This is a genomic window from Phorcysia thermohydrogeniphila (assembly GCF_004339575.1).
Lineage (GTDB): Bacteria > Aquificota > Aquificia > Desulfurobacteriales > Desulfurobacteriaceae > Phorcysia > Phorcysia thermohydrogeniphila.
In genome coordinates, this window is record NZ_SMFV01000002.1 from 1 (window position 1) to 53,124 (window position 53,124).

69 protein-coding genes and 3 tRNA genes (1 of these 72 only partly in view) are annotated in these 53,124 nt (G+C 44.8%); 50 read left to right on the forward strand and 22 right to left on the reverse strand.

Annotation, left to right across the window (positions count from 1 at the left end; translation table 11 throughout):
• The 32 genes from CLV27_RS02620 to rplQ form a co-directional block, all read left to right on the forward strand.
• The coding region (locus tag CLV27_RS02620) for an EF-Tu C-terminal domain-related protein (protein WP_486644306.1) at positions 1–171 on the forward strand (171 nt) is incomplete at its 5' end.
• Positions 172–186: 15 nt separating this feature from the next.
• Positions 187–498: a 30S ribosomal protein S10 gene (gene rpsJ / locus CLV27_RS02625; RefSeq protein ID WP_132525551.1), complete on the forward strand. Its 312-nt coding sequence runs from the start codon at positions 187–189 to the stop codon at positions 496–498.
• Positions 499–514: 16 nt separating this feature from the next.
• The gene (rplC, locus tag CLV27_RS02630; RefSeq protein WP_132525553.1) at positions 515–1,138 is read left to right on the forward strand and encodes a 50S ribosomal protein L3; all 624 of its coding nucleotides are present in this window, start codon (positions 515–517) and stop codon (positions 1,136–1,138) included.
• Positions 1,139–1,148: 10 nt separating this feature from the next.
• Positions 1,149–1,775, forward strand: coding sequence for a 50S ribosomal protein L4 (gene rplD, locus CLV27_RS02635; protein WP_132525555.1), 627 nt, complete (start codon positions 1,149–1,151; stop codon positions 1,773–1,775).
• Positions 1,772–2,095, forward strand: a complete 324-nt coding sequence (gene rplW, locus CLV27_RS02640) for a 50S ribosomal protein L23 (RefSeq protein WP_132525557.1) — start codon at positions 1,772–1,774, stop codon at positions 2,093–2,095. The genes rplD and rplW overlap by 4 nt, the downstream gene beginning before the upstream one ends.
• Positions 2,096–2,111: 16 nt before the next feature.
• Positions 2,112–2,939: a 50S ribosomal protein L2 gene (gene rplB / locus CLV27_RS02645; protein ID WP_132525559.1), complete on the forward strand. Its 828-nt coding sequence runs from the start codon at positions 2,112–2,114 to the stop codon at positions 2,937–2,939.
• A gap of 9 nt (positions 2,940–2,948) precedes the next feature.
• Positions 2,949–3,233: a 30S ribosomal protein S19 gene (rpsS, locus tag CLV27_RS02650; protein WP_132525561.1), complete on the forward strand. Its 285-nt coding sequence runs from the start codon at positions 2,949–2,951 to the stop codon at positions 3,231–3,233.
• 13 nt (positions 3,234–3,246) lie between these two features.
• A complete protein-coding gene (gene rplV / locus CLV27_RS02655; protein ID WP_132525564.1) occupies positions 3,247–3,642 on the forward strand; it encodes a 50S ribosomal protein L22 in 396 nt (131 codons plus the stop codon).
• Between the two features lie 14 nt (positions 3,643–3,656).
• Complete coding sequence (rpsC, locus tag CLV27_RS02660) at positions 3,657–4,355, forward strand: 30S ribosomal protein S3 (RefSeq protein WP_132525566.1); 699 nt, start codon at positions 3,657–3,659, stop codon at positions 4,353–4,355.
• 2 nt (positions 4,356–4,357) lie between these two features.
• Entirely contained in the window at positions 4,358–4,786 is a 429-nt protein-coding gene (gene rplP / locus CLV27_RS02665) for a 50S ribosomal protein L16 (protein ID WP_132525568.1), read from the forward strand.
• Between the two features lie 2 nt (positions 4,787–4,788).
• Positions 4,789–4,989: a 50S ribosomal protein L29 gene (rpmC, locus tag CLV27_RS02670; protein WP_132525570.1), complete on the forward strand. Its 201-nt coding sequence runs from the start codon at positions 4,789–4,791 to the stop codon at positions 4,987–4,989.
• Between the two features lie 11 nt (positions 4,990–5,000).
• Positions 5,001–5,321, forward strand: coding sequence for a 30S ribosomal protein S17 (gene rpsQ, locus CLV27_RS02675; RefSeq protein WP_132525572.1), 321 nt, complete (start codon positions 5,001–5,003; stop codon positions 5,319–5,321).
• Positions 5,322–5,349: 28 nt separating this feature from the next.
• Entirely contained in the window at positions 5,350–5,718 is a 369-nt protein-coding gene (gene rplN, locus CLV27_RS02680) for a 50S ribosomal protein L14 (protein WP_132525574.1), read from the forward strand.
• 12 nt (positions 5,719–5,730) lie between these two features.
• A complete protein-coding gene (gene rplX / locus CLV27_RS02685; RefSeq protein ID WP_132525576.1) occupies positions 5,731–6,084 on the forward strand; it encodes a 50S ribosomal protein L24 in 354 nt (117 codons plus the stop codon).
• A 21-nt stretch (positions 6,085–6,105) separates the two neighbouring features.
• Positions 6,106–6,663, forward strand: a complete 558-nt coding sequence (gene rplE / locus CLV27_RS02690; protein ID WP_132525578.1) for a 50S ribosomal protein L5 — start codon at positions 6,106–6,108, stop codon at positions 6,661–6,663.
• Between the two features lie 16 nt (positions 6,664–6,679).
• Entirely contained in the window at positions 6,680–6,865 is a 186-nt protein-coding gene (locus tag CLV27_RS02695; RefSeq protein ID WP_132525580.1) for a type Z 30S ribosomal protein S14, read from the forward strand.
• A 27-nt stretch (positions 6,866–6,892) separates the two neighbouring features.
• Positions 6,893–7,315, forward strand: coding sequence for a 30S ribosomal protein S8 (gene rpsH, locus CLV27_RS02700; protein ID WP_132525582.1), 423 nt, complete (start codon positions 6,893–6,895; stop codon positions 7,313–7,315).
• Between the two features lie 21 nt (positions 7,316–7,336).
• The gene (gene rplF / locus CLV27_RS02705; protein WP_132525584.1) at positions 7,337–7,879 is read left to right on the forward strand and encodes a 50S ribosomal protein L6; all 543 of its coding nucleotides are present in this window, start codon (positions 7,337–7,339) and stop codon (positions 7,877–7,879) included.
• A 17-nt stretch (positions 7,880–7,896) separates the two neighbouring features.
• Positions 7,897–8,262: a 50S ribosomal protein L18 gene (rplR, locus tag CLV27_RS02710; protein ID WP_132525586.1), complete on the forward strand. Its 366-nt coding sequence runs from the start codon at positions 7,897–7,899 to the stop codon at positions 8,260–8,262.
• A gap of 11 nt (positions 8,263–8,273) precedes the next feature.
• A complete protein-coding gene (gene rpsE / locus CLV27_RS02715; protein ID WP_132525588.1) occupies positions 8,274–8,831 on the forward strand; it encodes a 30S ribosomal protein S5 in 558 nt (185 codons plus the stop codon).
• Between the two features lie 2 nt (positions 8,832–8,833).
• Positions 8,834–9,019 (forward strand): 50S ribosomal protein L30, encoded by a 186-nt coding sequence (rpmD, locus tag CLV27_RS02720; RefSeq protein WP_132525590.1) that lies wholly within the window; start codon positions 8,834–8,836, stop codon positions 9,017–9,019.
• A 1-nt stretch (position 9,020) separates the two neighbouring features.
• Positions 9,021–9,479, forward strand: coding sequence for a 50S ribosomal protein L15 (gene rplO, locus CLV27_RS02725; protein ID WP_132525592.1), 459 nt, complete (start codon positions 9,021–9,023; stop codon positions 9,477–9,479).
• Positions 9,476–10,810 (forward strand): preprotein translocase subunit SecY, encoded by a 1,335-nt coding sequence (gene secY / locus CLV27_RS02730; protein ID WP_132525594.1) that lies wholly within the window; start codon positions 9,476–9,478, stop codon positions 10,808–10,810. The genes rplO and secY overlap by 4 nt, the downstream gene beginning before the upstream one ends.
• A complete protein-coding gene (locus CLV27_RS02735) occupies positions 10,807–11,370 on the forward strand; it encodes an adenylate kinase (RefSeq protein ID WP_132525596.1) in 564 nt (187 codons plus the stop codon). Before secY ends, CLV27_RS02735 begins: the two co-directional genes overlap by 4 nt.
• Positions 11,363–12,145 (forward strand): type I methionyl aminopeptidase, encoded by a 783-nt coding sequence (map, locus tag CLV27_RS02740; RefSeq protein ID WP_132525598.1) that lies wholly within the window; start codon positions 11,363–11,365, stop codon positions 12,143–12,145. Before CLV27_RS02735 ends, map begins: the two co-directional genes overlap by 8 nt.
• A 44-nt stretch (positions 12,146–12,189) precedes the next feature.
• On the forward strand, positions 12,190–12,408 hold the full coding sequence (infA, locus tag CLV27_RS02745; RefSeq protein ID WP_013637833.1) for a translation initiation factor IF-1: 219 nt from the start codon (positions 12,190–12,192) through the stop codon (positions 12,406–12,408).
• 61 nt (positions 12,409–12,469) lie between these two features.
• Entirely contained in the window at positions 12,470–12,586 is a 117-nt protein-coding gene (rpmJ, locus tag CLV27_RS02750) for a 50S ribosomal protein L36 (protein ID WP_013537040.1), read from the forward strand.
• Positions 12,587–12,597: 11 nt separating this feature from the next.
• On the forward strand, positions 12,598–12,978 hold the full coding sequence (rpsM, locus tag CLV27_RS02755; RefSeq protein ID WP_132525600.1) for a 30S ribosomal protein S13: 381 nt from the start codon (positions 12,598–12,600) through the stop codon (positions 12,976–12,978).
• A 16-nt stretch (positions 12,979–12,994) separates the two neighbouring features.
• Positions 12,995–13,384, forward strand: a complete 390-nt coding sequence (rpsK, locus tag CLV27_RS02760; RefSeq protein ID WP_132525602.1) for a 30S ribosomal protein S11 — start codon at positions 12,995–12,997, stop codon at positions 13,382–13,384.
• Positions 13,385–13,396: 12 nt separating this feature from the next.
• Positions 13,397–14,023: a 30S ribosomal protein S4 gene (rpsD, locus tag CLV27_RS02765; protein WP_132525605.1), complete on the forward strand. Its 627-nt coding sequence runs from the start codon at positions 13,397–13,399 to the stop codon at positions 14,021–14,023.
• A 26-nt stretch (positions 14,024–14,049) separates the two neighbouring features.
• Entirely contained in the window at positions 14,050–15,006 is a 957-nt protein-coding gene (locus CLV27_RS02770; protein WP_132525606.1) for a DNA-directed RNA polymerase subunit alpha, read from the forward strand.
• Complete coding sequence (rplQ, locus tag CLV27_RS02775; RefSeq protein WP_132525607.1) at positions 15,003–15,401, forward strand: 50S ribosomal protein L17; 399 nt, start codon at positions 15,003–15,005, stop codon at positions 15,399–15,401. The genes CLV27_RS02770 and rplQ overlap by 4 nt, the downstream gene beginning before the upstream one ends.
• 35 nt (positions 15,402–15,436) lie before the next feature.
• Here the strand turns inward: rplQ and CLV27_RS02780 are convergent, their stop codons facing one another.
• The 3 genes from CLV27_RS02780 to CLV27_RS02790 are packed head-to-tail and all read right to left on the reverse strand — an operon-like array spanning position 15,437 to position 17,151.
• The gene (locus tag CLV27_RS02780) at positions 15,437–15,694 is read right to left on the reverse strand and encodes a cell division topological specificity factor MinE (RefSeq protein WP_132525608.1); all 258 of its coding nucleotides are present in this window, start codon (positions 15,692–15,694) and stop codon (positions 15,437–15,439) included.
• 3 nt (positions 15,695–15,697) lie between these two features.
• A complete protein-coding gene (gene minD / locus CLV27_RS02785) occupies positions 15,698–16,495 on the reverse strand; it encodes a septum site-determining protein MinD (protein ID WP_132525609.1) in 798 nt (265 codons plus the stop codon).
• The gene (locus CLV27_RS02790; protein WP_132525610.1) at positions 16,495–17,151 is read right to left on the reverse strand and encodes a septum site-determining protein MinC; all 657 of its coding nucleotides are present in this window, start codon (positions 17,149–17,151) and stop codon (positions 16,495–16,497) included. Before CLV27_RS02790 ends, minD begins: the two co-directional genes overlap by 1 nt.
• 59 nt (positions 17,152–17,210) lie before the next feature.
• Between CLV27_RS02790 and speB the strand changes: the two genes are divergently transcribed.
• From speB to CLV27_RS02805, 3 genes are read left to right on the forward strand one after another with little or no spacing between them, the layout of a single operon-like run.
• Positions 17,211–18,017, forward strand: a complete 807-nt coding sequence (gene speB / locus CLV27_RS02795; RefSeq protein ID WP_132525611.1) for an agmatinase — start codon at positions 17,211–17,213, stop codon at positions 18,015–18,017.
• Positions 18,018–18,019: 2 nt separating this feature from the next.
• Complete coding sequence (gene speE / locus CLV27_RS02800) at positions 18,020–18,886, forward strand: polyamine aminopropyltransferase (protein WP_243644855.1); 867 nt, start codon at positions 18,020–18,022, stop codon at positions 18,884–18,886.
• An 11-nt stretch (positions 18,887–18,897) separates the two neighbouring features.
• Entirely contained in the window at positions 18,898–19,941 is a 1,044-nt protein-coding gene (locus CLV27_RS02805; RefSeq protein WP_345775891.1) for a bis-aminopropyl spermidine synthase family protein, read from the forward strand.
• Between the two features lie 33 nt (positions 19,942–19,974).
• Here CLV27_RS02805 and CLV27_RS02810 read toward each other — a convergent pair whose 3' ends face one another.
• Positions 19,975–20,667, reverse strand: coding sequence for a thermonuclease family protein (locus CLV27_RS02810; protein WP_132526166.1), 693 nt, complete (start codon positions 20,665–20,667; stop codon positions 19,975–19,977).
• 477 nt (positions 20,668–21,144) lie between these two features.
• Here CLV27_RS02810 and CLV27_RS02815 point away from each other — a divergent pair, with 477 nt between their 5' ends.
• Positions 21,145–21,681, forward strand: a complete 537-nt coding sequence (locus CLV27_RS02815; RefSeq protein WP_132525613.1) for a hypothetical protein — start codon at positions 21,145–21,147, stop codon at positions 21,679–21,681.
• Between the two features lie 5 nt (positions 21,682–21,686).
• Here the strand turns inward: CLV27_RS02815 and CLV27_RS02820 are convergent, their stop codons facing one another.
• Complete coding sequence (locus CLV27_RS02820; protein ID WP_132525615.1) at positions 21,687–21,959, reverse strand: hypothetical protein; 273 nt, start codon at positions 21,957–21,959, stop codon at positions 21,687–21,689.
• Between the two features lie 214 nt (positions 21,960–22,173).
• Here CLV27_RS02820 and CLV27_RS02825 point away from each other — a divergent pair, with 214 nt between their 5' ends.
• From CLV27_RS02825 to CLV27_RS02835, 3 genes are all read left to right on the forward strand, one after another.
• Positions 22,174–23,124, forward strand: coding sequence for an IS5 family transposase (locus CLV27_RS02825; protein WP_243644856.1), 951 nt, complete (start codon positions 22,174–22,176; stop codon positions 23,122–23,124).
• 68 nt (positions 23,125–23,192) lie between these two features.
• Positions 23,193–24,302 carry an ImmA/IrrE family metallo-endopeptidase gene (locus tag CLV27_RS02830; protein ID WP_165863668.1) on the forward strand — a complete coding sequence of 370 codons (1,110 nt, stop codon included), beginning with the start codon at positions 23,193–23,195 and terminating at the stop codon, positions 24,300–24,302.
• Entirely contained in the window at positions 24,289–24,885 is a 597-nt protein-coding gene (locus tag CLV27_RS02835; protein ID WP_165863669.1) for a hypothetical protein, read from the forward strand. Before CLV27_RS02830 ends, CLV27_RS02835 begins: the two co-directional genes overlap by 14 nt.
• 205 nt (positions 24,886–25,090) lie before the next feature.
• On the opposite strand, the gene CLV27_RS02840 is transcribed toward CLV27_RS02835, so the two are convergent.
• From CLV27_RS02840 to CLV27_RS02880, 9 genes are all read right to left on the reverse strand, one after another.
• Positions 25,091–25,166 (reverse strand) — tRNA-Thr (locus tag CLV27_RS02840).
• A 22-nt stretch (positions 25,167–25,188) separates the two neighbouring features.
• Positions 25,189–25,440 carry a YgaP family membrane protein gene (locus tag CLV27_RS02845; protein WP_132525621.1) on the reverse strand — a complete coding sequence of 84 codons (252 nt, stop codon included), beginning with the start codon at positions 25,438–25,440 and terminating at the stop codon, positions 25,189–25,191.
• A complete protein-coding gene (locus tag CLV27_RS02850) occupies positions 25,412–26,155 on the reverse strand; it encodes a hypothetical protein (protein WP_132525623.1) in 744 nt (247 codons plus the stop codon). Before CLV27_RS02850 ends, CLV27_RS02845 begins: the two co-directional genes overlap by 29 nt.
• Positions 26,139–26,960 carry a tetratricopeptide repeat protein gene (locus tag CLV27_RS02855; RefSeq protein ID WP_132525625.1) on the reverse strand — a complete coding sequence of 274 codons (822 nt, stop codon included), beginning with the start codon at positions 26,958–26,960 and terminating at the stop codon, positions 26,139–26,141. Before CLV27_RS02855 ends, CLV27_RS02850 begins: the two co-directional genes overlap by 17 nt.
• A complete protein-coding gene (folE, locus tag CLV27_RS02860) occupies positions 26,960–27,520 on the reverse strand; it encodes a GTP cyclohydrolase I FolE (RefSeq protein ID WP_132525627.1) in 561 nt (186 codons plus the stop codon). The genes CLV27_RS02855 and folE overlap by 1 nt, the downstream gene beginning before the upstream one ends.
• A 2-nt stretch (positions 27,521–27,522) precedes the next feature.
• A complete protein-coding gene (gene ftsH / locus CLV27_RS02865; protein ID WP_132525629.1) occupies positions 27,523–29,430 on the reverse strand; it encodes an ATP-dependent zinc metalloprotease FtsH in 1,908 nt (635 codons plus the stop codon).
• Positions 29,431–29,448: 18 nt separating this feature from the next.
• Positions 29,449–29,958, reverse strand: coding sequence for a hypoxanthine phosphoribosyltransferase (hpt, locus tag CLV27_RS02870; protein WP_132525631.1), 510 nt, complete (start codon positions 29,956–29,958; stop codon positions 29,449–29,451).
• The gene (gene tilS, locus CLV27_RS02875) at positions 29,897–31,267 is read right to left on the reverse strand and encodes a tRNA lysidine(34) synthetase TilS (protein WP_132525633.1); all 1,371 of its coding nucleotides are present in this window, start codon (positions 31,265–31,267) and stop codon (positions 29,897–29,899) included. The genes hpt and tilS overlap by 62 nt, the downstream gene beginning before the upstream one ends.
• Positions 31,268–31,290: 23 nt before the next feature.
• Positions 31,291–31,367: transfer RNA gene (locus CLV27_RS02880), tRNA-Met, on the reverse strand.
• A gap of 89 nt (positions 31,368–31,456) precedes the next feature.
• Here CLV27_RS02880 and CLV27_RS02885 point away from each other — a divergent pair.
• Together CLV27_RS02885 and tig are read left to right on the forward strand one after the other, a co-directional pair.
• Positions 31,457–32,665 (forward strand): argininosuccinate synthase, encoded by a 1,209-nt coding sequence (locus CLV27_RS02885; RefSeq protein ID WP_132525635.1) that lies wholly within the window; start codon positions 31,457–31,459, stop codon positions 32,663–32,665.
• Positions 32,666–34,000, forward strand: a complete 1,335-nt coding sequence (gene tig, locus CLV27_RS02890; RefSeq protein ID WP_132525637.1) for a trigger factor — start codon at positions 32,666–32,668, stop codon at positions 33,998–34,000.
• Between the two features lie 23 nt (positions 34,001–34,023).
• On the opposite strand, the gene CLV27_RS02895 is transcribed toward tig, so the two are convergent.
• From CLV27_RS02895 to purL, 3 genes are read right to left on the reverse strand one after another with little or no spacing between them, the layout of a single operon-like run.
• On the reverse strand, positions 34,024–35,355 hold the full coding sequence (locus tag CLV27_RS02895) for a sigma-54-dependent transcriptional regulator (RefSeq protein ID WP_132525650.1): 1,332 nt from the start codon (positions 35,353–35,355) through the stop codon (positions 34,024–34,026).
• Positions 35,352–36,533 carry a sensor histidine kinase gene (locus tag CLV27_RS02900; RefSeq protein ID WP_132525652.1) on the reverse strand — a complete coding sequence of 394 codons (1,182 nt, stop codon included), beginning with the start codon at positions 36,531–36,533 and terminating at the stop codon, positions 35,352–35,354. Before CLV27_RS02900 ends, CLV27_RS02895 begins: the two co-directional genes overlap by 4 nt.
• Complete coding sequence (purL, locus tag CLV27_RS02905) at positions 36,523–38,751, reverse strand: phosphoribosylformylglycinamidine synthase subunit PurL (RefSeq protein WP_132525654.1); 2,229 nt, start codon at positions 38,749–38,751, stop codon at positions 36,523–36,525. The genes CLV27_RS02900 and purL overlap by 11 nt, the downstream gene beginning before the upstream one ends.
• 103 nt (positions 38,752–38,854) lie before the next feature.
• Between purL and CLV27_RS02910 the strand changes: the two genes are divergently transcribed.
• The 5 genes from CLV27_RS02910 to CLV27_RS02930 all read left to right on the forward strand — a co-directional run bounded on the left by CLV27_RS02910 (position 38,855) and on the right by CLV27_RS02930 (position 45,626).
• Positions 38,855–41,521 carry a hypothetical protein gene (locus CLV27_RS02910; RefSeq protein ID WP_132525656.1) on the forward strand — a complete coding sequence of 889 codons (2,667 nt, stop codon included), beginning with the start codon at positions 38,855–38,857 and terminating at the stop codon, positions 41,519–41,521.
• Positions 41,496–43,856 carry an amidohydrolase family protein gene (locus CLV27_RS02915; RefSeq protein WP_132525658.1) on the forward strand — a complete coding sequence of 787 codons (2,361 nt, stop codon included), beginning with the start codon at positions 41,496–41,498 and terminating at the stop codon, positions 43,854–43,856. The genes CLV27_RS02910 and CLV27_RS02915 overlap by 26 nt, the downstream gene beginning before the upstream one ends.
• Before the next feature lie 86 nt (positions 43,857–43,942).
• Positions 43,943–44,146 (forward strand): hypothetical protein, encoded by a 204-nt coding sequence (locus CLV27_RS02920; RefSeq protein ID WP_132525660.1) that lies wholly within the window; start codon positions 43,943–43,945, stop codon positions 44,144–44,146.
• A complete protein-coding gene (locus tag CLV27_RS02925; RefSeq protein ID WP_132525661.1) occupies positions 44,146–44,667 on the forward strand; it encodes a ferredoxin domain-containing protein in 522 nt (173 codons plus the stop codon). Before CLV27_RS02920 ends, CLV27_RS02925 begins: the two co-directional genes overlap by 1 nt.
• Positions 44,667–45,626, forward strand: coding sequence for a magnesium transporter CorA family protein (locus tag CLV27_RS02930; RefSeq protein ID WP_132525663.1), 960 nt, complete (start codon positions 44,667–44,669; stop codon positions 45,624–45,626). The genes CLV27_RS02925 and CLV27_RS02930 overlap by 1 nt, the downstream gene beginning before the upstream one ends.
• Here the strand turns inward: CLV27_RS02930 and flgL are convergent.
• Genes flgL through CLV27_RS02950 form a run of 4 tightly spaced genes read right to left on the reverse strand, consistent with a single transcriptional unit; the run spans position 45,623 to position 49,023 of the window.
• Positions 45,623–46,573 (reverse strand): flagellar hook-associated protein FlgL, encoded by a 951-nt coding sequence (flgL, locus tag CLV27_RS02935; RefSeq protein ID WP_132525665.1) that lies wholly within the window; start codon positions 46,571–46,573, stop codon positions 45,623–45,625. The genes CLV27_RS02930 and flgL overlap by 4 nt on opposite strands.
• A 6-nt stretch (positions 46,574–46,579) precedes the next feature.
• Positions 46,580–47,944, reverse strand: coding sequence for a flagellar hook-associated protein FlgK (gene flgK, locus CLV27_RS02940; RefSeq protein ID WP_132525667.1), 1,365 nt, complete (start codon positions 47,942–47,944; stop codon positions 46,580–46,582).
• Between the two features lie 47 nt (positions 47,945–47,991).
• Positions 47,992–48,333: a hypothetical protein gene (locus tag CLV27_RS02945; protein WP_132525669.1), complete on the reverse strand. Its 342-nt coding sequence runs from the start codon at positions 48,331–48,333 to the stop codon at positions 47,992–47,994.
• A 9-nt stretch (positions 48,334–48,342) separates the two neighbouring features.
• Positions 48,343–49,023, reverse strand: a complete 681-nt coding sequence (locus CLV27_RS02950) for a flagellar brake protein (RefSeq protein WP_132525671.1) — start codon at positions 49,021–49,023, stop codon at positions 48,343–48,345.
• A gap of 68 nt (positions 49,024–49,091) precedes the next feature.
• On the opposite strand from CLV27_RS02950, the gene CLV27_RS02955 reads away from it, so the two are divergent.
• A tRNA-Leu gene (locus CLV27_RS02955) sits at positions 49,092–49,178 on the forward strand.
• A 1-nt stretch (position 49,179) separates the two neighbouring features.
• Here CLV27_RS02955 and CLV27_RS02960 read toward each other — a convergent pair.
• The gene (locus tag CLV27_RS02960; RefSeq protein WP_132525673.1) at positions 49,180–50,199 is read right to left on the reverse strand and encodes a potassium channel family protein; all 1,020 of its coding nucleotides are present in this window, start codon (positions 50,197–50,199) and stop codon (positions 49,180–49,182) included.
• A 58-nt stretch (positions 50,200–50,257) separates the two neighbouring features.
• Here CLV27_RS02960 and CLV27_RS02965 point away from each other — a divergent pair, with 58 nt between their 5' ends.
• The 3 genes in view from CLV27_RS02965 to CLV27_RS02975 are tightly spaced (each overlapping or abutting the next) and all read left to right on the forward strand, a layout consistent with a single transcriptional unit that may run on beyond the window.
• Entirely contained in the window at positions 50,258–50,782 is a 525-nt protein-coding gene (locus tag CLV27_RS02965; RefSeq protein ID WP_132525675.1) for a RusA family crossover junction endodeoxyribonuclease, read from the forward strand.
• Positions 50,754–52,313: an NAD(P)/FAD-dependent oxidoreductase gene (locus CLV27_RS02970; protein ID WP_132525677.1), complete on the forward strand. Its 1,560-nt coding sequence runs from the start codon at positions 50,754–50,756 to the stop codon at positions 52,311–52,313. The genes CLV27_RS02965 and CLV27_RS02970 overlap by 29 nt, the downstream gene beginning before the upstream one ends.
• Positions 52,310–53,124, forward strand: the 5' portion of a protein-coding gene (locus CLV27_RS02975) for a bile acid:sodium symporter family protein (protein WP_132525679.1). Its footprint extends 139 nt past the window's final position; 815 of the gene's 954 nt are visible here — the first part of the coding sequence; it begins with the start codon at positions 52,310–52,312; its stop codon lies beyond the right edge, outside the window. The genes CLV27_RS02970 and CLV27_RS02975 overlap by 4 nt, the downstream gene beginning before the upstream one ends.

A 53,124-nucleotide genomic window follows, 5' to 3' on the forward strand; every position in this document is an offset into this window, starting at 1 on the left:
ACAGGAAAGGTTAAGCTTCCAGAAGGCGTAGAGATGGTAATGCCCGGAGACAACGTTACCTTTGAGGTAGAGCTTCTCAAGCCAGTAGCTATTGAGGAAGGGCTCAGGTTTGCTATTCGTGAAGGTGGAAAGACCGTTGGTGCTGGTGTAGTTACTGAAATTCTTGACTAATCAGAGGGGTAGGTAATGGCTCAGGATCGCATAAGAATAAAACTAACGGCTTACGACCATAGACTTCTTGATAGGTCAGTTCAGGAGATTATTGATACAGTCAAGAGGACCGGTGCTATCGTTGCCGGTCCCATCCCTCTTCCAACAAAGCGCTCAGTGTGGAGCGTTATTAGGTCTCCTCACAAGTACAAGTACTCACAGGAGCAGTTTGAGATTAGAAGACACAGAAGGCTTCTTGACATTAAGAATCCAAAGCCTCAAACCGTGGAAGCTCTTATGGACCTCAAGCTTCCCGCCGGTGTTGATGTAGAGATTAAGCTTGACTAAGTGAAGAGGTGTAAGGATGAAAGGGATTCTCGGTAGAAAAGTAGGAATGACTCAAATCTACACAGAGGACGGCAGGGCAATAGCCGTTACCGTTATAGAAGCAGGTCCTTGTGTGGTTGTTCAGAAGAAAACTCCTGAGAAGGACGGCTACTCTGCCCTGCAGCTCGGTTTTATGGAGAAGAACAAGCCTGAGGACTGGTTCCCTAAACCTCTCCTTGGCCACTTCAAGAAAGCCGGCATAAAGCCGACAAGGTGGCTGAAAGAGGTAAAGTTTGACAACGTTGACCAGTACAACGTTGGTGACAGAATAACCGTTGAAATTTTCAAGCCCGGTGAGAAGGTTGACATCACCGGAAAGTCCAAAGGTAGAGGATTTGCCGGTTACCACAAGAGGCACGGTTTCAAAGGAGGTAGGAGGTCCCACGGTTCAGACTTCCACGAGGGTCCCGGTTCTATCGGTGCATGTGCCGACCCCGGAAGGGTTCACAAGGGTAAGAGGATGGCCGGTCACTACGGAAACGAGACAGTGACCGTTAAGAACCTTGAAATCGTTGATGTGATTCCTGAGAAGAACCTTCTCCTTGTTAAGGGTGCTGTTCCCGGACACAAAGGAGGACTTGTTATAGTCAAAGGAAAGTAAGGGGTGAGAAATGGAGCTTAAGGTAGTGAATGCACAGAATCAGGAAGTTGGAACTGTTACTATAAAGGACGAGATAGCCAATGCTCCTATAAAGAGGCATGCCGTTTGGGAAACTGTTAGGTGGCAGCTTGCAAAGCGTAGGCGCGGAACTCACTCCACGAAGACCCGTGGAGAAGTAAGGGGTGGCGGTAGGAAGCCGTGGCCCCAGAAGCATACAGGTAGGGCCCGTCAGGGTTCTATCAGGGCTCCCCAGTGGGTCGGTGGTGGTGTAGCCCACGGTCCAAAGCCGAGGGATTACTACTACCCACTTCCTAAGAAGGTTAGGAAAGTAGCCCTTAGGAGCGTCGTTGCTGGAAGGCTCCGCGAAGGAAACGTTATAGTTGTTGAGGACTTCTCTTTTGAGAAGCCAAAGACAAAGCAGGCTGTAGAGTTTCTCAAGAACTTAGGCCTTGAAAACGAGAAAGTGCTCATCGTTGTTCCATCTGACCTTGACGTGAACACCTACCTTTCCTTCAGGAACCTTCCTAACGTTAAGCTCCTTCCAATTGAGGGACTCAACGTTTACGACGTCCTCTGTTACAACAAGTGCATCTTCTTTAAGTCAACCCTACCCAAGTTAGAGGAGAGGTTATCATGAGAACTCCCTATGATATAATCCTGCGCCCGATAGTTACAGAAAAGAGCGTAAGACTTGCCAACCTTGAGGTTAAGAGCTCCAAGACAAAGGAGAAGAGGAAGATAACAAAGCTCACCTTTGAAGTTGCGATGGACGCTACCAAGCCGGAGATAAAGGAAGCCGTTGAGAAGATTTTTGGCGTCAAGGTTGAGAAAGTTAACACGATGATCGTCAAGGGTAAGAGGAAGGGTATCAGGTTCTTGAGGGGCAAGAAGAGAGACTGGAAGAAGGCAATCGTTACCTTAAAGCCCGGCTACGAGATTGACCTTGAGAAACTCTAAGTGAAGGAGTAAAGAGATGGGAATTAAAAGGTTTAAGCCATACACCCCGTCAAGACGTTTTATGACGGTTTCAGACTTCTCTGAGATTACAAAGACCGAGCCCGAAAAGTCCCTTACAGTTGGTTTCGTAAGGGGAACTGGTAGGAACAATCAAGGAAGGATTACCTGTCGCCACAAAGGTGGTGGACACAAGAGACGTTACAGGATTATAGACTTTAAGCGTGACAAGATAGGTGTTCCTGCCAAGGTAGTTGCCATTGAGTACGACCCCAACAGGTCTGCAAGGATTGCCCTCCTTGTTTACGCTGACGGTGAAAAGAGGTACATCCTCTGGCCGGACGGCCTTAAAGTTGGCGATACTGTAGTATCCGGCCCTGACGCTGAAATAAAGGTTGGTAACGCTTTACCTTTAAGGAACATTCCTGTAGGTACAATCGTTCACAACGTTGAGCTCAAGCCCGGTAAGGGTGGACAGCTTGCAAGGGCTGCCGGTGCCTTTGCTCAGGTTATGGGTAAGGTTGGCGACTACGCTCAGCTGAGACTTCCATCTGGTGAGCTTCGTCTTGTTCACCTTGACTGCATGGCAACGATCGGTCAGGTCGGAAACCTTGACCACGAGAACATCGTTCTCGGTAAGGCTGGACGTTCCAGATGGCTCGGTATAAGGCCTACCGTTCGTGGTACTGCTATGAACCCAGTTGACCACCCCCACGGTGGTGGTGAGGGTAGAACCTTCGGTAAGCATCCTGTTACTCCTTGGGGTCAGCCAACCAAGGGATACAAGACGAGACGTTCCAAGAAGTACTCTGATAGGTTTATCATTAAACGTCGTAATGAGAAATAGGAGGTCTAAATGGGACGTTCACTGAAAAAGGGTCCCTACGTGAACCCTAAGATACTCAAGAAAGTTCGTAAGATGAATGAAACTGGCGAGAAGAAGGTTATCAAGGTGTGGGATAGAGCCTGCACCATCGTTCCAGAGTTCGTTGGTCACACCTTTGCCGTTTACAACGGCCAGAAGTTCATCCCCGTTTACGTTACCGAGCAGATGGTAGGTCACAAGCTTGGTGAGTTTTCCCTTACAAGAACCTTTAGAGGTCACGCTGGTCAGAAGCAGAAAGTTGCCAAGAAGAAGTAAGGAGAGGTAGGAAATGGCAGTTGAGCAGAGGGAATACTACAGAGAAGGTGAGAGGGGTTTTGAAACCCCTCAGGAAGCAAGGGCTATCTGGAGAAGGGCCAGAATGTCGGCCTCTAAGGTGAGGCTTGTGATTGATCTCATTAGAGGTAAGCACGTAGACCAAGCCCTTGCTATCTTGCAGAACTCTCCAAAGAAAGCTGCAAGGATGATAGAAAAGGTTTTAAAGAGTGCTATTGCTAACGCTGAGCAAAAAGGGCTTAACCCAGAAGAGCTCGTTGTTAGGAGGGCCTATGTTGACGAAGGTCCAACCATGAAGAGGGTTAAGCCCAGAGCTATGGGTAGGGCTAACATTATCAGAAGGAGAACCTGCCACATTACCGTTGTGGTAGGTTTACCGGAAAAAAAGTAATTCGGGGGTAAACCTTGGGACAGAAAGTACATCCTATCGGGTTTAGGCTTGGTATCACTAAGGACTGGGAGTCCAAGTGGGTAGTTAAAGAGAAGAGCAAGTACGTTCAGTTTCTCCACGAGGACATCAAAATCCGTGACATCATCAAGAAGAAGTACTACCACGCCGGTATAGCAAGGATTGATATTGAGAGAACCCTTGACAGAATTAACATCAGGATTTGGGCAGCTCGTCCCGGTCTTCTCATTGCAAGGAAGGGAGCAGAGGTTAAGGCTCTCAGGAGATACCTTGAGGACTTAACAGGAAAGAGCGTTTACATCAACATTGAAGAGGTTAAGTACCCACAGCTCAATGCTCAGCTTGTTGCTGAGAACGTTGCGCAGCAGCTAGAACGCCGTGTGGCGTTCAGGCGCGCTATGAAGAGAGTTATCGCCGATGCTATGAAGGCTGGTGCTAAGGGTATTAAAGTTCAGTGTGCCGGAAGGCTTGGCGGTGCCGACATGGCAAGGACTGAATGGTACCGTGAAGGTAGGGTACCGTTGCAGACAATTCGTGCCGACATAGATTATGGCACTGCAATTGCCAAGACCAAGTACGGTGTTATCGGCGTTAAGGTTTGGATCTACAAGGGTGATGTTTACAAGGATGAGACTGAAGAGCTCCTCAAGAAGATTGAGAAAGAAGTAAAACAGGAGATGGAGAGAGGTAGATAACCATGTTGATGCCAAAGAGGACAAAGTTCAGAAAGCAGCAGAGAGGAAGACTCAAAGGAAAGTCTTACAGGGCTAACAGGCTTGCCTTCGGCGACTTTGGCATACAGGCCTTAGAGCCTGCCTACGTTACGACTAACCAGATAGAAGCTGCAAGGGTTGCAATTACAAGGACGATGAAAAGGGGCGGTAAGGTCTGGATTAGGATATTCCCTGATAAGCCTTACACCAAGAAGCCCCTTGAAACCCGTATGGGTAAGGGTAAAGGTAACGTTGAAACGTGGGTGGCAAAGGTTCTTCCCGGCAGAATCATGTTTGAAGTTGCCGGGGTAGCCGAAGACGTTGCTATGGAAGCTTTAAGGCTTGCCATCCACAAGCTTCCTATGAAGTGCAGAATCGTTAAGAGAGAAGAAACTCCAGCTGGTGAGGAGTAAAGATGAAGAAGCTCACAGAAGAACTCAGGCAGAAGTCAACCGAAGAGCTCCAAAAGATGGTCGTTGAGCTTAAGGAGAAGCTCCTTAAGCTCAGGTTTAAGAACGCTTACGGTCAGCTTGAAAACCCTATGGAAATTAGAAAGACGAGAAAACAGATTGCCCGCATTCTTACCATCCTCAGAGAACGCGGCGTTAAGGTTTAATGGAGGATACTATGGCTAAGACCAAGAGAGTAAACAGAAGGAAGGTAAGGATTGGCGTTGTAGTTAGCGATAAGATGGACAAAACGGTAGTTGTTAGGGTTACGAGGGAATTTAGACATCCCCTCTACGGTAAGCGCGTTAAGCGCTCCAAAAAGTACATGGCACACGACGAGAACAACGAGTGCCGTATAGGCGATATTGTAAAAATCATGGAAACGAGGCCACTCTCCAAGCGTAAAAGGTGGAGAGTGGTTGAAATTATAGAGAGAGCTAAGAGGGTTGGAGAGGTAGCCGACGAAGTTCTTGATACCTCTCCGGATAACCCTTCATAACAGACTACTCCACTAAAGGAGCGGAAAGATGATTCAGGTTCAGACATACCTTAACGTTGCCGACAACACCGGAGCTAAGAGAGTCCAGTGCATTAGGGTTCTTGGCGGTTCTAACAGGAAGTATGCCTCCTTAGGAGACCAGATAGTTATTACCGTCAAGGAGGCTGCTCCTAACGCAACCGCCAAGAAGGGAGAAGTTTACAGGGCAGTTGTTGTCAGGGCTAAAAAAGAGGTAAGACGCCCTGACGGTACTTACATCAAGTTTGATGACAACGCCGTGGTTCTCCTCAACAAACAGGGAGAGCCACTGGGAACGCGTATCTTAGGTCCCGTTGCAAGGGAAGTAAGGCTTAAAGGCTTTGCTAAAATCGCCTCACTTGCTCCGGAAGTCATCTAAGGGAGGATTCTAATGGCTAAGAAGAAGTTCAAGATAAAGGCCGGCGATAAGGTTATCGTGATTGCCGGCAAGGACAAGGGAAAGGTCGGAAAGGTCTTAAAGGTCCTTCCGGAAGAAGAGAGGGTTATTGTTGAGGGCGTTAGGATAGTTAAGAAGCACTTAAAGCCAAGCCCTAAGTATCCAGAGGGTGGAATTATTGAGAAAGAAGCTCCTATCCACATCAGCAACGTTATGCTCGTTGACCCTAAAACTGGAAAGCCGACAAGGGTCGGCATAAAAATCGTTGACGGTAAGAAGTACAGGTACGCCAAGCGTTCTGGCGAGATAATTGACGAAATCAGCAAACCCCAGAAGGCGGGTCGGTAATCCGCTAACAAAGGAGGTATTATGGCAGAAGAGAAGTACGTTCCAAGGCTAAAGAAGAAGTATCAAGAAGAGGTAGTTCCGGCACTTATGAAGAAGTTTGGCTATAAGAACATTATGGAAGTGCCGAAGATTGAAAAAATCGTTGTAAACATGGGTGTTGGCGAGGCCGTTCAGAACATAAGGGCTCTTGAGAACGCAATGAACGACCTCGCCCTCATTACAGGGCAGAAGCCTTCCGTTAGGAGGGCGAAGAGATCTGAAGCCGGATTTAAGCTCCGTAAAGGTATGCCCATCGGAGCTAAGGTTACCCTCAGAAGGGACAGGATGTGGGATTTCCTTGATAGGCTCATCTCAATAGCCCTTCCGAGGGTGAGGGACTTTAAAGGTCTCTCTCCTAAGTCCTTTGACGGTAGGGGTAACTACAACTTCGGTCTTGAGGAGCAAACCGTCTTCCCCGAAATTGACTACGACAAGGTTGACAAGATTAGGGGAATGAACATTACTATCGTTACGACTGCTGAGACCGATGAAGAGGCTAAAGCTCTCTTGGAACTTCTTGGCTTCCCATTCAGGAAGTAACTTTTAGGGAGGAACTATGGCAAGGAAAGCGTTAATCGTTAAGGCTCAGAGAGAGCCAAAGTTTAAGGTTAGAAAGTACAACAGGTGTCCCCTCTGTGGACGTCCGAGGGGATTTATAAGGGCCTTTGGTATGTGCAGGCTTTGCTTCAGGACTCTTGCCCTTCAGGGTAAGATTCCCGGAGTTAGAAAGGCAAGCTGGTAAAACTTCATTTGGAGAGGTAGAGCGGCCATGATGATAGATACGGTAGCAGATTTCCTTACGAGGATAAGGAACGCAAACCTTGTTTACCACGAGTATACAGATGCTCCTTACTCAAAGGTTAACGAGGCTATCGCAAAGATTCTTAAGGAAGAAGGTTTTATAAAAGATTACGAGATAAGGGAAGAGCCCTTTAAGAGGGCTAAGAACCCTGAGAACAAGAAGAAGGTATTAAGGATTTACCTCAAGTACGGTCCAAACAAGGAAAGGGTTATCAACGAGATTAAAAGGGTTTCTAAGCCCGGTCGTAGAATTTACGTTGGCAAGGATGAGATTCCTCTCGTAAAGGCTGGACTTGGAGTTGTTATTCTCTCCACGAACAAGGGAATCATTCCCGGCTATAAGGCCAGAAAGCTTGGAGTTGGTGGAGAGGTTCTCTGTTACGTCTGGTAAAACCATTAAAGGAGTGGAGAGATGTCAAGAGTAGGAAGAATGCCCGTTGAGATACCGGAAGGCGTTACAGTTGAGGTTAAACCGGGTAACCACGTAATTGTAAAAGGACCTAAGGGACAGCTTGAGTATACTTTCAATCCAAAGCTCACAATAAGGGTTGAGGACAACAAAGTTATCGTTGAGAGACCTAACGACGACAAGCAGATGAGAGCTCTCCACGGAACTACGAGAGCTCTCATCAACAACATGGTTATCGGTGTTTCTAAAGGTTTTGAGAAGGTTCTTGAAGTTAAAGGTCTCGGTTACAGGGCTTTCGTTAAGGGTGATACTTTGGAGCTCCACCTTGGATTCTCCCACCCTGTCCTCTACAAGATCCCTGAGGGTATTCAGATTGAAGTTGACAGGGAAAACAACATTTACGTTCGCGGAATAGACAAACAAAAAGTTGGACAGGTTGCTGCTGAGATTCGTTCCTTTAGACCTCCAGAGCCTTACAAGGGTAAGGGTATCAGGTATAGAGGCGAGAGAATTATTCTCAAGGCTGGTAAATCTGCCAAGAAGTAACTGAAAGGGGAGAAGAGATGGCGAAGCTAACAAGGAGAGAGAGAATACGTAAAAGGCATATGAGGGTAAGGAAGAAAGTCTTTGGAACTCCTGAAAGGCCAAGGCTTGCTGTTTACAAAAGTTTAAAGCACATCTACGCTCAGATCATTGACGACACAAAGGGCGTTACTCTTGTAGCTGCTTCTACCCTTGACAAGGAGATTAGGCCTCGTATGCCTGAGCTTACAAAGACACAGGAGGCCTACGAGGTAGGAAAGCTTATTGCAAAGAGAGCCCTTGAAAAGGGCATCAAGAAGGTTGTCTTTGACAGGGGCGGTTTCATCTATCACGGTAGGATTAAAGCCCTTGCAGAAGGTGCAAGGGAAGGTGGACTTGAATTCTAAGGAGGTAGTTGATGGCTGAGAGGGTAAGACCTGAAGGGCTTGAGCTTAAGGAGAGGCTTGTTCATATCAACAGGAACGCAAAAGTTGTTACCGGTGGTAGGAAGTTTAGTTTTACGGCCTTTGTCGTAGTTGGCGATGGAAAAGGTGTCGTAGGCTTTGGTAGAGGTAAAGCTGCTGAAGTTCCAGATGCCATCAGAAAGGCCGTTGAAGACGCCAAGAAGAACCTCATAAGGGTTCCTGTTGTTGATGGAACAATTCCCTTTGAGGTTGAGGCAAAGTTTGGCGCTTCCAAAGTAATAATGAGGCCTGCTGCTCCCGGTACTGGAGTTATCGCTTCTGCTCCAGTTCGTGCTGTTCTTGAGTCCGCTGGAATAACAGACGTTCTTACGAAGGTTATCGGTTCTACAAATCCCCATACAGTTGTAAGGGCGGTGCTTAAGGGACTGGAACAGCTTAAAACTCCTGAGGAGTTTGCAAGACTCCGCGGTGTTCCTGTTGAGGAGCTTAGGAAGCGCTGGAAGCTCCCCGGTAGGAAGGTAACGAAGGAAGGTGAAATCATCAGGAGGTAACCATGGCTAAGGTTAAGATAACCCTCATTAGAGGTCTTGCTGGAAAGAGCAGAAGAAAGAGGGCTACCCTTGAGGCCCTCGGTCTTCGCAAGAGGGGTGCTACTACAGTTAAGGAGCTTAACCCTGCTATACAGGGTATGATTGAGAAAGTTAAAGAGCTTGTAAAAGTTGAACCTGTGGAGGAGTAAAATGGAGCTCAGGTTAGATAACTTAAGACCAAACCCCGGTGCTGTAAGGGAGAAGAAGAGAGTAGGTAGAGGTCACGGTTCTGGCCACGGTAAGACTTCCGGAAGGGGTCAGAAGGGGCAGAAGGCCCGTTCTGGATGGAAGGGAGGAACAAGACCCGGATTTGAGGGTGGACAGACTCCTCTATATATGAGGTTCCCCAAGAGGGGATTCTCCAACGCTCCATTTAAGAAGGAGTACGCCATCGTTAACGTTAAGGACTTAGAGGAGAGGTTTGAGGACGGCGCTGTTATCACCCCTGAGGTTTTAAGGGAAGCTGGCCTTGTTAAGAAGAAGCTCCCTGTGAAAATCCTTGGGGACGGTGAGCTTACCAAGAAGTTTACTGTTAAGGCTCACAAGTTCTCTGCTTCTGCTAAGGCCAAGATTGAGGCTGCCGGGGGCACCTGCGAGGAGATAGAATGAACCTTTCAAAGATTCTCGCCAACGTAACGGAAGTCCCTGAGCTTAGAAAACGTTTTATCTTCACGATGTTGCTCCTAGCCGTTTACAGGCTGGGAGCTCATATTCCTACTCCCGGAATAGACGTTTTAGCCCTTTCTGAATTTTTTAAGAAGGCACAGGGGACTGTTTTTGGTTTTATGGACGTATTTTCTGGAGGAGCTCTAAGCAAACTAACGATATTTGCCCTCGGCGTTATGCCCTACATTAGTTCCGCTATTATTATGCAGCTTCTGACCGTTGCGGTTCCCTCCATTGAAAGGTTGGCAAAAGAGGAGGGAGAGTACGGTAGGAGAAAAATTAACCAGTATACCCGTTACGGGGCTGTCCTTTTAGCTTTTATACAGGCCTTAGGTATTGCTATCGGTCTTCAGTCTATGAAGAGTCCGACAGGTGTTCCAGTTGTTCCCAATCCCGGTTTTACCTTTATTTTTGTCTGTGTTACCTGCCTTACTGCCGGTGCAACTTTCTTAATGTGGCTTGGTGAGAAGATAACGGAAAGGGGCATCGGTAACGGTATGTCAATTCTTATCTTTGCTGGAATCGTCTCTCGCATTCCCAACGCTGTTTTTACTATGTTCACAATGCTAAAAAACGGCGATATGACCCTTTTTAAGGCCATAGGTGTTGTCGTAATCATCCTTGCCATGATTGCGGCCATTGTCTACATACAGGAGGCCGAAAGGCGCGTTCCCCTCCACTATGCAAGGAGAATTGTCGGCACTCTCTCTGTTGGAAGTTATGCAAGCTACCTTCCTATAAAGCTGAATCCAGCTGGCGTTATCCCGATTATCTTTGCAGCTTCTGTTCTCATGTTCCCAGCAACCATCGTTAAGTTTATCCACCACCCAATTGCTCAGGCAATCTACGACTTTCTACAGCCGGGAAGTCCTGTTTACCTTGCTGTTTACGGAGCTCTCATTTTTTTCTTCACTTACTTCTACACTGCCGTTATCTTTAACCCGGAAGAAATTGCCGAAAACCTAAACAAGCACGGCGGTTTCATTCCCGGAGTAAGGGCTGGTAGCGATACGGCCAAGTACCTTGACAGGATAGTTTCAAGGCTAACCTTTGCCGGAGCAGTTTTCCTAACCCTTGTGGCGATTATTCCCCTTGTCATTACTCAAAAGATGCAGCTTCCCTTCTACTTTGGAGGAACTGCGATTCTCATCGTTGTAGGGGTCGCCCTTGATACCCTGAGGAGAATGGAGGCTTACGCTCTTACCCTTTCCTACGAAGGTTTCTTAGGAAGACGCAGGCGTAGGATGAAACTTGGTGCTGGAGGTGCAAAGTGATAAAGGTCGTTTTTTTAGGACCTCCCGGAGCAGGTAAAGGAACTCAGGCAGTTAGAATAGCGGAAAAGTACAACGTTCCCCATATCTCAACTGGAGATATCCTGAGAGCAGCTGTTAAGGAGGGAACAGAGCTCGGGAAACTTGCAAAATCCTACATGGACAGGGGAGAGCTCGTCCCCGATGAGGTCATCATCGGAATCATTAGGGAAAGGCTCTCTCAGCCCGACGTAAAGGAGAGGGGTTTTATCCTTGATGGATTCCCAAGAACGATAGCTCAGGCCGAAGCCCTTGATGAGTTGCTCAAAGAGCTCCAGCTCCCCCTTGACAAAGTTATCTACCTAAATGTTGACGATGAAGAAATAGTTAAGAGGCTCTTGGCTCGTGGAAGGGCTGATGATACAGAGGACGTTATAAGGAACAGGCTTAAGGTTTACAGAGAGCAGACTGCTCCTCTTGTTGACTACTACACTGAGAAAGGCCTCCTTGTGGAAATCTGCGGCGTTGGCGAAATTGAAGAGATTACAAAGAAAATTGAGGAGAGTTTAGGGTTAAATGATTAAGACTCTCAGAAGAACGAAGCACGGCATAATCCTTAAAACTCCGGATGAGATAGCGAAGCTCCGGACTGCCGCCGCGACGACTATGGAGATACTCTTAAAAATTGCAGAGCAAATAGCTCCGGGGATGACGGGGCTTGACGTTGATAAGCTTGCAAGGAGCTACTGCAAGGAGTACGGCGTTAAGCCTGCATTCCTCGGTTACGGTGGCTTTCCGGGAGCTATCTGCGTTTCCGTTAACGAGGAGGTCGTTCACGGCCTTCCAACAAAGAACAAAGTATTCAAGGAAGGAGACATAGTAAGTCTTGACTTTGGGGCGGTAGTTGACGGCTGGATAGGCGACGTTGCCGTAACTGTCCCCGTTGGAAAAATCTCTGAAAGGGCTCAAAAACTCATAGACGTTACCAGAGAGTCCCTCTACAAAGGTATAGAAGCTGCTAAAGCAGGTGGAAAGCTCATAGACATTTCAAGGGCTATCCAGAAGTACGTAGAGTCCCACGGCTTTAACGTAACTCGCGGTTACGCGGGACATGGTATTGGCCGTTCCCTCCACGAAGAGCCCCAGATTACCAATTACGTTTATAAGGGATACCCGGATATAACCTTAGAGCCGGGTATGACTTTTGCTATTGAGCCGATGGTTAACGAGGGAACGGGGAAAGTGAAGGTGAAGAGGGATAGGTGGACAGTAGTCACGAAGGACGGAAAACTGTCTGCCCACTTTGAGCACGATATTGCTATTACAGAAGAAGGGACTATAATTATGTCCGCAATTTAACCTTATGTTAATTAGGGGTAAACCCTCTAAGCTTAGGAGAAAGGATGGCGAAGGAAAAAGGTATTCAGGTAGAAGGAAAAGTAGTAGAGGCGCTTCCCAATGCTTACTTTAAGGTAGAGCTGGACAACGGCCATCAGGTGCTTGCCCACGCTTCAGGTAAGATGAGAGTTCACTTCATAAGGATTCTGCCAGGCGACCGTGTGGTCGTTGAGCTTAGCCCCTACGATTTGACGAGGGGGAGGATTATCTACAGGAAAGGATAACCGTCCCTTTATATACCGCGGCTGTTTGGCACTAAACCACTAATAAGGGAGAGGTACACAGATGAAGGTGAGGCCATCTGTAAAGAAGATTTGCCCCAAGTGTAAGATTATCAGGAGAAAAGGGGTTGTAAGGGTTATCTGTGAAAACCCCAAACACAAACAAAGACAGGGTAAGTAAGGAGGCTAAAGGTGGCGAGGATAGCAGGAGTTGACATTCCGGATAACAAGAAGGTTCCTTACTCTCTCGCTTATATCTACGGTATTGGAATTAAGACCGGCTTTAAGATTTGCGAGAAGGCTGGAATTGACCCAGAGAAGAGGGTCAAGGAGCTAACTGAAGAGGAAATTGCAAAAATCAGGAAGATTATTGAGACAGAGTACAAGGTTGAGGGTGACCTCAGAAAAGAAATTGCTATGAACATCAAGCGCCTCATTGAAATTGGCTGCTACAGGGGCGTTCGTCACAGACTTGGTCTTCCTGTAAGGGGCCAGAGGACCAGAACTAACGCAAGGACCAGAAAAGGTCCTAGGAAGACTGTTCCCGGTAAGAAGAAGGCAACTAAGAAGTAATTAGAGGAGGTTATTTATGGCAAGGGCCAAAAAGGCTAAAAAGAAACAGAAGAGGACCGTTACTTTTGCAATAGCCCATATACAAACAACTTTCAACAATACCATTGTTACCTTTACCGATAAGGACGGTAACACTCTCTGCTGGGAGAGCGGTGGAACTGTTGGATTTAAGGGAACGAGGAAGAGTACCCCTTACGCCGCTCAGCTTGCCGCCACAAGGGCAGCTGAGAGAGCTATGAAAGAGTTCGGCGTAAGGGACGTTGAAATTAGAATCAAAGGAAACGGTGGCGGAAGGGAGACGGCTATCAAGGCTATTGCTGCTGCTGGCCTCAACGTAAAGGCTATTAAGGATGTTACTCCTATTCCCCACGACGGCTGCAGACCACCAAAAAGAAGAAGGGTGTAACGGAGGTAGTAGATGGGAAGGTATACAGGACCTAAGTGGCGTATTGCCAGACGTCTTGGTGTTAACATATACGTTGGTGAGGAGAAAACTCTCAAGGGTAAGTCCATTCTTGATAGAAGACCCTATCCTCCGGGCCAGCACGGCCGTACAAGGCGTAAGCTCTCCTACTACGCTCGCCAGCTTATGGAGAAGCAGAAGGTTAAGTACTACTACGGCGTGAGGGAGAGGCAGTTTAGGCGCTTCTACGAGATGGCCGAGCGTATGAAGGGCCAGACCGGTGAGAATCTCCTCAAGCTCCTTGAGAGCAGGCTTGACAACGTTGTTTATAGGCTCGGTTTTGGTAAGTCCCACAGGCACGCAAGGCAGCTTGTTGTTCACGGTCACATCCTTGTAAACGGAAAGAAGGTTGACAGACCTTCTTACCTTGTAAAGCCGGGAGATGTAATTGAAGTTAAGGAGAAGAGCAGGGATATCCCTCAGATTAAGGAAGGAATGGAGCTTGCCCAGAAGAGGGGAATCCCGTCCTGGCTTGAGCTTGACCCAGAGAACTTTAAGGGTATTGTAAAGGCAGAGCCTACAAGGGAGGAAATAGAGATTCCAATTGAGGAACACCTCATTGTTGAGCTCTACTCCAAGTAATAGTTAATCGTAATCTGGAGGAAATAATGGTTGAATTTATAACTCCTGAGAAGTTTCTCTGGGAGGAACACACGGACACTTACGGCAGGTTCGTGGTTGAGCCTCTTGAGAAGGGTTACGGTATTACCATAGGTAATGCTCTCAGGAGGGTCCTCCTCTCTTCTATTGAAGGTGCAGCTCCGACTGCTGTGAAGTTTGAGGGCGTTTACCACGAGTTTTCCACAATCCCGGGTGTTGTTGAGGACGTTGTTGAGATCGTCCTTAACATAAAACAGCTCCGTTTTGTTCTTCACGGAGAAGGCCCTGTGTTTATAGAGCTCAAAAAGAAGGGGCCGGGAAAGGTTTACGCTAAGGATTTTGTCCTTCCTTCTCAGGTGGAGCTCCTCACTCCTGACCAAGAGATTGCCACCCTTGATAACGAGAACGCTGAAATTGAGATTCACCTGAGGATTGACAAGGGTAAAGGGTTCGTTCTGTCAGAGGATATTCAGGAAATTTTTGACATCACGACCATAGGCTGGATTCCCCTTGATGCAGACTTCTCTCCTATCAAGAAGGTTGCTTTTAGGGTAGAAGATACTAGGGTTGGAAGAAGGACGGACTACAACAAGCTCACCATGGAGATATGGACCGACGGAAGCATTACCCCGAAAGATGCTGTTGTGAGGGCCTCAAACATCCTGATTGAGCACTTCTCTACTATCAGGGACAGGCTCGTTGAGGCTATCTTCGCAACAGCTCAGCCCCAAGAAGTAAAGGAAGAAGAAAAGCCAGAAGTATATGAGAAGTCCCTTGAAGAGGCTGGACTTAAAGGTAGAGCTCTAAAAGTTCTCGTTGAAAACGGAATAACAACTGTGGGAGACCTTGTTAAGCTTACAAAGAAAGAGCTTGAGAGCATTAAGGGTCTTGGTAAGAAGTCACTTGCAGAGATAGAGAAGTTCCTTGCTTCTCTTGGATTTGAACTTGGAGGTGGGCAAGAATGAGACACAGAGTAAAGGGAAAGAAGCTTGGAAGGCCGACTGAACATAGAATGCTTATGCTTAGAAACCTTGTAACCGACCTTATGGAGCACGGTAAAGTTGTAACTACGATCGCAAGGGCTAAGGAGCTTAAGAGACTTGCAGACAAAGTTATCACGAAGGGTAAGCAGCAGGATAAGGTAAAGGCTATAAGGGACGTCCTTGCAATAGTAACTCGCAAGGATATAGCCTACAAAGTTGTAAACGAGATTGCTCCAAAGTACGCTAACAGGAACGGTGGTTATACAAGACTTCTTCACTACGACTTCAGAAAGGGAGACGCAGCTCCTACAGCTATAGTTATGCTCGTTGAGCCTGACGTGAAGGAAACTGCTGAGGAACAGTCACAGGAACAATAACAATACAGGGCCTCCGGAAGGGGGCCTTTTAATTTTTAGTTATTCCTGACAGGAACTTCTATTTCAATCTTGCCTTTACTGTTTTCTTCGTTAGCTATGTTTATCGTAACGCCTGAGGCATCAATAAAAGGAAAATCCTTGAGAGCTTTCAGTATCGCGTCCTTTACAGCTTCTACTGCGTTTGGTGGTAAACCTGCCCTGTCGTACTTAAGTATCAGCTGTAGGCGTTTCTTGGCTATTTCCTTCGCAGGAGGCCTGCTAAAGGCTTCTTTTATTTTATCTACAAATCCCATTGTTTACTCTCCTCCAAAGAGTTTCTTTAGCTTGTCAAGGAAAGACTCGTTATAGGAAAGGTCAAGGAACGGGACTTTTTTGCCGAGGAGTCTCTCAGCTATATTCCTAAAGGCCTTTCCTGCTATTGAATCTTCAAAGAGGACTGCAGGCTCTCCTCTGTTTATGTAGGAGACCATGTTCTTATCTTCGGGTACTATTCCTATAAGTTCAAGGCCTAAAATCTGGACGACGTCGTCAGCGTCCATCATGTCTCCTCTCGCTACCTTTTTGGGGTCAAGCCTGTTAACTATAAGCTTGGGTTCGGGCTTACCCATTGCCTCGCAGAGTCCCGTTACCCTATCGGCATCCCTGATAGATGCCATTTCAGGGTTGGCAACAACGATAATTGTGTCGGCAGGCAGAACGGCAGTTTTAAAGCCTTCCTCAATACCGGCAGGGGAGTCAATGAAGATAAAGTCAAACTTTTCCCGTAATTTCTCAACAATATTTACAAGGTCCTCAGGCTTTACAGCACTTTTATCCTTAGTCTGGGCAGCTGGAAGGAGGTATAGGTTCTTGGTTTTTTTGTCCTTTACTAAAGCTTTCTCTACGGGACAGACCCCTTCTATGACGTGGACAATATCGTAGACTATCCTGTTTTCAAGTCCGAGAACAAGGTCAAGGTTCCTGAGGCCAATGTCTGCGTCTATCGCTACTACCTTGTAGCCTTTAGCTGCAAGTGCAGTTGCCACGTTACCCGTAACGGTACTTTTACCAACTCCTCCCTTACCTGACGTGATACATATTACCTTGTCCGCCATTATCTCCCCTTCTTTCCGTTTTGTGGTTCTAATTTGATTTCTCCATCTTTTACCTTTACTCTAAAGTTTATATACTTTTCGTTCCTGTCAAAAATGAGTTCCTTACCGCAGAGTTCCAGCCTCGGAGCCTGAAAGAAGAGAGCTCTGACCTCCCCACTTGTCTTTCCAATACCGGCTTTAACAGTTCCTCTTAAGTTACCCATGACGTAAACGTTTCCCCCGGCCTCAATCTCTGCGCCGGGATTGACATCACCCATTACTACTAAATCTCCCGTTGAAGTTATTTTATCTCCAGACCTGAGGGTCTTCCTTACAAATTTTACCTCTTCGGTTTCAGCCCTCTCCTTCTCCCTTTCAAGTTCCATACTTGATAGGTCACAGGGTATATTTAACTTTATACAAAGTTCCCTGTTCTCCTTTAAGTTGGTTTTCAGCCCGCAGAATGTCAACTCTTCCATGCTGTGTAGGAAATCGCTTAGCTCTTTTACCTCTTCCTCTTTAAGAACTTTATTTTCTACTGAAATTATAAACCTCGCTCCCCGTAAAAGCTGTTTTTTCTCAAGGATGAATTTTTTTATCTCCTCAACGTTGAAGCTCTTTTCATCGGTGAGGAGCTCTATGGCAATTACGTTCGTTCCCCTCAGTTTAAACTTCATTTCATAAAATTCTCCTGTCTGCCGCTTTGGTGACAATTCTACCAATTTTCGGGGGTAGTATGGAGTTTCTATGTGCCTCTTCAGAGGGGAAGATTACTCTCTTTGGAATACCCTTTGACTCAACTACCTGCTTTAGGCCGGGGACACGCTTTGGCCCAGATGGCGTAAGGTTCTTTTCAGAAAATCTTGAAGATTACAGCCCAGAGCTTGACAAAAGCCTTCAGGATGTTGCTTTTAGGGATGTAGGGAATGTTGAAGTTCCAGCTACACCGGAAGGAATGATTAAAGCTGTTGAGTCGTTCATGGAAAGCGTAGAAATACCGGTAATGATTGGGGGGGAACATTCTGTTACCTATCCTGTTGTAAAGTCTCTGGTTGAGCGTTACGGGGAGTTAACGGTAGTTCAGTTTGACGCCCACGCAGACCTTAGGGATGAGTACACCGGCACGAAGTTTTCCCACGCCTGTGTTATGAGAAGGATTTTGGAGTTCGGCTGCCATTTGATTCAAGTGGGAATCAGGAGTGGAACGAGGGAAGAATTTGAGCTTATGAAGAGTTGTGAGAGGATAACCTTCTTAAAAACTCCTAAGGAGCTCCCAATTGTTCTTGGAGATGTAAATACACCCATTTACTTTACTATTGATATTGACTTTTTTGACCCGGCCTTTGCTCCCGGAACGGGTACTCCAGAGCCGGGAGGTTTCTCTCCGCTTGAATTCTTTGAGGCGATTTATAAATTACCACCTGCACTGAACGTAGTTGGATTTGATGTCGTAGAAATTTCTCCTCCTCTTGACCCGTCGGGAATTACCCAGATGCTTGGAGCTAAGGTGGTTAGGGAGCTCATTCTAAAGTTCTGGGGGTAGATGTGGAGCTCTGGTTTACGGAATTTTACAAAGGCGAAGGAATGGACTTACAGGGAACGGGGTTAACAGTTAAGGTCAAGAATGCAGTTTCTGCGAAAACTCCTTTTCAGGAAATTCTTCTCCTTGATACCGTTGACTACGGTAAGATGCTCGTCCTTGACGGTGCAATTCAAACAACCGAAAAGGATGAGTTTATATACCATGAGATGATAGTTCACCCAGCTCTTTTTACCCTTGGCAGGAGACCTGAAAGGGTTCTCGTTATTGGCGGTGGGGATGGTGGAACAGTTAGGGAGATTTTAAAGCACGACCCGGAAAAGGTTGATATGGTTGAGATAGATAAGGAAGTTGTTGAGTTTGCAAAGAGGGAGCTCCCTACCATCTCTTGCGCCCTTAATGACGAAAGGGTTAACCTGATTTTTGCTGACGGAAGGGAGTTTATAAGAGGAAAAGAGGAAGTTTACGACGTCATAATTGTTGATTGTTCAGACCCTATAGGTCCTTCAAAGGTTCTCTACGAAAAGGGATTTTACGAGGATGCGAGGAGAGCTCTCAAAGAGGGGGGTATCTTTGTAACCCAGTCTGAATCCCCCTTTGCCCAGAAGAGGGTTCACGGGAAAGTAGTTGATGAGTTAAAGAAAGTCTTTCCCATAGTTAGACCTTACCTTGCTTTTATTCCTACTTACCCTTCAGGTATGTGGAGTTTTACAATTGGTTCTGTAAAGGCCGACCCTCTGGCTGTAGAAAAGGAAAAGCTTAAAGAGAGCTACATTAAATTTGTTGAGGAAAAGGGGGAGCTTAAATACTACAACCCAGACATTCACTACGGAGCTTTTGCGATTCCAAACTTTGTATATAGGGAGGAGTAAAGATGGAAATACTGGAGCAGATTGCTAAGGAAGCAGAGGCAAACACACAAGTGCCTGCCTACGGAAGGAGCGTAGAGAAGGTAATTGCAGCTATCATGTCTTCTTCAAACTTCTGGAGAATCGTTGACCTTTCCGATGAGCCACTGCCACTCGTCGCAGAGATTCTAAAGCTCCTCAACAAGCGTGACCTTGTTGCCTTTGAAGGAACTCAGATTCTCCTGACAGAGGCAGGAGCTGAGCTTGCAAAGAAGGCTGGAATAGAGCCCTTTGCATCCCACAGGTGTCCTACCTGTAAAGGAAGAAGCGTAGTTATTGATGCCCTTAAGCCTGCCTTTGAGAAGTTCCTCAAGATACAGGAGAATAGACCACCTGCTATCCACCAGTACGACCAAGGCTACGTTACACCTGAAAACACTTTTGCAAGGGTAGCCCTTGCCGATGACAGGGGAGACCTTAGGGGTAAAAAGGTTATCGTTCTTGGTGATGACGACTTAATGAGCATTGCCTTAGCTCTTACAGGACTTCCGGCTAAGGTAACCATCCTTGAGATTGATGAGAGGCTTGTAAACTTCATCAAGGAAGTATCTGAGGAGTACAACTTAAACATTGACGCAAGGGTTCACGACTTAAGAGAGCCACTTCCTGAGGACGTTGTAGGTGCTTACGATACCTTCTTCACAGACCCACCTGAAACCGTTGAGGCTATCAAGGCCTTTGTTGGTAGGGGTGTAGCTACACTTAAGGGTGAAAGGTGTGCAGGATACTTTGGCGTTACAAGGAGGGAGTCCTCCCTTGACAAGTGGAGCAGGATACAGAAGGTTCTACTTGACATGGGACTTGTAATTACTGACCTCCTCCACAACTTCAACGAGTACGTAAACTGGGACTACTACCAAGAGATGAGGGGATGGCAGCTTACTCCCGTTAAAGAGCCTCCAAAGGACATCTGGTACAGGTCTACACAGTTTAGGGTTGAGACCGTTAGGGGCTTTAAAGGCTTTAATGATCCAATCGTTGGAGACATCTACAACGACGCAGAGAGCTCTACAACCTAAATATTCGGGGCAGGCCCAGCCTGCCCTGTTCTACTAATATCTACATAGCCTTTCGCAGGGGATGCCATCTCCGTCTCCATCCAACCGCGTTAAGCCGCAAACTTTGAAGTAGAACATAGCTTCTTCACAGGAGTTCATCTGAAAACAATACTTCTTTTCACCACATGTAAAATCTTCGCCGATTGGAGTCTCTTCTCTACTATCTTCCCAGAGTCCCCTTTGGTTTTCTACGGCGTACTTGAAAGCTTCTCTCAGTTCTTCTTCATACTCCGGCTCTAATGGATATTGAGTGAGTAAGTAGGCATAACCGTCTTCTAACATTGCTTTATTGATGAATTCTCCATCTGGCGTGAAGACATAGGCTAAAATCCTTCCGTAACGGTCCCTGTGTTTTGTTTGGGCGTTGTTTTCATCGTAAACTAAACACACTTCTTCGTAGTCTGCAAGGAGTTCCTTCAGGTGTTTTCTCGCTTCCTTTCCAAGCTTGACTATGGTTTCCACGTCTAAGTGGTTTTTCCTTGCCTGATAGTAGGCCCTACGATTTTTTCTACTCTCCGGAGTGTCTATGCCCAAAAGCCTTACGGAGGTTCTCTTTCCGTTGAATAGTATTTTTATTGTGTCCCCATCAATAACGTAGAGGAACTTGTAGCACTCCTCGGCGTAAGAAGTAAGAGTTAGAAAAATGCTCATGAGGAGTACAGTGATACTTCTGACTACACCTTTCATTTTCCCCTCCTTTTGTAGTTTTTTTATCTATAGCAGGCTTTAGAAGTCCCTCCTTAAGTTTTTAATTTTTTCAACTTCTAAAAAATGCACTACTTATTTTTCCATATTTTGAGAGTTTTTTATAAGAACTTTCCTTACTCCCCTTTAAGGCAAAGAACTACGACACTCTTACAGGTGGAGGTCTTCTTTCTATGCACAGGGATTCCCTTTCCCTAAACGACAGGGAAGAGGTCTTCGGAGCTCTTAACTTCATATTTGGTTCTCAAAGATCGGTCTTTGTAAACAGCTGTTTACGCTAAAGAATGCAAATGATTGTTTACAGAGTGTCAAGGGGTGAGGTAATCATGAACAACCCACCACGACAAAAGCGTTAAGAGGGATAAGAAACGGTTGAATTAGGGAAAGAATGCTTGGTAGTTGTTGAGGCACTAATAAGTTGGTTATAACTTATAAAGTAGTAACTGGGAGGAGGGGTAGATGGAAAAAATAGTAGTGGATGTCTTTCTGTCGGAAATAGAACAACAATGCAAGTTTGCATCCATTGCTGTAAAACAAATGTCTGCCGGATTAAGTAACAGAGATTCCAATTTGTTTTGGTATGCAATGCAAAGCTTTTTAATAGCTGTAGCAAATATTTCCAAAATTCTTTGGCCACAATGTTCTGGCTCTAAAGAAAGAGGGAAAAAGTTGAGGGAAATTTTGGGTATTAGAGGTGATTCTCCTATAAGACATAGGAGATTTAGGAATCACTTTGAACATTTTGATGAAAGGATAGAAGAATGGGCATCGTCTTCAAAAAGACGCAACTTCGTTGACTTAAATATATGTTCACCGGGTATGATAGTTGGAATAGATCCTGAAGATATTCTTCGCAATTTTGATCCTAAAACTTGGACACTCACTTTTAGAGGAGAGGTATACAAGCTAAAACCAGTTATGGATGCTATCCAAGACCTTCATCAAAAAGTTTTAGAGCCAAGGGACAAGCGTTGGAATAGAAGTGTTAACAGATGAAAGAATTAAGAGAGGTCAGACGAATTTCTACTTCTCTTCTTTGCATAAAGATATACAGCATAGCCAATAAACATTGTTATCAGAACTTCAATCAAAAGAAGAAGGGCATCAACTTTTAGTGGATACTTAGTATCAATTTTGAATTTTTCCCATATAGGCCCAAATCCCCAAGATATGTAGTTCCCAGCTGGTAAAGCTCTTAATTTTGGAGGAAAGAGAAACTCCAACAAACACAAGAACCCTGTTAGAATTAAAATTAGCTCCCTTTTTACACTCATAAAACCTACAACCTCGGGAAGGATTAGCTGTATTTTACCACAGCATGTAGAACTACTTCCATGAGCAAGCGGTATACAAATGGGGCAGAAACTTTTGTGGCCAAGTGGGGGAGGGGGATTTAAAATGAAGAGAGTGTGATAGTTGAGAAGTTGTTAACCTTTTGAGGGTGTTTGAAAATTGCCGAAGTGAAAGAAAAAGCCTACCTTCCCCGGCATGAGACCAAAAAAACTTCATCCCAAAAGACTCTTAAAAGAAGTCAACTACTACATGCGCCGGAGAGGTAGGCCAATAAAAAGTTATTTCAAAACTTCTAAAAGGGGAAGACCTCCAAAGTATCCAGACGACATAATTCTCCTAATGCTCTTCCTACAAGTTATTTGGAAACTCTCATTTAGAGAAGTTGAGGATTTCGCAGTTAATATCTTCGGAAGAGAAAACGTCCCAGATTTTTCTACTTACTACTACAGGCTAAAACATCTACCTTCCTTACTCTTAATAGACTTCCTTAACTTCTTATCTTCCAAACTGCTCAAGAAATATCACAAGAGGATAGTAGCCCTAATATTTGACGGAACAGGGTTTAAGTATGACGAGCTTTATCCGCTGAAGATACTTAGAGGAGGAGAGATAAAGCAGGTAAAGAGTCATGTAAAGACGGTAATTTTGAGTGCTCATCTTGGAAATGGTAAACGGTTCATAGTATCGCTTTCCTGTGGTAGAAGTTACTCCTCAGAAGTGAAACTTGCTCAAGAAGTTCTCAATTTTGTTTTTCACTCAAATACAGTTTACTGCTACCTGAAAGGGAAACCGGTGTTAGGGGATAAAGCTTATGACAACGAAGAATTTATCAGTGAACTGTTGCTTTTAGGTCTTAAACCTTACATCAAGGTTAGGGAGAGTTTTAGGAAGAGGGTAGTATCTTCTATTAGGAGATTGTGTAAAGGTCTTGTGGAGGGGAATAGTCTTTATAGGAAACGAGGGATGGTAGAGGGGATATTTGGGGAGGTTAAGCAGGCGTTAGGGAGCTATGAGAGGACTAAGGACTTTCAGATAGCTCAGTTGTTTGTGATTGCCAAGTTTTGTGTTTTCAATCTCTGGGTTCTTGCTTTGGTCATTCGGATTTTTCAAACAGTCTCCATTCTTGATTTGACACTTCGTTCTTAATGAGATACATTTCTATTAAAACGGAAGAGCTTCTAAAAGCTGTTTTTGCTCCTAATTTGGAGTATGCGATGGGACTCATAGAGAGGATTAGAAAACAGGTAGATCCAGTTGAAATGGCCAGTAGAAACCTTAAACTCCTTATGAAGAACCTCAAAGTTGAGAGGAAAAAAATCTCTGAAGAAGCTGGTGTTCCTGAAAAGTTCTTAATAGCAGTGGAAAAAGGCGAATTTGTTCCCTTCAGCGTTTATGAGAAGATAGCTTCTTACTTTGGTATTTACACTTCAGACTTTATAGGAAGCAAAATAGAGGATTCTCTTATAGGAGTATTCTTTAGACACAAGGGTGAAGAATATTTATCTTTAAGAGATAAACATTTTCTTATACGCCTTAAAGAGTGGGCTCGAGTTTATAGAGCTTCCTATCCTGTTAGAGAAACAGAAATACTTAAAAAATTCAGACAAGTACTTAAGGAGGCTAATAAACGGAACGTAGAGGAAATAGGAACGAGATTTAGGAAAATTATAGGCTTTGACGATTACAGCTTAGGACAGATAAAAAAGTGGAAAACATGGGAAGTGAAAAACTGGTTAAGAAATATAGAAGAGAGTATTCATAAGGCATTTGGAATAAAGATAATCCACGTGTCTCCTTCAGCCCCTCCTTCTTTTAGAAGCATTTACTTCCCAGAAACCGAAGTTATTTTTATAATAGACCCCCGCAATATAGCAATCAATCTATTTCAAATAATGCATGAACTTTTCCATTCCTTCAGAAAGGAATTTGTTGCTGAATTTGACATATTTAATGGTTACGATGGTCACTCTGAAGAAGACTTTCTCGCTAATCAATTCGCTGCTTCAGTATTGATACCAAGGGAGTTGCTTAAAAAAAGGTTACAACAGGTAAGTCCGAAGGATGTTAAGGAGTTAACTTCTATATACGAAGAGTTCTTGGGAAGTAAAGAAGTTTTCAGGTACCGTTTAAAAGCGCTTGGGTGCAGGAATTTAGAAGAGCTCGTAAAAGAAATTAAGCCAGGATTAAGACCTATTTATATTACAGACAAGAACAAATTGCCCAAAGAAATTAAACAAGCTCTTAACAAACTACGAGAGGAAGGAAAAATAACCTATAATAGATGGGAGGAGTTGGCAAAAACCGATGTACTTGTTGGTTGTTGATAATGGTCCAATATTAAGTCTTTATAAGTGCCTCAAATGGCAATATTTCTTTGAAACATTTTCAAAAATCTGTGGAGTAGAATTCAGAAGACTGGAGCTGGCTAAGAAGGAGTTTGAAAAGCAACGTGGGAACATACCAGGTATAGTATATGTTGCTACTGAGGAGATAGAAAATGACCCAGACTTTGCTTATCTTGTTGCCTATCTTAACCAGCTTAAGGATACTTGTAAACATGAAAGAGACGATGTTACTAACAAAATAAGGTGTCTCAGTGAGGTTGATATTAAGCAACTTGCTTACGTCTTGCTTCTTCTTGATAGAGGATGTGATAAATTTCCCAAATACTTAACAGAAGAAGACGTCCTGAGAAAATTTGTTAGAAACTCTAAAGACCTAGAGGAATACTTTTCAAAAATTTTTTGTTCTACAAAGGATATTCTTATTTGTTACTGCAAGAAAAACAGTAATCTCAAGAAGACTTATCACGAATACCTCGAAATCCTTAAAAAGAAAGGACGAATGTTAGGACATCTTCCTGAACCAAAGGATTGTTTTTGTTGTGGTAAAAGAAGTCGTTTTTAGTCAAAATCTAATTCTTACAGGGCGTCTAACTTACTTAGACTAAGATATCACGATTCATAACTGAATATAAGAAAAAAGACCCCCTTTTCATCATATTCTAATAGAGGTTAAGGGATTTAGCTTTGCTGGAACGTGATATGTCATGATATATCCTGACATGTTGTTTCATTTTTCTGTGTTTTTGTAGTTTTTTTCAAGAAAAAAATGGTGCTGGCGGGGGGGCTCGAACCCCCGACCTGGGCATTACGAGTGCCCCGCTCTGCCAGCTGAGCTACGCCAGCAGATTTGCAGCTATAAATATAGTCAATTCCTCTCTTCTTTGCAGTACTTCTCAAGTAGGGAAGGCACTCCTAACTTGTGAAGAAGGATTGATGATGGACATAGTCCTGTGATTGCGTAGAACATTAGCATAAATCCTACGAAGGCTGTAAAGTAAAGGAAGTACTTACTGACTGTAAGTCCTAAAACAACGCTGCCAAAAACAAAAATTCCTGCAAGAAGAGAAGTTATTCTTTCCACGTACCAGCTATCGGTTTTCGCCCTGTAGATTGGCATCGTTCCCCTCCTCTTTTGGATAGACAGTTTGACAGTTTGAAGGAGTTGTCCTGTAGAGCTCCTCCGCACCTATAAATTTACTTCCAAAACAGATACCTGCAAGGTCTCCACTCCTTGTAAATACAAAACCGTTGTCGCTACAGATACCTTTAAAGTCCTTGAAGTTTAAATTGCCCTTCTCGTCAGGTACAACGAGCACTCCCTTTCCTTTAAGCTTCTCTCTGTGAATTTCTGGTGGCCAGACGCCCTTTACGGTGTAAACAACGTCAACTATACCATTTTCGCAGAGGAAAACCTTTTCTGGCTCTTCTAAGACTAAGTCATCTGAGATGTAGGTTCTAATAAAGGGCCACTCCATAGTTGAAAAGGTTATAAGGTGAATTTCCGTTCCACTGCTAACGCCCCTTACTTTTAGGATTAGGGCAGGGTAGTAGGCGATTCCTTCTTTTATCCTCTTGAAAGATGAGAGGATAGTTTCATTTATTTTTTCCTCTTCGTCTATTTTGTCTTCCTGTGGAGCATTTTCGGGAACGTCTATAGTATTTTCCTCGCTGTCTGTTGTTTCTGGAACTTTTGTGTCCGTATTCTTCTCTGTTACTACGTGCTTAGCGTTTGTGATGCCTGTAGTTGGTCTGTAGAATGCAACAATCACACCTATGGAGAAGGCGATTATTACTGAGAAGAGAACGGCTAAGAAGTCAAGGAGTCTGCTCATCTATCTCCTCTAACTTAAGTTTTGCCTTTATTCCGAGGCCACTGGCAGGGTCTATCTCCATACACTTTTTAAAGTACTTCTTGGCAATCTTTAACTTCTTCTCTTTAAGGTAGATTTCACCGAGGGCACAGTAGGGAGGTTGTAGCTTTGGGTAAAGGCCTATAAGTCTAAAGTAGATTTCCTTTGCCCTTTCTGTATTCCCTTCGTCTGTGAGGAGTTTTGCAAGCTCTAAGTAGGCCGGTATGTAGTCGGGGTTGTTCCTGAGAGCTCTAACCAAGTTCTTTTTAGCCTCTTTCCTTCTACCTTCTTTAAGGTCAAGGAGGGCTAATCTGTAGTAAGCGACTTCCGGAGTTAGGTAAAGGGGATTAGAGAGAGCCTTGTTGTAGTACTCTCTTGCCTTCTGGTAGTTTCCTCTTTCCTCGTAAACGATTCCAAGGTTTAGGTAACTTTCAGAAAAGTCCTTTTTCAGTTTGATGGCTTTCAGAAAGTTTTCCTCTGCTTTGCTGAGGTCTCCCCGTTTTAAGAAGGCTACTCCGATTGCGTTGTATATCTTGGGGTCGCGAGGGGAGAGTTTTTTGGCTTTAAAGAGATAGTTAAGGGCTAAAGGAATTTCGCCTAAACGTAGGTAGGATATTCCTATCTGGTAGTAACCTTCTGCTTTCTCCTTTGGTGATGGTTTTGACGCCTGAGGGGGAGGTTGTTGGGGGACGGGAGCTGTTTTAGTCTGTCCCTGTCCTCCTCCTGAAAAAGGTGCACAGGACGATAACGTTAGTACGATGAGTGCCAAGGCCGTGGACTTTCTCATTACCTCCCCTTTATGAGGAATAGAGCTTCCATCCTTGTGGGCTCATTCCTCATAACTCCTTTCACTGCACTTGTTACTGTGTAAGAGCCGGGCTTTTTAACGCCTCTCATTATCATACATAGGTGTTGTGCCTCAATGATTACCATTACGCCCTTGGCCTTGAGCTTCTCCATTATGGCGTCGGCTATCTGTTCCGTCATCCTCTCCTGAAGCTGAAGCCTCTTTGAGTAGACGTCAACAATCCTTGCAAGCTTAGAAAGGCCTGTTACCTTGTTGTCTCCCGGTATGTAGGCCACGTGGGCTTTTCCAAAGAAGGGTAGCATGTGATGTTCACAGAGGGAGTATATAGGGATGTCCTTAACAATTATCATCTCGTCGTACTTCTCTGAAAAAAGAACCAAGTGGTTGTCCGGTGAGTCGTGGTAGCCGGCAAGGATTTCCTCGTACATTTTTGCTACGCGCTTGGGAGTATCCTTTAGACCTTCTCTTTCTGGGTCTTCTCCTATGGCTATGAGTATCTCCCTTACGGCCCTTTCAATCCTTTCCCTGTCAAAAGCCACCTTTAAGCCTCCAGCTGTGGATTGAGTCCGAAACCTTCTATTCTTTCTTCTTTTTCTTTACTCTTCTTCTCTTCTTCCTTCTTTCCTCCGGAGGTTGGAGGAGTTTTTGAGTCGGTGTCGGAAGAAGGAAGTTCTCCTTTCATCGCTAAGTCAATTTCCTCTCCCACTAAGGTTTCCCTTTCAAGGAGGGCTTTGGCCAAGTTTTCCAGCTTATCCATGTTGTTTGCTATGAGTTCCTTTGTCCTTTCGTAGGTCTCCTTGATGATTCTCTTAACTTCCTTGTCTATGAGCCTCTTCATCTCTTCGCTAACGAGCTCTGAAGGCTCTCCGAACTCTTCCCGGAGCTTCACGGCAATGGGGCCTATTTTCTCGCTCATTCCCCACTCGGCTACCATCTTACGGGCAATTTCGGTTGCTCTTTCTATATCGTTACCTGCGCCGGTGGATATAGTCCCAAGGGCCAGCTCCTCTGCAACCCTTCCGCCGAAGAGGACGCAGAGCCTATCGAGGAGATACTCCTTCGTGTAGGTATACCTATCTTCTTCCGGTAGTTGCTGAGTTATTCCTAATGCCTTTCCGCGGGGGATAATTGTAACCTTGTGAACCTTGTCGGCATTGGGGAGGAGTTTGGCAACGAGGGTATGGCCGGCTTCGTGGTAGGCCGTTGTTACTTTTTCCTGCTCAGAAAGTACCATACTCTTTCTTTCAATGCCCATTGTAACCTTGTCCTTTGCCTCTTCAAAGTCCTCCATCGTTATCTTTCCGTGGTTCTTCCTTGCAGCTATGAGTGCAGCCTCGTTTACTATGTTTGCAAGGTCTGCTCCTGAGAATCCGGGAGTGGAGCGGGCGATTACCTCAAGGTCAACGTCGTCTGCAAGGGGCTTGTCTTTCGTGTGTATCTTGAGAATCTCAAGCCTTCCTTTGACGTCGGGGAGTGGAACGTATATCTGTCTATCAAATCTACCGGGTCTTAGTAGTGCCGGATCAAGGATGTCCGGGCGGTTTGTCGCCGCTATGACGATTATTCCTTCGGAGCTCTCAAATCCATCCATTTCTACGAGGAGCTGGTTGAGGGTCTGCTCCCTCTCATCGTGACCGCCGGTGAAACCTGCTCCCCTTTTCCTTCCAACGGCGTCTATCTCGTCAATGAAGACGATACAGGGAGCGTGTTTCTTTGCCTGCTCAAAGAGGTCTCTAACCCTTGATGCTCCAACACCTACAAACATTTCAACAAACTCTGAACCGCTGACAGAGAGGAAGGGAACGTTTGCCTCTCCGGCTATTGCTTTTGCAAGGAGGGTTTTACCCGTTCCCGGAGCTCCGGCTAAGAGTATTCCCTTTGGAATCCTTCCCCCGAGTTGCTGGTACTTTTTGGGATTTTTCAGGAAGTCAACAATCTCTGCAACCTCTTCCTTTACCTCATCTATTCCAGCAACGTCCTTAAATGTAACCTTGGGCTTGTTGTCTATGAACACTTTAGCGCGGCTCCTTGCGAAGGAGAGTGCCTTGTTGCTACCGGCGCTCATCTGTCTCATCATGCTTAGCCAGAGGAGTATCAGGAATATCATCGGAAGCCAAGAGACGAGGACAGTTATGTACCACGGACTTCCCTCCTCTGGCCTAACCTCAATTTCAACGCCCTTTTCAGTCATCTTCTTGATTATGTCGTTGTATCCCGGAGGCATGTAGGTTTCAAAAGGCTTGTTGTCTACAGTTATGCCGATAACCTTCTGTCCCTGAATGATTACTTTCTTTATCTCCCCTTTTTCTACCTGCTGAACGAAGGTTGAGAAGGGTTCTGCGTGGTTTTTGAGCTGTTCTGAATTAAAGAAGTTGAATGCTAAGATAACAAGGAGAGCTATTGCCAGCCAGAGGGCTAAGCTTTTTCCAACTTCTTTCATTTTTTCCATCCTCTTTTCTCCTTTAGTTTATTTATCAAGGTATCCAATGTATGGGAGCTCCCTGTACATATCGTTGATGTCAAGTCCGTAACCTACAACAAAGCGGTTGGGAATCTTAAATCCGACAAAGTCGGGTTTTATGTCAACTTTCCTCTCTACTTCCTTTTCAAGGAGGACGCAGGTCCTTATGCTGGCCGGAGAGTGTTGGGCGATTTCTCTGTAGACGAACTGGAGGCTCTCACCAGTGTCAAAGATGTCGTCAACTATTAGAACGTTCTTCCCTTTGAGGTTTAGCTCCGGTTTGTATGTGGCTTCAAGCTTTTCCTTTTTCTCTCCCCTGTAGCTCTTAACCCTTATAAAGTCAACCTCAACGTTACTTTTCAGAAACCTCATAAGGTCTGCCGTAAAGACGAGAGCTCCCTTTAAAACCGATATAATTGTTACGGGAGTATTTTGGAAAGCTTCTGATATTTCATCAGCAAGTTCCTGAACTCTCTGCCTTATCTTCTCTTCCGGTATCAAAACCTTTGGAGTCACTTTTTTCAAACCTCACGCCGACGTAGCTTACGTGGGTATCATTAATATATGCTCTGTAAAGGCCGGGAATCCAGATAATCCTGTCCCCCGAAATGACGATGGGTAATTTGTCCCTTTCTTTAGCTGGTACTTTCTTCTCTATCAGGAACTTTTTTAGTGGTTTGGAGAACCTGCGGAAAATAAGTCTGTCCCCCGGCTTGCGACTTCTGATAATTATACCTTTTTCCTTGAACTCCTCGTAGGAAACTACAGGTTTCCCTCTGTCTTTCTCAAAGAAAAGGGTTCCGACAGGAGTGTCCACTTTTGCAGGGAGCTCCCTGACTTCAAAATAAAAGGGTTTAACATCTCCTTCCTCTTTTCTCTGTATGCAGAGCTCCCTCTGGTCGCGGTAGGCGATAAAACCCTTGCTAAGTTCTACCTCTTTGTAACCTTCCTTCCTTAGGAGGGAGATTACAGATGAAACGTTCTCGTAGGATAGGGATTCTCCCGTAAGAGCTCTATAAGCCCTTGTGATTAACTCCTTCTTAAGGGCATCGTGAAGCTTTTTGAACTCGGTTAACGGGATGCAGAATTTCCCGTCCTTTAAGAACTCCCTTAGGAGAGGTTCTACGGAGAGCTCTAAAAACTCCTCCACATCCCTGAGGATTTCCGTAGTTCTCAGAACTGCCGTTTCTACTGACGGGTTTATCTCCTTTAGGACAGGAACAACCTTTAGCCTTAAGAGGTTTCTCTCGTACTCTGTAGAAAGGTTGGAGCTGTCAACGACAAAGGGTAACCCCTTTTCCTTTACGTAAGCTTCAACCTCTTCCCTTGTTACTTCAAAGAGGGGGCGAACTATTCTGTCCCTTTTTGGTAGAAAACCTCTTAAGCCCTTTACTCCTGCACCTTTAGCTAAGTTGAGGAGGACTGTTTCTAAAAGGTCTGATGCTGTGTGGCCTGTGGCTATGAGGTTTCCGTCTATTTCCTTTAGTTTTTCATTCAGGAACTTATACCTTACATCCCTTGCAACGGCTTCAACGTTTCTTCCCTTTGAAATTTCCTTTACGTTTACCCTCCCTGTAAGGAGGGGGACGTTCCACTTTTTACAGAGCTCCTTAACAAACCTCTCATCCCTTTCTGACTCTTCACCCCTTAGCATGTGGTTAAGGTGGGCAGCGAAAACCTCTATCTGTAGTTCTTCTTTTAGAGAGAGGAGGACGTGGAGGAGAGTTACCGAGTCTGGACCTCCGGAAAGGGCAACGAGAACTTTTGAACCTTTTGGAATTAGCTGAAATTTTTTTATAGTTTTGAGGACTTTTTCTTTTAGCATAAAGCTGGACTATAAAAAAAATTTGGTGGCGACGGGTGGAGTCGAACCACCGACCTGGCGGGTATGAGCCGCCCGCTCTGACCACCTGAGCTACGTCGCCACGTGCAAGAGGGAATATAGCACCTACACTTCACACTGTCAACAATTTTGTCGTAAAATTCCACAACCCAAAGGAAGTTGGAGGAAAGCGTGGGTAAGAGAGTGGTTCTTGCTTATTCAGGAGGTCTTGATACCTCCGTTATAGTAAGGTGGCTGACAGACAGGGGATTTGAGGTTATAACCTACACGGCAGACGTTGGTCAGGGTGAAGAGCTGGGAGAGATAGAGGAAAAGGCTAAAAGATCAGGAGCAGTTGAGGCCGTAATTGACGACGTTAAGGAGGAGTTTGCAAGGGAGTACTGCCTTCCACTAATGAGAGCTGGAGCCCTCTACGAGGGCAAGTACCCTCTCCTTTCAGCTCTATCAAGACCTTTAATAGCTAAAAAGCTCGTAGAGATTGCCCACGAGGTTGGAGCAGACTACGTTGCCCACGGCTCAACAGGTAAGGGTAACGACCAAGTTAGGTTTGAGGCTTCTGTCTGGGCCCTTGACCCGGACATTGAAGTTCTTGCCCCTGTGAGGGAATGGGAGTTTAAGTCAAGGGAAGAGGAGATAGAGTACGCCAAAAAGCACGGTATTCCCGTCGTTGCGACAAAAGAAAAGCCCTACTCCTACGACAGGAATCTCTGGGGAGTTGCCATAGAGGCAGGTCCCCTTGAGGATCCTTACGCAGAGCCTCCTGAGGACGCTTTCGTTCTAACCAAGAACCCACTTGAAGCTCCCGACGAGCCTGAGTACGTTGAGATAGAGTTTGAAGAGGGAACTCCTGTTGCCATAAACGGGAAGAGGTATGAAGAGCTCTGGAAGTTAATCTGGGACTTAAACGAGATAGCAGGAAAGCACGGCTACGGCCGTGTTGATATGGTTGAGAACAGGCTTGTCGGCATAAAGTCAAGGGAGGTTTACGAGTCCCCTGCGGGACTTCTCCTCATAAGGGCTTACGATGAGCTTGAGAGCATAGTCCTTGACAGGTTCACCTACCACTACAAGCAGAGCCACGTTAAACATCCATACGCTAAGCTCGTCTATGAGGCCCTCTGGTTTACTCCGTTAAGGGAAGCCCTTGATGCCTTTAACAATCAGATAGCTCCCCTTGTTACCGGAACTGTCAGGTTTAAGCTCTTTAAAGGAAACGCTCAGGTAGTTGGAAGGAAGTCTCCCAACTCCCTCTACGTTGAGGACCTTGCAACCTATAGCCCGAAGGATGCCTTTGACCATAAGGCAGGTGCAGCCTTTACAAAGGTTTGGAGCCTGCCTCTTAAAGTAATGGGAAGAGTAAGAAAAGAAAGGAGGAAATAGATGGCATACGAAGTTGAGAGGAGGAGCGAGGTACTCTACGCTGTAAAGCTTGTAGCAGAGCCACAGGAGCTTGAGAAAGAGGTAAACGATATCTGCAAGGAAATTAGAAAGTCTGCCAAGATTCCGGGATTTAGGCCCGGCAGAGCTCCCGTCAACCTCATCAAGAAGTACTACGAGGACACAATCAGGGACGCCCTCTTTAGAGGTTTCGTCTCTGAGAAGTTGAGGGAAGTTGTTGAGAAAGAGAACATTCAGCTCATCTCCGACCCCGGAGTTGAGGACTACAGCTTAGACCTTAACAACAACAGCTTTGAAGTTGTTCTCCTCCTTGAGGTTAAGCCTGAGATAGAGCTTAAACCGGAAGACTACAAGGGAATCAAAGTAAAGAAGACGACGAGGAAGATAACCGACGAAGATGTTGAAAAGGTCGTTGAGGGACTGAGAAATCAGGCTGCAACTTGGAAAGAAGTTGATAGGGAAGTAAAGGAAGGCGACTTAGTAGAGATTGAATACGAGACAAAGATTGAGGGAGAAGAGAAAGCCCATACCGGTAACGTAGCCGTTGTTATCGGTCAGAACCAGCTCTGGCCTGAGATAGAGAAGGAAGTTATCGGAAAGAAGGCAGGAGAAGAGGGAGAGGTAACCTTCAAAGCTCCTGAGGAGAAGGAGAAGTACGGGGAAGCTGCTGGAAAGGAAGTTTCTGTTAAGTTTAAGGTTAAGTCCGTTAAGGAGAAGGAGCTTCCCGAAGTCAACGACGAGTTTGCCAAAAAGTTCGGCTTTGAAAGCGTTGAAGAGATGAGAAAGAGAATAAGGGAAGACCTTGAGACTGCAGAGGAGACGAGGGAGCAGGAAGAGATAGAGGATCAGATTGTTGACGCCATCTTGAATAAGGTTAACGTTCCTGTTCCTCCATCCATGCTAAACCTTGAGATAAGGGCTCAGGCAGAGGCTCAGCTACGTCGCCTTGCCCAGTTTGGCGTTGATGTAAGGCAGGTGAATCCTGAAGCAATCGTTGAGATGGTTAGACCAACTGCTGAGAAGACCGTTAAGGTGAAGCTTCTCCTTGAGAAGGTAGCCGAGCTTGAGGGTATAGAAGTTACCGATGAAGACTTGGATGCTGAGATTCAAAAGCTTGCAGAAGCAGCCTTTGGAGGCGACTACGTTCAGGCAAGGCAGTCCCTTGAAGAGAGGGGACTTCTTGGAATGGTAAGGCAGGATGTCCTGAGGCAGAAGGCCCTTGATAGGCTCATAGAGCTTGCTGAGATTGAGGAAGTAAGCGCTCCAGAAATTAGTGAGAAGAAAGAAGAAAAGTCTGAAGAAAAATCTGAAGGTTAAACTTAACAGCCCCCTTTTGGGGGCTATCCTCTAATTCCGTACTTTGAGAGTCTATACCTAAATTCCCTAAAGGTTAGACCCAGTAGTTCTGCCGCTTTTTTCTTTTTCCCGCCGGCTTTTTCAAGGGCTTTGATGAGATAATTCCTCTCTATATCGCTAAGAATCTGCTTAAGGTCAATTCCCTCTTCGGGAATCCCTATGAGCTCTTTTCCTTCGGTAGTTTTGTCCTTTCTATGGTAGCCAGCGCCTATTACGCCGTTTTCTGAGAGAATTACCTCCCTCTCAATTATGTTCCTGAGCTCCCTCACGTTTCCTTCAAGGGGGAGCTCCATCAGGTACTCAATGAACCCCTTTGAAACCTTCTTTACCTCCTTACCGTACTTACTTGAAAACTCCCTGACAAAGTGCTCTACAAGGAGTGGAATGTCCTCTCTCCTTTCCCTTAAGGGTGGAACTTCAACGACTATAGTTGCAATCCTGTAGAAAAGGTCCTCACGAAAGTTTCCCTTCTTTATTTCCTCCCTTAAGTTCTTATTGGTTGCGGCTATTATCCTTACGTCAACTTCCCTCTCCTCTGTTGAGCCTAAGGGTATGAACTTTTTAGTTTCAAGGAAGCGAAGGAGCTTTGCCTGCAAAGATAGGGGCATATCTCCAATCTCATCAAGGAAGAGAGTTCCACCGTTGGCCTTCTCTATAAGCCCCTTTTTATCCTTTACAGCTCCCGTGAAGGCTCCTTTTTTATAGCCAAAGAGCTCACTTTCAAGGAGCTCTGCAGGCAGGGCAGCGCAGTTTATTGCAACGAAGGGTCTATCACTCCTGTTGCTTAGATTGTGAATCGCCTTGGCTACAACCTCCTTTCCACTTCCACTTTCTCCAAGAATTAGAACGTTTACATCGTAGGGAGCTATTTTTCGGATTATCTCCTTTAGCTTCTCTATGGCTGGAGACTGACCTATAAGTTCTGGAATGCTTTCCTGCTTGAGTTTTTCCTTTAGGGTGAGCTTCTCCTTTAAGTTCCTTAGTATTAACCTTAAGTCCTCAATCTTAAAGGGCTTTTCTATGTAGTCGTAAACGCCGAGCTCAAAGGCTTCCTTTACCGTTTCTGTTGAGGCAAAGGCCGTTATAATCACCACTTCCGTTTCTGGCCTTTCCCTCTTTACCTGCCTTACAACCTCCATTCCTGAGCCGTCTGGAAGCCTCAGGTCAACGAGGAGGAGCTCGTAGGAGTTCTCCTTTAACTTCTCTAAAGCTTCAAGGAGGGTTTCTGCCTCGTCTATCTCAAAGTCAAACTCTTCCACTACTATGGAGAGGATTTCTCTTATGTTCTTCTCGTCCTCTAAGATAAGAGTTCTCATCTTTCCTTCTCTAACTTTAAAGGTATCTTCATTACAAATTTAGCTCCCCCTAAGGGACTACGCTCAACCTGTATTGTTCCTTTGTTTTCAATTACAAACCTTTTAACTATCGGCAGTCCGAGCCCAGACCCTTTGGGGTTATTTGAGTAGAAGGGTTCAAATATCCTCTCCTTCTCTTCCTCTTTAACTCCGGGGCCGTCGTCCTCAACGGAAATTTCAACAGTTTCTCCCACTTTCTTACACGAGACAGCCACCTTAGACTCTGCCCACTGAAAGGCGTTCCTTATCAGGTTCTCAATGGCAGAGCGAAAGGCCCTTTCGTCGGTTTCTATCTCTACATCCTCTAAGTTGAGGGTGTATTCCTTACTTTCTCCCAAGTTCTGGATGATTTCTCTTATGATGGAGGGAAGGGATACTTTACGCTTTTCAGAAGAAATCGGCCTAGCAAGTGTTAAAAAGTCCCTTACTATTCCGTCAAGGCGTTCAGTCTCGCTGTGGATAATCTCAAGTAATCTCGGGGTTACCTTTCCTTCTTTTAGGAGCTCCACAGCTCCCTTGAGTGACGCTAATGGATTCTTAAGCTCATGGGCTAAGTCTGCACTTATCTCGTAGAGTCTCTTATAAACTCTGTTCTGCTCTCTCTCTTTCTCTAAGGAGGCTATGTACTCCTCCTGAGCTTCAAGCTTTTTTTTGAGCCTTTGGCCTGCAAGCATCATTGCGATTAGTGCAATACTTATGAGGAGGGACTGTATTGCAGACTCTACGAATCCCCCGTCTTTTTCGCCCGTTAAAAGGTAGCCAAAGTTAAAAAGGAGGGCAAGGGCTGTTGTGGTGTAGCTTCCCTTCCTGCTCAGCGTTAAGGAGGAAAAGAAAACGGGAAACATCAGAAAGATTGAGAAGAAGCTGTAGCTAAAGATTTTGTCAAGTACCAAAACGAATATGAATAGCTCATCAAGTATAAACTCAAAGAGGTGGGGAGCTCTTGAGAGGAATAGGAGGGCAAGGCTTACAACCAGAAAGATGGCTAAAATCGTAATTGAGTTTTCGGGGAAGGGAAGCTTGTCAAAGGAGTAAAGGGAGAGGAAAAGGAAGAAGAGACCGGCTGAGAAGGCGAACCTTCCCACCCGGTAAACAAGGTAGAACTTGTCTGTAAAGGAGCTCCTTCCTTTAGTGCTCACCTGAAAGTTTCTTCTCTAAGGAGGTTTCGTAGATTTCCTTACACTCCTTGATTGGCAGGTTCACCACCTCTTTACCCTTATGTCTTATCACTCCCCTGCCTGTATCCGTAACCTTTCCTATGACCTTTGCAGGAACTGTTTTCTTCTCAAAGAATTCAAGGACTTCGGTAAGTTTTTCAGGGGATACTGTTATTACAATCCTGCTCTGCTCCTCTCCAAAGAGTAAGAAGTCTGTGCGTAAATCCTCGTCAAACTCAACCTCAAATCCGAGTTCCTTTTCAAAGGCAGACTCAAAGAGGTTAATAGCAATTCCTCCTTCAGATACGTCGTGGGCACTCTTTACAAGCCCTTTCTCTATAGCTTCCACTATGGCGTCCTGTAGGGTCTTCTCAAACCTGAGGTCTATCGTCTGTCCCCTTCCCTTAAACTCTCCCTCTACGAGCTTCTGGTACTCAGAGCCGGATATGTTACCTGTGTTCTCTCCAAGGAGAACTATTACGTCGCCTGCTTCTTTAAAGAAGGAGGTCATCCTCTTTTCAACGTCTTCAAGGACTCCAACGCAGACGACCGTCGGTGTTGGGAAGACAGCTCGCTTGCCGTTTTCTGTTGCAGTCTCGTTGTAGAAGCTAACGTTTCCGCTTACCACCGGTGTCTCAAGAACCTTACAGGCGTCTGCCATTCCATCTGTTACCTTTACAAACTGCCACATAATTTCTGGGTCTTCAGGGCTTGCAAAGTTCAGACAGTCGGTTATTGCCCTTGGTTTCGCTCCACTGCAGGCGACGTTCCTTGCCGCCTCTGCAACGGCGATTTTTCCTCCCTCGTAGGGGTTGAGGTAGCAGTAGCGGGAGTTACAGTCTGAGCTTATGGCTATTCCCTTCTTGCTCTCCTTAATCCTTAAAACTGCAGCGTCAGAGCCGGGGTAAACTGTGGTGTTTATCTGAACCATGTGGTCATACTGCCTGTAAATCCAGCGCTTGCTTGCAATTGTCGGGGAGTCAAGGAGCTTCTTTACTATCTCGTTGTAGTCCTTTGGCTCGGGGAGGTTGTTCTGGTCGTAGGAGGCGTTCTTAAGTATGTATGCCGGAACTTTGAATGGACGGTAGTAAACTGGAGCTTCCTCTGTGAGGGCTTTTACGGGGAGCTCTGCAACTTTTTCGCCGTGCCAGAAGAGCCTTAAAACGGGCTCTTCTATGATTTCTCCAATTACGCAGGCGTCAAGCTCCCACCTTCTAAATACCTCAATTATCTCCTCTTCCTTTCCTTTCTCACAGACTACGAGCATCCTCTCCTGAGACTCTGAAAGCATTATCTCGTAGGGAGTCATCCCCTCTTCTCTTGTGGGGACTTTGTCAAGGTAGAGGACTACTCCAACTCCACCGCGGGAGGCCATCTCAACAGAGGAGGAGGTTAGTCCTGCCGCTCCCATGTCCTGAATGGCGACAATTCCGTCCTTCTCCATCGCCTCAAGGCAGGCCTCTATGAGAAGCTTCTCCATAAACGGGTCGCCAACCTGAACGTTTACCTTCTTTTCAACTTCCTCCTCAGAGGAAAACTCCTCAGAGGCCATCGTAGCGCCGTGAATTCCGTCCCTTCCCGTTTTTGCTCCAACGTATATAACGGAGTTTCCAACGCCGGTAGCCCTTGCGTAGAAAATCTTTTCCTTCTTTACGATTCCAAGGGCAAAGGCGTTAACAAGGGGGTTTGTCTGGTAGCAGGAATCAAAGTAAACCTCTCCTCCAACCGTTGGAACGCCTACACAGTTTCCGTAGTGGCTTATTCCGGAAACGACTCCCTTAACGATGTAGCGCATACGGGGGTCGTGGAGCTCTCCAAACCTCAAAGAGTCCATACAGGCAATTGGCCTTGCGCCCATTGTAAAGATGTCCCTTAAGATACCACCAACTCCCGTAGCTGCTCCGTGGAAGGGCTCTATAAAGGATGGGTGGTTGTGGGACTCCACCTTAAAGGCTGCACATATGCCCTTTTCCTCGTCAACCATTATTATTCCGGCGTTCTCGCCGGGTCCCTGAACAACCCACGGTGCACTTGTCGGGAACTTTTTAAGGTGGGGACGGGAGGACTTGTAGGAGCAGTGCTCAGACCACATAGCAGAGAAAATTCCAAGTTCAACTAAATTTGGCTCTCTCCCAAGAAGCTTAAGGATTCTTTCGTATTCTTCCATCGTAACGTGCTGTTCAATGATTTCCCTGTCCATGCTCTTCTCCCTAAGTCAAAAAGGAGTTTTGTCCAAATTATAACCTGTAGGGGGAAATGGTAGAATAAGAAAAATTTTCCCAAGAATGCTAAGGGGGAACTTTATGGAAAGAGTAATTGACTTAACAATAGAGGGAGCTCACAGCTTGGGGGAAAGGTGGAGGGAGAGAGCCCTCGGTGATGTAGTAGAAGAGGCTTTGAATAAACTTGTAGACATTGTTTCTGTTAGAGGAAACAGTGAAGGATATACGCCTAATAACCTTTTTATAGACGGAAGAAGGGGGAGTGGAAAGACAACAGTATTGCTTACGATAAAGGAGATTCTCTCAAAAGTTTCAGAATACGAGGGTATTCCTGAAAAGTTAAAAGAGCTTCACTTTGAAATTATAGACGATGTTCTTGATACTTCGGTAAATACGATGAGCATCACTTTTTACTTTCTCGGTTGGTTAAAGGAAAGAATAGAAAAAGAATTCTCTTGTGAGAAAGAACTTTTGGAGTATTTGTATGAGGCGATTAAATACTTTCCTTCTTACTTAAAAAGGTGTAATGGTAACTGCGATGAAATAAAAGAGGAGGAAAATCTTGAGGAACGGCTTGATAGAAGTGATTTAAAGTTTAGGAAAAAACTTTACAAGTTGATAGATGAATATTGCAAGGTTTTGGAGAGGAAAAAGACTTTTATAGTCCTTTTCCTTGATGACCTTGATATAAGCTTTCCCCTTGAAAGGCTTCAGCGTATTTTAACTGAAATTTACATGTTTTTAAGTCATCCCAAACTTATTGTTGTGGCTGCAGGTAATTATTCAAACTTAACCGATGCTGTAGAAAAGTGGATTCAGGTTCAGAGGAAAGAAACTGAAGAAAATAACAATGACCAGAAAAATAGTAGAAAAGATGTAGCTAAATCGTTTTTAGAAAAGACTTTTGCCGTTCATTCAGTTCATATACCCGAAATTTCTTATGAACTTGTAAGAGATTACCTAAAAGTTAAGTGGCAACCGGGAGAGAGCTCTCCAGAAGTTTCTGTTAAAAGCTTTTTAGAAGCTCTACCTATAATTCGTTTGCTGTCGTTGGACTCTTTGCCCTTTAGGATTCTCTTTAATGGACTTACTATGAGAGAACTTATTCTTATCCTGAAAGAGGTTAAAAAGAAAATAGAAAACTATTGTGAATTTAGGGACGGAAGATTTGTGTTCAATGATAACCTTCTAAAAGTACGTATAATAGATTTATGTTTTAGCGACATATATCAGAAAGTTAAAAAGGTAAAAGTCGCTATTTCCTTTGAAGGTAGATATTATTTTAAGGCTGATGATTTAGGGAAACCCTCAGAAGTAGAAACATTAATGCTCCGTTTGAAGGAAGCGGTAGAGAAAGGAAAGTTGCCTGAATTTCTATATGACGAAGGAAGACAATCTACCCTACCGTTAATTCTTGGTATAGAGGGAAAAAAGAAAGTAGGGGCTCTTTTCTGGGTTTGGTTCAATGAAAACATATTCTTTATGGATGGTCTTATGAGGAATTTCCCTCGTTTAGTATTATGGGAATTTTTGGTTAAAAATATTCTTAGAAACAAACATACAAATAAAGGGAGATTTATAAAACAGAAGGATAATGAAAAAGAGATTTTGTCTTTTTATAATATGTGGAGAAGTCTGAATTTTGATCTGGATATTTTTGCCGATGAATATTTTGAACTTTACGAATTTTTAGTGGGTTCGGAAGAAATTCTAAGAGTTAATTTGCCGAATATACATAGAGAAAATGTTTTTTCTCCTTTAGAATCTGAGGAAATGATTATCATTAAGGCTGGTAATGAGTACCTTTCATTAGAAAAGATACTCTTCTCCTTCGCTGAAATTAAACTACCTATATGCTATGTTACTTTGTCTCTGATATATCTCTCGGACACTCCAGTCTCTCTAAAATTTTTGGAAGTGGAGAAGACTCTGGCTAATTTTTGGGATAAACTAATGGAAGCCTTGAGAGAGTTAAAGTTTCCTAATCCTTTTATATCTCCTTCTTCGGGAATAGCAAAGTTGTTAGCTTTTGAGCTTATTTATTTGAATCTTTGGTATCGTCTTCTTTATCTGCCAAGAATTACTGAATATGGTATGCCAAAAAAATTTTTCAGAAGTTTTGTAATTAGCAAGGAAGAAGATTTACCAAAAGATAGAGTGTTATTAATAAGAGAAGAGCTTTATAACTTAAAGAAAATATTAAACTGTAAAGGAGAGCGTTTGAAAATAAGAGAAGTTAAACGACGTTTTGAGGAAATTTTAGATGAAATTGGTGATAAACGGATACGGGAGATATTTCAGTTTGTTTGGAGAGAAATAGAGGAGGAAGATATCTCAGAAACCGCCTATATTTGTGGAGAGAGGAAGAAGGAAATAAAGGAAAGGATAAGAAATAGTCTCTTGATTTTTCTTTCTAATCTTGAAACTTGGATTGGCGAGAAATTTAGAGATCAAGTAGTTCAGAGATTTCCTTTTTGGATAGCTCCTTCTCCTATTTTGAAAATTCTTAGAGAAGAATTGAGTGGAGAGGAAAGGGTCAGTTGGATGATATACAGGGAAGCTTTTAAAGCTCCTTTAATACGGGCTGTTCTATACGATGGATTGGACAATCCTGATGAATACCTCAAGAAGCTCTTTAAAGATAAATGGAAAGAAGTAAAAGATGGTATAGAGAAGGATTTAGAAATCCTAAGAAAGAGAAGTGGTCTAAAAGAGGAAGGTGGTGGAGACCAAGAGGCTTCTTCTTGAGCCTTATTTGACACTTTGGAGTAGTATAGAAACTTTCAACAAAATAGTTAGGTTCTGGAACGTTAGGAATAGGGAGGTTGTTGAGTCTTTAAAGAAAGAGCTCCACAGAACCCTTTTCAATCACCCTACCTTTTATGGAGAGCTCCACTACTACATTTCAGACCTTTTTACCCACCTCTGGGAGGATAAGAAAACAGTCCTTGACTGCTACAGGGACGCTTTAAAACAGATAGTAGAGCTCCTCTTTGACGGCTATAAAATTCGGGACTTACAGTTCTTTAAAATTGCTACCTCTTCTGTTGTTAAGGAGCTCCCTATCTTTGCCTTTCACAAATTAAAAGGACTTCCCTGTCCCGAAAGGATAAAGATAGAACACTACTGCGACGTTCCCTACTACGTTGATGACCTCAAAGAGCTCCACCTTCACGCCGGCCTTGCCTACAGGTTCTCAGACGTTATAGACTTTGTCGTAAGGAGGCTTCACTTCTTTATAAGAAAGTGGCAGAGGAAGGTAGAAAAAAGGGTCATTTCCTTACTTAAACTCCTTGCTAACTCTTATGCCGTTCTTGAGAGGAAGTCTTTACTGGAAAAAAAGCTTAGACCTCAGGGAGACTGTTCCTGTAATGAAGAAAATAAAGAGGAAAACTGTCGGGATAAGGAAAAGAGAATTGAGGAGATAAACTTTTTTGCTCTTCTGTGTCATCAACTCTGGGCTTTTGAAAAATCCCTTCCGATTCCTCTTTATTTAGACTACTTAAAGGATTTTTCCTTTGAGAAAACGCTTTTTAAGGCTGTCTCCTGTCTCTTTGATGAAGACGCGAAAGATGAGGAGGTTTTAGCAAGTCTTATATTCATAATCTCTCTAAACGAGCTCTACACCTTAAACATTCACGATAGGTTTTATAGAGGTCTTGACTACTTTTCTGACAAGTTCATTAAAGGAAACCCCTTTGTCTACGGTGTTCGTGTTTTTGACGGTTCTTACAGGTTTTCTGACTTTGCAGATGAGGTTTATAAGAAGTTCTTTTTTGAACAGGATAAACTTTCTTCTGTTGAACTGAGAATGTATCCACGCTGGAAGTCTTTAGTTGAGTGGAAGAAGAGTATAGACTCATGGAAAGAGGAATATGCAAAGAAAGAGTTTGGAATCATTTTCCACTTTGGGAAAATGCAAAGCTCTAAGGATTTTGAAAATCTTTCCAAGTTCCGTAGGAAGGTTTATAGGGAGTCTAAGGAGCTTGCGAACTTCTTAAGGGCTAACGGAGAGTACGTTTCTCTCCTTGTAGGAATAGACTGTGCCTCTCAGGAGTACTGGACTCCCCCGTGGGTATTTGCTCCCCTTTTCTCCTTCTGGAAGAAGAAGGCTCACCACTACATACCGGCTCTTAAGGAACTTTCCCATCCTCATCTAAAGTTTACCTACCACGCCGGAGAGGACTTTGTTGACCTTGCAACAGGTTTAAAGAACGTTTACGAGGCTGTAAAGTTTTTGGAGCTCCAAAGTGGCGACCGGATTGGTCACGGTCTCGTTTTAGGGCTTGACGTTGAGAGCTACTCTTTAAAGCACAGACAGATAAAAATTTCTCCCCTCTATTATTTCTTCCACCTCCTCTGGTTAAACTACATGACTTATAAACATCCGGAACTTTCCCACTACGGTGAAAGGGTTTTAAGGGAGCTCTTCAGGCTGAAGGAGCTGTCTTTTCTCTCAGAGGTTTTTAAGACTACGTTTAAGGAGCGTTTAAACGCTTGGGATTTTCGCCTCTTCTTGGTTAACCTTTACGAGTCCTTAAAGTTTGAGTTCGTCCTTCATGGGGATACTTCCCTTCACGGAAGGCTGTGGAAGGAAAGTGGGGAATCTGGCAGGGAGGAGTTTAAAGTCTGCCATACCTTTTTGATGAGGCTCTTTAGGGAGTATGGAAAGTTTAAAAGGTTAATGAAAGAGAAATTTTCCCTTGACCCTCTTCTTGATAGAGGAGCAGACTTTACTTTTGAGGAACAGTTGGAGTTTTTGAAGAAGATTCAGGAAGTTACTCTCGGCCTTGTGGTTAAGAGAGGTATCGTTGTGGAGGCCTGTCCCTCTTCAAACCTCTACATAAGGGGACTTGTGGACTACAAGGAGCACTTAGTAGTTAGGTTAAAGGAGCTTATTAAGAAGATGGAGCTCCGAGTTTCCCTTAACACCGACAACCCACTCATTTTTGATACTACTATCTTGGAGGAGTACCTTCTCGTAAACGAAGCTCTACCGGAAGAGGATAGGGAGGGGGTAATAAGAGCTCTTTGTAGGAACGCCACAGATTTCGGTTTTGCCGGAAGGAAGAGGGTTGGGTAGAACCTTGATATTGATTTTGAAAAGCGTAACTTTTGTTCACGTATAATTATAGCAGTCCTAAAGCTTTGGGTCTTGAGAGGTTTGTTTTGAAAAAGCCAGAACTTTCAATGACACTGAGAGAATGTCTTTCGGAGTTTCCCCAGCTTGAAGAGACAATCTACTCGCTAATTGAAGAATGTGTTTACTGTGAGGGATTTAAGGACGAGACTCTTGAGGAGGTCTTTAAAGCCCACAAGCTTGACCCTGAAAAGGCTCTAAAGAAACTCCTTAAAGCACTTGAGGAGGAGTGATGGAATTTCCTTACTACGGTGCGGTTAAGACGGTTGCTGAACTTATGTGTTGTAGCGCCATAACTGCTCCTAAGGGTAAGGGTGTTAACCTTATCTACACTAAGATATTTGAGGGAGAGGAGAAGGATAGGGTAGCCGACCTTATGGAAAAAATAGGTAGGGAGAAGGACATTCCTTTTTTTGTTCGTGACGCAAAGAACGTTAGGGATTCTCTGCTCGTCGTTTTTGTAGGGACGGAGGTTAAGCCAAGGGGGGTTCCTTTCTGTGGCTTCTGTGGGTTTGGGGACTGTGAGGGGTGCTCTAAGGCAGGAGGACACTGCGCCTATGCCGTTGGTGACCTTGGAATAGCCATAGGTTCAGCTGTAAAGGTTGCCTCTGATAATAACTTGGACAACCGTATTATGTTCTCTTTCGGGAAGGCCGTAATCGTTGGAGGCTTTGTTCCTGAGAGTGTAAAGCTCGGTTACGGGATTCCCCTTTCTGTCTCCGGTAAGAACATATTCTTTGACAGGAAAAGGTAATGGAAAATGTTGTGTGGGTTGTTGTTCCAGATGAGAGCTCAATAAAGACCGTTAAAACCACAGTTGACGCCTTTATTGATGACGAGAAGCTCCTCTCACTAAAGCCCAAGTGGATTCACTTAAGGAGGATTGACGATAAGACCGAGGAGCTCCTTGTTAAGCACTTCAGAATAAACGAGCTCTCCTTAGAGGACTGTCGCTCAGAAGGTCGCTCAAAGGTAGAGGCCTTTGAGGACTACATCTTCCTTTTGATGGTCTACTTTGACGGAGGTATAAGCCGTCAGAAAAAGCTCTGCGTCTTTTGGGGGAGGGACTTTATCATTACCGTCGGGAGTAGAAGGCTCTTTGAGGAGGCAAGGAAGAACCTTTCCTTAGAAGAAGAGCCCTTTAAGGAGGGGGTGGAGAAGGTTCTCTGGATAATTTCAAGCATAGTGGCCGATAAGTTTAAGGTTGTTACAACAATCTTAGAGGAGCAGGGAGACGAGATAGAGGCAAGGGTGTTTAAGGAGCAAAACCCGGAACTCCTTGAGGATATTTCAGACCTTTCCTACGAGATTTTGACGCTGAGGAAAACGCTAAAACAGCTTAGGGATACCTATAAGGCCGTCATGTCCTTTTCTCCAAAGTTCATAAATCCTGAAAATATCCACTACTTTAGAGACCTCCTTGACGAGATAACAATTCTTTACGATAGAGCAGAAACTTTACACGAGTTCATCCAGAACGTTCTTAACGTTTTCTCTTCCCTCGTTTCCTTTAGGCTCAACGATGTTATGAAGACTTTGACGATATTTGTCGCTGTCCTTGAGCCTTTAATGTTTATAAGCAGCTACTACGGGATGAACGTAGCCAACCTTCCCTTTGCCGGGACTCCTTACGGCGTCTTCCTTATAAGCCTCTTTATGGTGGTCGTTACCCTTTCTCTCCTCTTCTTCTTCAAGAGGAAAGGTTGGATTTAACGGTAGAACTTAAGTAGGGAAAGGTCCTTCGTCTGCTGAATAGCAGCAATTAAAGCCTCATAGGCAGTTTTCGCCTTCTCGTACTCAGAAATTGCCGCTGCGTAGTCGGTGTCCTCTATCTTTGATATCAGGTTGGAGTAGTGAACTCTTAGGCTTTCGTTTTGGATTCTTAGGTTTTCAACGGTTGCGATTTTTGTTCCGATTATTGAACGGTACTCCATGATTTTTGAAAGGCCTGCGTCAAAGGCATCAAGGAGTTTCATCTTTGTTGGAGTTCCGCTACCGTCAAGGTCAACGTCTATCTCGTAAGTGTTGAGCTGAGAGTACTCACCGTTTTTGATAAGGGTGATTATAGTGTCTAAAACTTCTACGATTAGGATTTTTCCACTTCCACTGGCACTGTTTACGCCGAAGTAGTTCTTACCGTTAAAGTTCGTGTTTACCGTTACGCCGTTTGCAACGGGGACGGTAGTTTCTGTAGTTTCGCCGTTGTAGCTACCGTCGCTTGAAAAGGGGGCTTCCTGAGTTTTAACTCCTCCGAAGAGGTAGGAGTCGCCGATTTTTGTGTTGCCCTGCTGTATTATGTAGTCCTTTATACTTTCAAGGTAGTCAACCATAACTTTTGCGTCCTCTTCGTTTAGGACTCCCGTGTTTAAGAGCTGAACGATTTTTACCCTTACGGTTTGGGCAGTGTTAACTACAGTTCCGAGGACGCTCTCTGCCGTTTCAAGGATGTTCTGAGTAAGGTCTATGTTCCTGTTGAACCTTTCAAATCCTGAAACGATGTTCTTTAGCCTAATAACTCTTGCGTAGTCTACGGGACTATCGGAGGGGTAGAGTAGAGCTTTTCCGGAGGAGAGTTCCTCAGTCTTTCGGGTTAAGTCAACGCTCCTTTTCCTGTCGTACTTTATGAGTATGTCAAAGAACTTTAGGTCTGGCACTCTCATGGTTTACTACCCCACCATTCCAAGGATTGTTTGAAGTAACTCATCCGTAACGGTTACAATCCTTGCCGCTGCTTCGTAAGCTCTTTGAAATCTTGTCAGGTTAACGAGTTCCTCGTCCATGTTGACGGAGGAGAGCTCCTTAACTTTCTCGTCTATGCTTTCAAGGAGGAACTGGCTCTCTTCTGCCAAGTTCTTGGTGTGTTCAAGCTCTGTACCTATTGGGGTTACTATTTCTGAGGTGTAGTATTCTTCAAAGCTCATGTTGTTAAGTTCTGGCCACTTGCCGTCCTTTAGCTCTATCATGTCCAGTATGTTTTGGTTGTCAGAGTTTAGGTAATTTGGGTCTTTAGCCGCGGCGATTTTCTTTGGGTCCTCTTCTATGAGTGGGTTGACTATGATGTTTGAGGCTTTAGGTGGAGGAGAAGCTCCACCTCCAGCTAAGAAGAAAGGAGTACCTGTATTTCCATAAAGATCAAGTCCTCCTTCGTGGGTAAGGTTAACCCTGTTTGCGAAGGAACTCGTAAAGGTGTTTAGCTTGTCTACTACGTCGTTGATGAAGGAGACGCCTTTTAATAGGCCGCCGATTGAGCCTCCCTGAATTTCCCCGGTTAGGTCTGTGCCGTTAATGGATATTTTTGGGTCGCCGCCCACCTCTTCAAAGGTTACTTCCTTAGCTTCGCTGTCTATTACTAAGGCAAATCCCTTTGCCGTGTAGACGTTTACGCTTCCGTCCTCGTTAAAGGTAATTTTTGTCTCTATCAGCCCGCTTATTTCTTTGAGGAGCTTGTCCCTTTCGTTGAGGTAGGTGTTGAGCTTTTCTGGGGAGCTCTGGAATATCTTTATGTTCTTGTTGATTTCTGCTAAGTGGGCTAAATCCTCGTTGAGGAGCTTGACTTGGTCTTTTATCTTCTTGACGGAAACGCTCTTTATTTCCTGTAGCGTGTCGTAGCTGTCCCTTATTCTACCTACTAAGGATTTTGCTACAGAAATTAGCTCAGCCCTTGCGGCTATATCATCCGGGTTAACGGCTATGTCGTTCATTACGCTAAAGAACTCTTCAAGTTCTTTGGCAAAACCGCTTCCCTGAAGGTCGTTGAAGACGCTTTCAACCTGTTCAAGGACTCCTCTGTACTCTTGGAGAGAAGCGTTCTCTTGGTTTTGAGAGATAAATCTCCTGAAGAGAGCTCTGTCAAAGATTCTCCTTATCGTTTCTATGGAAACTCCTCCGCCGGGGACGTCGGAGAAGACAGCCTCTTCCCTTGAGTAGTCTTCATTGTAAACGTTGGATATGTTTTTGTTCGTCGTATTTATCGCCGTTGTGTTTGAAAGTAGCGCTTGGCTTGCTATGGAGAGGGCAGCGAAAATAGCCATTGAAACCTCCGTAGAGAAAATCCACCCTTTTACTAATTATCGGCACTTTACACCTTTTTGTTTAGCAGTGAGGAAGTAGAAGTGTTGCCTATGGTGTAAGTAGTATCCCTCTCTGGGAAGATTTCCTTGAGTATTGATTCAACAAAGAGGAGGTTGTTGAGGAGAAGAGCTTCAACTTCCTTATTAAGACGCTCTACTCTCTTTACTGTTTCAAGGTGCTCTTTGAACTCTTTAGGCTCAAGCTGTGATATGGAGGAGAGAACTTCTAACTTCTCCTTTTCTATTTCTTCAAGCTTTTCAGCCTCTTCTTTTCCCTTTATACCTTTGAGGAGGAGTTTTTTCTCCTCTGAGAGGAGCTCCTCAAGCTTTTTGAGTAGTTCTTTAACCATCCATTACCCCTAATCAGCAAACATACGTAGCTGGTCCATTATTTCTCTCTGCCTCTTCATTATATACCTAACCACTTGGTTTAGGAGCTCCTTTGAAGGGGATAAAAACATTATTCCCGCAAGCTCTCCCTCTGGAGTCTTTTCAAGTCTTACCACTTCTCCTTTTGCCTCTACGGTCTTTCCGTCTGGAAAGGAAAGTAACAAATCAACCTTGTCTCCTATACGGAAGGTGCTCGGTGGAACGAAAAGTCCAACTCCACCTTCGGATATGTCCCTTACCTTTACCGGTTTCACCGGAAAGTTTTTTGCAGTAAGGAGAGCTCTAATTGGAAGCGTTTCTGAAGTTCTTATCCTTAAAGATTTCCTGTTAAAACGTGAATCACCGGCTACGGTGGGGGTTGCAGTTTCCATGAATCCTTTTCCGTAGTATATAACGTCGGCGCTGAGTATTCTGTTGGCCTGATGTAGAGGGTCGTAGAAGGGGAGGAAGATTTTTCCGGTTTCTTCTATGGCCAAGTTTAGCCTTGGGTGAGAGTTCCACTGAATAAGCTCTTTTTTGTCATCAACGTCAAGAACGTTGAGCCTAACCCTTACTGGAAGCTCGTTGTAGAAGCTAATTACCTCAACGGGTTTTTTGGATTCTCTCAACTCCTTGAGCCAGCTTACTACTCTTTCTGTGTAGTCAGACAACGAGCGCCTCCTTCCTCTCTGGTGTTGACAAAGTACCCACAGGATACTATATTATGCATCGTCAAGTTGCGGGAGTGGCGGAATCGGCAGACGCGCCGTCTTGAGGGGGCGGTGCCCTTACGGGCGTGCGGGTTCAAATCCCGCCTCCCGCACCATTTAATCATCACTCCCTCCCTTAACGAGCTCCTTAAGCTTCTCAGCCTGTTCCCTCGTTCCAATAATAATCAGCGCATCCCCTTCAAGAACCATCGTTGTTGGCGTTGGATTGAGGATAAAGGAGCCGTCCTCCCTTCTGACTCCGATAACGATAACTCCAGTCTTTTTGGGTATCTCAAGCTCTTTTAGGAGTTTTCCGTGAAATGGAGAGCCTTTTGGGACGTTTACCTCTTCAAGTCTTAAATCAATTTCACCGTGGTGGGTAACAATATCAAGGAAGCTGACGACGCTTGGCCTTATGGCAAGTGAGGCCATTCTAAGGCCACCTATCACGTTGGGGAGGATAACTTCTGTAGCTCCAGCCCTCTTCAGCTTAAGGACGTTCTCCTCCCTGTTTGCACGGGTAACGATTCTTATCTTTGGGTTAAGGTTTTTGGCAGAGAGGGTAATGAAGAGGTTATCTGCGTCGTTTGCCGTTGCCACTATGAGGTTGGCAGCAGACTTAATTCCCGCCTTTATGAGGGTTTCGTCCTGCGTGGCGTCGCCGTGGATGTAGATTAAGTTAGGGTATTTCTCCCGAGCTTCTTCTATTTTCTGCTCGTCCTTTTCAACGACGACGAAGGGAACTTTTTCCCTCCAGAGCTCCTTTATAGCAGCAAGCCCTGTCCTCCCAAGTCCGCAGACTATCGTGTGGTCCTTCAGCCTTGAAGCCATTTTTTCCATCCTCTTTATAACGAATATTCTTTTGAGTTCTCCTTCAAATAACATTGATGCAACCATTGATGCTCCGTAGGCAAATACGACAAAGGCTATGACTATTACCACCATTGTGAAGATTTTTCCGGCCGTTGATAGGGGGTGAATCTCTCCGTATCCTACGGTTGAAATTGTGATAATTGTGTGCCAGAGGGCGTCAAGGAAAGACCACTTTTCAATGAGCATTATGCCTACAGTTGAAAAGACAACGAGGAGCATTAAAATTGACAGGATGAAGAGAAATCTGTGAACTGTTATTCCCATGTTTTTTTAGTTTCCTTTACTGTTATAGCATCTATCAAGTATATTACAGGAGAGAGGCGTGAAGTTCAAGTTCTTTTTTGTCGGCAAAATCCCAAGTAAGGCAAACTACAAGAAAATCTCCCACAGACGCGTGGGAGGTGAGTTAAAGCCGTTTATAATAAACAATCCTCAAGTTCTATCCTCCCAGAAAGAGGCAATTTACCAGCTTCACATCCAAAAGCTTGCCTATGGTTTAGATAAATTTCCTATAGAGACTCCTGTTAAGGTGTCAATTTCCTTTCTTCTTTCGGGTAGAGTTAGGCAAAGGGATATTGATAATGCAGAAAAGTTTGTAGGAGATATTCTTGAAAAAGGTGGGGTTCTAAAGAGGGATTCGCTTATCTACATTAAGGAAAGGGTTGAAAAGAGACTTGGGATAAAGGGTTTTGATGAGATAGTCATAGTGGAGATAGAGGAGCTTAGTGAGGAGGAGAGAAAGGAGCGGGAGTCAGAGGTTGCAGAGCTCCCGCCGGAGTTCTATCAGTTTTTAAAAAAAATTAAACGGGAGTTGCCAGATGAAGATAGAGCTGGACGTAAAGGTTGAGCCTGATAGTAGCTTAGAGGAAGAACTGAAAAAGCTTGGCATAGAGGAAGATTATCGGATAGTCAGGAAATCCCTTGATGCCCGTAAAAAGCCCTACTTCCTCTATAGGGTTCTTGTTGACTTACCAGAGGAAACTGCCAAGAAGTTTATAGAGGAGGGAAGAGCAAGGGAGCACGTTCCGGTTCCGGAAGTTCAGATACCTTTAGTTTCTCAGAAGAAGAGAGTTCTCGTAGTTGGAGCAGGTCCTGCAGGTCTTTTTTCTGCCTTGGTTTTAGCCCGTGGGGGACTGGAGGTTACCCTTGTTGAGAGGGGAAAGCCTGTTGAGGAGAGGGTTAAGGACGTTACTAACTTCTGGAAGAAGAGGAAACTAAACGAGAACTCAAACGTTCAGTTTGGAGAGGGAGGAGCTGGAACGTTCTCCGACGGAAAGCTAACAACCAGAGTTAAGGACAAGAAGAAGCACTTTGTTTATAGCGTTTTGGTGGAGTGTGGAGCTCCTCCTGAGATTCTCTACGAGAACAAGCCCCACATTGGAACTGATAAACTACGTGAGGTTATTCCAGCCCTTAGAGAGAAGCTAAAGTCCTTGGGCGTTGAGTTTAGGTTCTCTACCCTCTTAAAGGATTTAAGGCTTGAAGATGGCAGGGTAGTAGAAGTTACACTTAAGGACCTTTCTACCGGACTTGAAACTGTAGAAAAGTACGACTACATCTTTTTGGCCGTTGGAAACAGCGCAAGGGATACCTTTGAGACCCTTGCAAAAAGGGGGATTACCCTGCAGGCAAAGCCCTTTGCCGTTGGCTTGAGAGTTATTCACCGTCAAAGGAGCATTAACAGGCTTCAGTACGGTAAGAAGTGGTTTAAACACCCAAAGCTCCCGCCTGCAGACTACGCCTTTAGCTATAGGTCAAGGAGCGGAAGGAACGTCTTTACCTTCTGCATGTGTCCGGGTGGTTACGTAATATGTGCTTCTTCTGAGGAGAACAGCGTAGTCTGTAACGGAATGAGCAACTACAAGAGGGACAGCGGTTACGCAAACAGTGCCGTTGTTGTTCAGGTTTTCCCAGAAGACTTTGGAAACGACCCCTTTGAGGCGATAAACTTTCAGAGGGCTTTAGAGAGAGCTGCCTTTGTAATGGGAGGGAGCAACTACGCAATGCCTGCTCAAAGGGTTGTTGACTTTATAGAGGGGACGAGTTCCTCAGAGCTTATAGAGGACGGCTACATACCTGAGATAAAGAGCGCAAGGCTTGATAGACTCCTTCCAAAGGAGCTTACAAGGCCGATAAAGGAGGCCTTCCTCTACTGGAAAGAGAAAGTTCCATTCTTCGTTCCCGGTAACGCCACTTTTGTAGGCGTTGAGACAAGAACTTCATCTCCTGTTAGAATCGTGAGGAAGGAGGACTACACAAGCGTTTCTGCCGAGAACCTGTACCCTATCGGAGAGGGTGCAGGCTACGCAGGGGGTATTACGAGCTCAGCCATAGATGGAGTAAATGCAGCCCTTTCTCTCTTGGAGAAGCTAAAATGAGGAAGATACCTGACCTTCTGTGGCTCTGGACTCTCTTGATTGTTCCCCTTGGGCTTTTAAAGCCAGAACTTTTTATGCCCCTAAAGCCCTACATAAAGCCACTCCTTGGAACTGTTATCCTGTCAATGGGGTTAACTCTAAGGCCTGAGGACTTTAAGATTATCCTTGAAAGGCCAAAATTGGTTCTCATAGGGCTATTTTCCCAGTACGCCGTTATGCCACTTCTTGGGTTAGTCTTTGGAGTGTTTTTCTTTAAGAACCTACCACCAGACTTTACGGCAGGTCAGGTTCTAACCGGTTCGTGTCCAACGGGCGTTGTCTCTAACGTCTATACCTTCTTGGCCGGTGCAAACGTAGCCCTTTCAATATCCCTCTCTGCCGTTAATACCTTTGTTTCTCCAGTTTTGACTCCTGCTTTAACGGCAGTTTTGGTTTCTAAGATTGTCCACGTTGACCTTTTAAAGCTCTTCTTAGACATGGTTCAGGTTACCTTAATTCCTGTGGTTCTTGGAATAGTTATCAACTACTACTTTGGCGATAGGCTACAGAAGGTAAAACCCTTTCTTCCGGTTTACTCTACGTTGGCAGTTGTTCTGATTGTCGGTTTTGTCGTTTCTGCAGGACACAAAAAGATTCTTTCTCTCCCCCCAAGCTCTGTTCTTTTTCTCCTTTTAGCTTCCCTCTTTCATCTTCTCTTTGGTTTCTGGTTTGGTTACGTTATTCCACGCCTCCTTGGGGTAACAAAGAGGGAGAGGATAACGATTTCAATTGAAACGGCGATGCAGAACTCTGGACTTGCGACTGTTTTAGC

What these genes read in the sequence shown, in the direction of transcription:
- CLV27_RS02780 (WP_132525608.1), bottom strand. Translation starts at nt 15,694, where the DNA reads ATGGGATTTGTAGATAAAATAAAAGAAGCCTTTAGCAGGCCTCCTGCG.
- CLV27_RS02845 (WP_132525621.1), bottom strand. Translation starts at nt 25,440, where the DNA reads ATGCCAATCTACAGGGCGAAAACCGATAGCTGGTACGTGGAAAGAATA.
- secY (WP_132525594.1), top strand. Translation starts at nt 9,476, where the DNA reads ATGAACCTTTCAAAGATTCTCGCCAACGTAACGGAAGTCCCTGAGCTT.
- rplX (WP_132525576.1), top strand. Translation starts at nt 5,731, where the DNA reads ATGGCTAAGAAGAAGTTCAAGATAAAGGCCGGCGATAAGGTTATCGTG.
- ftsH (WP_132525629.1), bottom strand. Translation starts at nt 29,430, where the DNA reads ATGGAAAAAATGAAAGAAGTTGGAAAAAGCTTAGCCCTCTGGCTGGCA.
- rpsQ (WP_132525572.1), top strand. Translation starts at nt 5,001, where the DNA reads ATGGCTAAGACCAAGAGAGTAAACAGAAGGAAGGTAAGGATTGGCGTT.
- rplP (WP_132525568.1), top strand. Translation starts at nt 4,358, where the DNA reads ATGTTGATGCCAAAGAGGACAAAGTTCAGAAAGCAGCAGAGAGGAAGA.
- rplW (WP_132525557.1), top strand. Translation starts at nt 1,772, where the DNA reads ATGAGAACTCCCTATGATATAATCCTGCGCCCGATAGTTACAGAAAAG.
- rpsS (WP_132525561.1), top strand. Translation starts at nt 2,949, where the DNA reads ATGGGACGTTCACTGAAAAAGGGTCCCTACGTGAACCCTAAGATACTC.
- tilS (WP_132525633.1), bottom strand. Translation starts at nt 31,267, where the DNA reads ATGCTAAAAGAAAAAGTCCTCAAAACTATAAAAAAATTTCAGCTAATT.
- CLV27_RS02925 (WP_132525661.1), top strand. Translation starts at nt 44,146, where the DNA reads ATGGAATTTCCTTACTACGGTGCGGTTAAGACGGTTGCTGAACTTATG.
- rplN (WP_132525574.1), top strand. Translation starts at nt 5,350, where the DNA reads ATGATTCAGGTTCAGACATACCTTAACGTTGCCGACAACACCGGAGCT.
- rpmJ (WP_013537040.1), top strand. Translation starts at nt 12,470, where the DNA reads ATGAAGGTGAGGCCATCTGTAAAGAAGATTTGCCCCAAGTGTAAGATT.
- rpmC (WP_132525570.1), top strand. Translation starts at nt 4,789, where the DNA reads ATGAAGAAGCTCACAGAAGAACTCAGGCAGAAGTCAACCGAAGAGCTC.
- rplB (WP_132525559.1), top strand. Translation starts at nt 2,112, where the DNA reads ATGGGAATTAAAAGGTTTAAGCCATACACCCCGTCAAGACGTTTTATG.
- CLV27_RS02910 (WP_132525656.1), top strand. Translation starts at nt 38,855, where the DNA reads ATGGAAAGAGTAATTGACTTAACAATAGAGGGAGCTCACAGCTTGGGG.
- rpsJ (WP_132525551.1), top strand. Translation starts at nt 187, where the DNA reads ATGGCTCAGGATCGCATAAGAATAAAACTAACGGCTTACGACCATAGA.
- flgK (WP_132525667.1), bottom strand. Translation starts at nt 47,944, where the DNA reads ATGGCTATTTTCGCTGCCCTCTCCATAGCAAGCCAAGCGCTACTTTCA.
- CLV27_RS02815 (WP_132525613.1), top strand. Translation starts at nt 21,145, where the DNA reads ATGGAAAAAATAGTAGTGGATGTCTTTCTGTCGGAAATAGAACAACAA.
- CLV27_RS02810 (WP_132526166.1), bottom strand. Translation starts at nt 20,667, where the DNA reads ATGAAAGGTGTAGTCAGAAGTATCACTGTACTCCTCATGAGCATTTTT.
- rpsK (WP_132525602.1), top strand. Translation starts at nt 12,995, where the DNA reads ATGGCAAGGGCCAAAAAGGCTAAAAAGAAACAGAAGAGGACCGTTACT.
- rplC (WP_132525553.1), top strand. Translation starts at nt 515, where the DNA reads ATGAAAGGGATTCTCGGTAGAAAAGTAGGAATGACTCAAATCTACACA.
- CLV27_RS02960 (WP_132525673.1), bottom strand. Translation starts at nt 50,199, where the DNA reads ATGGGAATAACAGTTCACAGATTTCTCTTCATCCTGTCAATTTTAATG.
- rplE (WP_132525578.1), top strand. Translation starts at nt 6,106, where the DNA reads ATGGCAGAAGAGAAGTACGTTCCAAGGCTAAAGAAGAAGTATCAAGAA.
- CLV27_RS02930 (WP_132525663.1), top strand. Translation starts at nt 44,667, where the DNA reads ATGGAAAATGTTGTGTGGGTTGTTGTTCCAGATGAGAGCTCAATAAAG.
- flgL (WP_132525665.1), bottom strand. Translation starts at nt 46,573, where the DNA reads ATGAGAGTGCCAGACCTAAAGTTCTTTGACATACTCATAAAGTACGAC.
- CLV27_RS02895 (WP_132525650.1), bottom strand. Translation starts at nt 35,355, where the DNA reads ATGAGAACTCTTATCTTAGAGGACGAGAAGAACATAAGAGAAATCCTC.
- CLV27_RS02770 (WP_132525606.1), top strand. Translation starts at nt 14,050, where the DNA reads ATGGTTGAATTTATAACTCCTGAGAAGTTTCTCTGGGAGGAACACACG.
- CLV27_RS02945 (WP_132525669.1), bottom strand. Translation starts at nt 48,333, where the DNA reads ATGGTTAAAGAACTACTCAAAAAGCTTGAGGAGCTCCTCTCAGAGGAG.
- rplO (WP_132525592.1), top strand. Translation starts at nt 9,021, where the DNA reads ATGGAGCTCAGGTTAGATAACTTAAGACCAAACCCCGGTGCTGTAAGG.
- CLV27_RS02970 (WP_132525677.1), top strand. Translation starts at nt 50,754, where the DNA reads ATGAAGATAGAGCTGGACGTAAAGGTTGAGCCTGATAGTAGCTTAGAG.
- purL (WP_132525654.1), bottom strand. Translation starts at nt 38,751, where the DNA reads ATGGACAGGGAAATCATTGAACAGCACGTTACGATGGAAGAATACGAA.
- rplD (WP_132525555.1), top strand. Translation starts at nt 1,149, where the DNA reads ATGGAGCTTAAGGTAGTGAATGCACAGAATCAGGAAGTTGGAACTGTT.
- CLV27_RS02855 (WP_132525625.1), bottom strand. Translation starts at nt 26,960, where the DNA reads ATGAGAAAGTCCACGGCCTTGGCACTCATCGTACTAACGTTATCGTCC.
- minD (WP_132525609.1), bottom strand. Translation starts at nt 16,495, where the DNA reads ATGGCGGACAAGGTAATATGTATCACGTCAGGTAAGGGAGGAGTTGGT.
- CLV27_RS02830 (WP_165863668.1), top strand. Translation starts at nt 23,193, where the DNA reads ATGGGACTCATAGAGAGGATTAGAAAACAGGTAGATCCAGTTGAAATG.
- CLV27_RS02825 (WP_243644856.1), top strand. Translation starts at nt 22,174, where the DNA reads ATGAGACCAAAAAAACTTCATCCCAAAAGACTCTTAAAAGAAGTCAAC.
- speB (WP_132525611.1), top strand. Translation starts at nt 17,211, where the DNA reads ATGGAGTTTCTATGTGCCTCTTCAGAGGGGAAGATTACTCTCTTTGGA.
- tig (WP_132525637.1), top strand. Translation starts at nt 32,666, where the DNA reads ATGGCATACGAAGTTGAGAGGAGGAGCGAGGTACTCTACGCTGTAAAG.
- CLV27_RS02850 (WP_132525623.1), bottom strand. Translation starts at nt 26,155, where the DNA reads ATGAGCAGACTCCTTGACTTCTTAGCCGTTCTCTTCTCAGTAATAATC.
- CLV27_RS02695 (WP_132525580.1), top strand. Translation starts at nt 6,680, where the DNA reads ATGGCAAGGAAAGCGTTAATCGTTAAGGCTCAGAGAGAGCCAAAGTTT.
- rpsD (WP_132525605.1), top strand. Translation starts at nt 13,397, where the DNA reads ATGGGAAGGTATACAGGACCTAAGTGGCGTATTGCCAGACGTCTTGGT.
- rplV (WP_132525564.1), top strand. Translation starts at nt 3,247, where the DNA reads ATGGCAGTTGAGCAGAGGGAATACTACAGAGAAGGTGAGAGGGGTTTT.
- rpsE (WP_132525588.1), top strand. Translation starts at nt 8,274, where the DNA reads ATGGCTGAGAGGGTAAGACCTGAAGGGCTTGAGCTTAAGGAGAGGCTT.
- rplF (WP_132525584.1), top strand. Translation starts at nt 7,337, where the DNA reads ATGTCAAGAGTAGGAAGAATGCCCGTTGAGATACCGGAAGGCGTTACA.
- map (WP_132525598.1), top strand. Translation starts at nt 11,363, where the DNA reads ATGATTAAGACTCTCAGAAGAACGAAGCACGGCATAATCCTTAAAACT.
- CLV27_RS02790 (WP_132525610.1), bottom strand. Translation starts at nt 17,151, where the DNA reads ATGAAGTTTAAACTGAGGGGAACGAACGTAATTGCCATAGAGCTCCTC.
- CLV27_RS02820 (WP_132525615.1), bottom strand. Translation starts at nt 21,959, where the DNA reads ATGAGTGTAAAAAGGGAGCTAATTTTAATTCTAACAGGGTTCTTGTGT.
- infA (WP_013637833.1), top strand. Translation starts at nt 12,190, where the DNA reads ATGGCGAAGGAAAAAGGTATTCAGGTAGAAGGAAAAGTAGTAGAGGCG.
- rplR (WP_132525586.1), top strand. Translation starts at nt 7,897, where the DNA reads ATGGCGAAGCTAACAAGGAGAGAGAGAATACGTAAAAGGCATATGAGG.
- rpsH (WP_132525582.1), top strand. Translation starts at nt 6,893, where the DNA reads ATGATGATAGATACGGTAGCAGATTTCCTTACGAGGATAAGGAACGCA.
- rpmD (WP_132525590.1), top strand. Translation starts at nt 8,834, where the DNA reads ATGGCTAAGGTTAAGATAACCCTCATTAGAGGTCTTGCTGGAAAGAGC.
- rplQ (WP_132525607.1), top strand. Translation starts at nt 15,003, where the DNA reads ATGAGACACAGAGTAAAGGGAAAGAAGCTTGGAAGGCCGACTGAACAT.